54 protein-coding genes and 1 pseudogene (1 of these 55 running past the window's edge) are annotated in these 56,100 nt (G+C 66.7%); 37 read left to right on the forward strand and 18 right to left on the reverse strand.

Annotation, left to right across the window (positions count from 1 at the left end):
* Window positions 1–79 precede the first annotated feature (79 nt).
* From EPO41_RS06765 to EPO41_RS06780, 4 genes are all read right to left on the reverse strand, one after another.
* Window positions 80–1,441, reverse strand: coding sequence for an SrfA family protein (locus EPO41_RS06765; protein WP_296322258.1), 1,362 nt, complete (start codon window positions 1,439–1,441; stop codon window positions 80–82).
* An 85-nt stretch (window positions 1,442–1,526) separates the two neighbouring features.
* Complete coding sequence (locus tag EPO41_RS06770) at window positions 1,527–3,416, reverse strand: acyl-CoA synthetase (RefSeq protein ID WP_296322262.1); 1,890 nt, start codon at window positions 3,414–3,416, stop codon at window positions 1,527–1,529.
* A gap of 54 nt (window positions 3,417–3,470) precedes the next feature.
* A complete protein-coding gene (locus tag EPO41_RS06775) occupies window positions 3,471–4,439 on the reverse strand; it encodes a tripartite tricarboxylate transporter substrate binding protein (protein WP_296322265.1) in 969 nt (322 codons plus the stop codon).
* Window positions 4,440–4,506: 67 nt separating this feature from the next.
* The gene (locus EPO41_RS06780) at window positions 4,507–5,025 is read right to left on the reverse strand and encodes a hypothetical protein (protein ID WP_296322268.1); all 519 of its coding nucleotides are present in this window, start codon (window positions 5,023–5,025) and stop codon (window positions 4,507–4,509) included.
* Window positions 5,026–5,158: 133 nt separating this feature from the next.
* Between EPO41_RS06780 and EPO41_RS06785 the strand changes: the two genes are divergently transcribed.
* From EPO41_RS06785 to EPO41_RS06800, 4 genes are all read left to right on the forward strand, one after another.
* Window positions 5,159–8,335, forward strand: a complete 3,177-nt coding sequence (locus EPO41_RS06785; protein ID WP_296322271.1) for a cytochrome P450 — start codon at window positions 5,159–5,161, stop codon at window positions 8,333–8,335.
* Between the two features lie 89 nt (window positions 8,336–8,424).
* Complete coding sequence (locus EPO41_RS06790) at window positions 8,425–10,332, forward strand: propionyl-CoA synthetase (protein WP_296322274.1); 1,908 nt, start codon at window positions 8,425–8,427, stop codon at window positions 10,330–10,332.
* Window positions 10,333–10,416: 84 nt separating this feature from the next.
* The gene (locus EPO41_RS06795; protein WP_296322277.1) at window positions 10,417–11,931 is read left to right on the forward strand and encodes a 3-hydroxyacyl-CoA dehydrogenase; all 1,515 of its coding nucleotides are present in this window, start codon (window positions 10,417–10,419) and stop codon (window positions 11,929–11,931) included.
* A 66-nt stretch (window positions 11,932–11,997) separates the two neighbouring features.
* The gene (locus EPO41_RS06800) at window positions 11,998–12,564 is read left to right on the forward strand and encodes a hypothetical protein (RefSeq protein ID WP_296322280.1); all 567 of its coding nucleotides are present in this window, start codon (window positions 11,998–12,000) and stop codon (window positions 12,562–12,564) included.
* A gap of 23 nt (window positions 12,565–12,587) precedes the next feature.
* On the opposite strand, the pseudogene EPO41_RS06805 reads toward EPO41_RS06800, so the two are convergent.
* Window positions 12,588–12,839 (reverse strand): annotated as a pseudogene (locus tag EPO41_RS06805) (M24 family metallopeptidase); the annotation flags it as partial.
* A 202-nt stretch (window positions 12,840–13,041) separates the two neighbouring features.
* Between EPO41_RS06805 and EPO41_RS06810 the strand changes: the two are divergent.
* Complete coding sequence (locus EPO41_RS06810; RefSeq protein ID WP_296322284.1) at window positions 13,042–13,329, forward strand: hypothetical protein; 288 nt, start codon at window positions 13,042–13,044, stop codon at window positions 13,327–13,329.
* Window positions 13,330–13,480: 151 nt separating this feature from the next.
* On the opposite strand, the gene map is transcribed toward EPO41_RS06810, so the two are convergent.
* Window positions 13,481–14,227 (reverse strand): type I methionyl aminopeptidase, encoded by a 747-nt coding sequence (gene map, locus EPO41_RS06815; RefSeq protein WP_296322286.1) that lies wholly within the window; start codon window positions 14,225–14,227, stop codon window positions 13,481–13,483.
* A 125-nt stretch (window positions 14,228–14,352) separates the two neighbouring features.
* On the opposite strand from map, the gene EPO41_RS06820 reads away from it, so the two are divergent.
* The 5 genes from EPO41_RS06820 to EPO41_RS06840 all read left to right on the forward strand — a co-directional run bounded on the left by EPO41_RS06820 (window position 14,353) and on the right by EPO41_RS06840 (window position 20,766).
* Window positions 14,353–15,501: an acyl-CoA dehydrogenase family protein gene (locus EPO41_RS06820; protein ID WP_296322288.1), complete on the forward strand. Its 1,149-nt coding sequence runs from the start codon at window positions 14,353–14,355 to the stop codon at window positions 15,499–15,501.
* Window positions 15,502–15,654: 153 nt separating this feature from the next.
* The gene (locus EPO41_RS06825) at window positions 15,655–16,866 is read left to right on the forward strand and encodes an acetyl-CoA C-acetyltransferase (protein WP_296322290.1); all 1,212 of its coding nucleotides are present in this window, start codon (window positions 15,655–15,657) and stop codon (window positions 16,864–16,866) included.
* A gap of 88 nt (window positions 16,867–16,954) precedes the next feature.
* Window positions 16,955–19,204: a 3-hydroxyacyl-CoA dehydrogenase NAD-binding domain-containing protein gene (locus EPO41_RS06830; RefSeq protein ID WP_296322292.1), complete on the forward strand. Its 2,250-nt coding sequence runs from the start codon at window positions 16,955–16,957 to the stop codon at window positions 19,202–19,204.
* A 261-nt stretch (window positions 19,205–19,465) separates the two neighbouring features.
* A complete protein-coding gene (locus EPO41_RS06835; RefSeq protein ID WP_296322295.1) occupies window positions 19,466–20,254 on the forward strand; it encodes a hypothetical protein in 789 nt (262 codons plus the stop codon).
* 26 nt (window positions 20,255–20,280) lie between these two features.
* Window positions 20,281–20,766, forward strand: coding sequence for a cupin domain-containing protein (locus tag EPO41_RS06840; RefSeq protein WP_296322298.1), 486 nt, complete (start codon window positions 20,281–20,283; stop codon window positions 20,764–20,766).
* Between the two features lie 9 nt (window positions 20,767–20,775).
* Here the strand turns inward: EPO41_RS06840 and EPO41_RS06845 are convergent, their stop codons facing one another.
* Complete coding sequence (locus EPO41_RS06845; RefSeq protein WP_296322301.1) at window positions 20,776–21,144, reverse strand: hypothetical protein; 369 nt, start codon at window positions 21,142–21,144, stop codon at window positions 20,776–20,778.
* Between the two features lie 94 nt (window positions 21,145–21,238).
* On the opposite strand from EPO41_RS06845, the gene EPO41_RS06850 reads away from it, so the two are divergent.
* The 3 genes from EPO41_RS06850 to EPO41_RS06860 are packed head-to-tail and all read left to right on the forward strand — an operon-like array spanning window position 21,239 to window position 23,229.
* Entirely contained in the window at window positions 21,239–21,898 is a 660-nt protein-coding gene (locus EPO41_RS06850) for a 2'-5' RNA ligase family protein (protein WP_296322303.1), read from the forward strand.
* A gap of 56 nt (window positions 21,899–21,954) precedes the next feature.
* Window positions 21,955–22,488 (forward strand): 2'-5' RNA ligase family protein, encoded by a 534-nt coding sequence (locus EPO41_RS06855; protein WP_296322305.1) that lies wholly within the window; start codon window positions 21,955–21,957, stop codon window positions 22,486–22,488.
* Window positions 22,489–22,515: 27 nt separating this feature from the next.
* Window positions 22,516–23,229, forward strand: a complete 714-nt coding sequence (locus EPO41_RS06860; protein WP_296322308.1) for a dihydrofolate reductase family protein — start codon at window positions 22,516–22,518, stop codon at window positions 23,227–23,229.
* Here the strand turns inward: EPO41_RS06860 and EPO41_RS06865 are convergent.
* Together EPO41_RS06865 and EPO41_RS06870 are read right to left on the reverse strand one after the other, a co-directional pair.
* Window positions 23,226–23,702: a PaaI family thioesterase gene (locus EPO41_RS06865; protein WP_296322311.1), complete on the reverse strand. Its 477-nt coding sequence runs from the start codon at window positions 23,700–23,702 to the stop codon at window positions 23,226–23,228. The two genes, EPO41_RS06860 and EPO41_RS06865, sit on opposite strands and share 4 nt — an antisense overlap.
* Before the next feature lie 32 nt (window positions 23,703–23,734).
* Window positions 23,735–24,667: an IclR family transcriptional regulator gene (locus EPO41_RS06870; RefSeq protein ID WP_296322314.1), complete on the reverse strand. Its 933-nt coding sequence runs from the start codon at window positions 24,665–24,667 to the stop codon at window positions 23,735–23,737.
* A gap of 273 nt (window positions 24,668–24,940) precedes the next feature.
* Here EPO41_RS06870 and EPO41_RS06875 point away from each other — a divergent pair, with 273 nt between their 5' ends.
* From EPO41_RS06875 to dxs, 3 genes are read left to right on the forward strand one after another with little or no spacing between them, the layout of a single operon-like run.
* On the forward strand, window positions 24,941–25,195 hold the full coding sequence (locus EPO41_RS06875) for an exodeoxyribonuclease VII small subunit (protein ID WP_296322317.1): 255 nt from the start codon (window positions 24,941–24,943) through the stop codon (window positions 25,193–25,195).
* Between the two features lie 11 nt (window positions 25,196–25,206).
* Window positions 25,207–26,115: a polyprenyl synthetase family protein gene (locus EPO41_RS06880; protein WP_296322319.1), complete on the forward strand. Its 909-nt coding sequence runs from the start codon at window positions 25,207–25,209 to the stop codon at window positions 26,113–26,115.
* A gap of 40 nt (window positions 26,116–26,155) precedes the next feature.
* On the forward strand, window positions 26,156–28,072 hold the full coding sequence (gene dxs / locus EPO41_RS06885) for a 1-deoxy-D-xylulose-5-phosphate synthase (protein WP_296322321.1): 1,917 nt from the start codon (window positions 26,156–26,158) through the stop codon (window positions 28,070–28,072).
* On the opposite strand, the gene EPO41_RS06890 is transcribed toward dxs, so the two are convergent.
* From EPO41_RS06890 to EPO41_RS06900, 3 genes are all read right to left on the reverse strand, one after another.
* On the reverse strand, window positions 28,069–29,475 hold the full coding sequence (locus EPO41_RS06890; protein WP_296322323.1) for an amidase family protein: 1,407 nt from the start codon (window positions 29,473–29,475) through the stop codon (window positions 28,069–28,071). The two genes, dxs and EPO41_RS06890, sit on opposite strands and share 4 nt — an antisense overlap.
* A gap of 181 nt (window positions 29,476–29,656) precedes the next feature.
* Window positions 29,657–30,319 carry a peroxiredoxin gene (locus EPO41_RS06895; RefSeq protein ID WP_296322325.1) on the reverse strand — a complete coding sequence of 221 codons (663 nt, stop codon included), beginning with the start codon at window positions 30,317–30,319 and terminating at the stop codon, window positions 29,657–29,659.
* A 51-nt stretch (window positions 30,320–30,370) separates the two neighbouring features.
* Window positions 30,371–31,114, reverse strand: a complete 744-nt coding sequence (locus tag EPO41_RS06900; RefSeq protein WP_296322328.1) for an SDR family oxidoreductase — start codon at window positions 31,112–31,114, stop codon at window positions 30,371–30,373.
* A 38-nt stretch (window positions 31,115–31,152) separates the two neighbouring features.
* Between EPO41_RS06900 and EPO41_RS06905 the strand changes: the two genes are divergently transcribed.
* Window positions 31,153–31,911: a TlyA family RNA methyltransferase gene (locus EPO41_RS06905; protein WP_296322330.1), complete on the forward strand. Its 759-nt coding sequence runs from the start codon at window positions 31,153–31,155 to the stop codon at window positions 31,909–31,911.
* A gap of 143 nt (window positions 31,912–32,054) precedes the next feature.
* On the opposite strand, the gene EPO41_RS06910 is transcribed toward EPO41_RS06905, so the two are convergent.
* On the reverse strand, window positions 32,055–33,017 hold the full coding sequence (locus EPO41_RS06910) for a class I SAM-dependent methyltransferase (protein WP_296322333.1): 963 nt from the start codon (window positions 33,015–33,017) through the stop codon (window positions 32,055–32,057).
* Window positions 33,014–34,066 carry an alcohol dehydrogenase gene (locus EPO41_RS06915; protein WP_296322336.1) on the reverse strand — a complete coding sequence of 351 codons (1,053 nt, stop codon included), beginning with the start codon at window positions 34,064–34,066 and terminating at the stop codon, window positions 33,014–33,016. The genes EPO41_RS06910 and EPO41_RS06915 overlap by 4 nt, the downstream gene beginning before the upstream one ends.
* Before the next feature lie 254 nt (window positions 34,067–34,320).
* On the opposite strand from EPO41_RS06915, the gene EPO41_RS06920 reads away from it, so the two are divergent.
* Genes EPO41_RS06920 through EPO41_RS06965 form a run of 10 tightly spaced genes read left to right on the forward strand, consistent with a single transcriptional unit; the run spans window position 34,321 to window position 45,960 of the window.
* Window positions 34,321–35,490 (forward strand): amino acid ABC transporter substrate-binding protein, encoded by a 1,170-nt coding sequence (locus EPO41_RS06920; protein ID WP_296322338.1) that lies wholly within the window; start codon window positions 34,321–34,323, stop codon window positions 35,488–35,490.
* A 6-nt stretch (window positions 35,491–35,496) separates the two neighbouring features.
* A complete protein-coding gene (locus tag EPO41_RS06925) occupies window positions 35,497–36,348 on the forward strand; it encodes a branched-chain amino acid ABC transporter permease (RefSeq protein ID WP_296322341.1) in 852 nt (283 codons plus the stop codon).
* Window positions 36,345–38,093 (forward strand): branched-chain amino acid ABC transporter ATP-binding protein/permease, encoded by a 1,749-nt coding sequence (locus EPO41_RS06930; protein ID WP_296322344.1) that lies wholly within the window; start codon window positions 36,345–36,347, stop codon window positions 38,091–38,093. Before EPO41_RS06925 ends, EPO41_RS06930 begins: the two co-directional genes overlap by 4 nt.
* Window positions 38,083–38,790, forward strand: a complete 708-nt coding sequence (locus EPO41_RS06935) for an ABC transporter ATP-binding protein (protein WP_296322346.1) — start codon at window positions 38,083–38,085, stop codon at window positions 38,788–38,790. Before EPO41_RS06930 ends, EPO41_RS06935 begins: the two co-directional genes overlap by 11 nt.
* 7 nt (window positions 38,791–38,797) lie before the next feature.
* Window positions 38,798–39,580, forward strand: a complete 783-nt coding sequence (locus EPO41_RS06940) for an FCD domain-containing protein (RefSeq protein ID WP_296322349.1) — start codon at window positions 38,798–38,800, stop codon at window positions 39,578–39,580.
* A gap of 10 nt (window positions 39,581–39,590) precedes the next feature.
* Window positions 39,591–40,820: a VOC family protein gene (locus EPO41_RS06945; protein ID WP_296322352.1), complete on the forward strand. Its 1,230-nt coding sequence runs from the start codon at window positions 39,591–39,593 to the stop codon at window positions 40,818–40,820.
* Window positions 40,821–40,857: 37 nt separating this feature from the next.
* A complete protein-coding gene (locus EPO41_RS06950) occupies window positions 40,858–41,829 on the forward strand; it encodes a tripartite tricarboxylate transporter substrate binding protein (RefSeq protein WP_296322354.1) in 972 nt (323 codons plus the stop codon).
* 47 nt (window positions 41,830–41,876) lie between these two features.
* A complete protein-coding gene (locus EPO41_RS06955; protein WP_296322357.1) occupies window positions 41,877–44,213 on the forward strand; it encodes a xanthine dehydrogenase family protein molybdopterin-binding subunit in 2,337 nt (778 codons plus the stop codon).
* A gap of 4 nt (window positions 44,214–44,217) precedes the next feature.
* Complete coding sequence (locus tag EPO41_RS06960) at window positions 44,218–45,075, forward strand: hypothetical protein (protein ID WP_296322358.1); 858 nt, start codon at window positions 44,218–44,220, stop codon at window positions 45,073–45,075.
* Window positions 45,076–45,090: 15 nt separating this feature from the next.
* Window positions 45,091–45,960: a fumarylacetoacetate hydrolase family protein gene (locus EPO41_RS06965; protein ID WP_296322361.1), complete on the forward strand. Its 870-nt coding sequence runs from the start codon at window positions 45,091–45,093 to the stop codon at window positions 45,958–45,960.
* A 9-nt stretch (window positions 45,961–45,969) separates the two neighbouring features.
* Here the strand turns inward: EPO41_RS06965 and EPO41_RS06970 are convergent, their stop codons facing one another.
* Window positions 45,970–46,917, reverse strand: coding sequence for a hypothetical protein (locus EPO41_RS06970; RefSeq protein ID WP_296322364.1), 948 nt, complete (start codon window positions 46,915–46,917; stop codon window positions 45,970–45,972).
* Between the two features lie 63 nt (window positions 46,918–46,980).
* Between EPO41_RS06970 and EPO41_RS06975 the strand changes: the two genes are divergently transcribed.
* Both EPO41_RS06975 and EPO41_RS06980 read left to right on the forward strand, forming a co-directional pair.
* Window positions 46,981–47,313: a carboxymuconolactone decarboxylase family protein gene (locus EPO41_RS06975; protein WP_296322368.1), complete on the forward strand. Its 333-nt coding sequence runs from the start codon at window positions 46,981–46,983 to the stop codon at window positions 47,311–47,313.
* Window positions 47,310–48,239: a fumarylacetoacetate hydrolase family protein gene (locus EPO41_RS06980; RefSeq protein ID WP_296322370.1), complete on the forward strand. Its 930-nt coding sequence runs from the start codon at window positions 47,310–47,312 to the stop codon at window positions 48,237–48,239. The genes EPO41_RS06975 and EPO41_RS06980 overlap by 4 nt, the downstream gene beginning before the upstream one ends.
* Before the next feature lie 106 nt (window positions 48,240–48,345).
* Here the strand turns inward: EPO41_RS06980 and EPO41_RS06985 are convergent, their stop codons facing one another.
* Window positions 48,346–48,798, reverse strand: a complete 453-nt coding sequence (locus EPO41_RS06985) for an Hsp20 family protein (RefSeq protein WP_296322372.1) — start codon at window positions 48,796–48,798, stop codon at window positions 48,346–48,348.
* 319 nt (window positions 48,799–49,117) lie between these two features.
* Between EPO41_RS06985 and cysG the strand changes: the two genes are divergently transcribed.
* The 4 genes from cysG to EPO41_RS07005 are packed head-to-tail and all read left to right on the forward strand — an operon-like array spanning window position 49,118 to window position 52,877.
* Window positions 49,118–50,467: a siroheme synthase CysG gene (cysG, locus tag EPO41_RS06990; protein ID WP_296322374.1), complete on the forward strand. Its 1,350-nt coding sequence runs from the start codon at window positions 49,118–49,120 to the stop codon at window positions 50,465–50,467.
* Window positions 50,467–50,781, forward strand: coding sequence for a DUF2849 domain-containing protein (locus EPO41_RS06995; protein WP_296322377.1), 315 nt, complete (start codon window positions 50,467–50,469; stop codon window positions 50,779–50,781). Before cysG ends, EPO41_RS06995 begins: the two co-directional genes overlap by 1 nt.
* Window positions 50,774–52,447, forward strand: coding sequence for a nitrite/sulfite reductase (locus EPO41_RS07000; protein WP_296322380.1), 1,674 nt, complete (start codon window positions 50,774–50,776; stop codon window positions 52,445–52,447). The genes EPO41_RS06995 and EPO41_RS07000 overlap by 8 nt, the downstream gene beginning before the upstream one ends.
* Complete coding sequence (locus tag EPO41_RS07005; RefSeq protein ID WP_296322383.1) at window positions 52,434–52,877, forward strand: DUF934 domain-containing protein; 444 nt, start codon at window positions 52,434–52,436, stop codon at window positions 52,875–52,877. The genes EPO41_RS07000 and EPO41_RS07005 overlap by 14 nt, the downstream gene beginning before the upstream one ends.
* Here EPO41_RS07005 and EPO41_RS07010 read toward each other — a convergent pair whose 3' ends face one another.
* Entirely contained in the window at window positions 52,878–53,258 is a 381-nt protein-coding gene (locus EPO41_RS07010) for a hypothetical protein (protein ID WP_296322386.1), read from the reverse strand. It abuts the gene before it with no gap.
* A 97-nt stretch (window positions 53,259–53,355) separates the two neighbouring features.
* Here EPO41_RS07010 and EPO41_RS07015 point away from each other — a divergent pair, with 97 nt between their 5' ends.
* Window positions 53,356–53,697 (forward strand): ArsC family reductase, encoded by a 342-nt coding sequence (locus EPO41_RS07015; protein ID WP_296322389.1) that lies wholly within the window; start codon window positions 53,356–53,358, stop codon window positions 53,695–53,697.
* A gap of 208 nt (window positions 53,698–53,905) precedes the next feature.
* Window positions 53,906–54,121 (forward strand): bacteriocin, encoded by a 216-nt coding sequence (locus EPO41_RS07020; protein WP_296322391.1) that lies wholly within the window; start codon window positions 53,906–53,908, stop codon window positions 54,119–54,121.
* Window positions 54,122–54,123: 2 nt separating this feature from the next.
* Here the strand turns inward: EPO41_RS07020 and EPO41_RS07025 are convergent, their stop codons facing one another.
* Window positions 54,124–54,459: a DUF2794 domain-containing protein gene (locus tag EPO41_RS07025; RefSeq protein WP_296322393.1), complete on the reverse strand. Its 336-nt coding sequence runs from the start codon at window positions 54,457–54,459 to the stop codon at window positions 54,124–54,126.
* A 162-nt stretch (window positions 54,460–54,621) separates the two neighbouring features.
* On the opposite strand from EPO41_RS07025, the gene EPO41_RS07030 reads away from it, so the two are divergent.
* Window positions 54,622–55,269 (forward strand): tetratricopeptide repeat protein, encoded by a 648-nt coding sequence (locus EPO41_RS07030; protein WP_296322397.1) that lies wholly within the window; start codon window positions 54,622–54,624, stop codon window positions 55,267–55,269.
* Window positions 55,270–55,291: 22 nt separating this feature from the next.
* On the forward strand, window positions 55,292–56,100 hold the 5' portion of the coding sequence (locus tag EPO41_RS07035; RefSeq protein ID WP_296322400.1) for a PQQ-binding-like beta-propeller repeat protein. It continues 511 nt past the right edge of the window; the window shows 809 of its 1,320 coding nt (coding positions 1–809); the start codon lies at window positions 55,292–55,294; its stop codon lies beyond the right edge, outside the window.

Below are 56,100 nucleotides of genomic sequence, written 5' to 3' on the forward strand. Positions count from 1 at the left end.
CGGATGAGGAAGGGGCGGGCACTCTATGGGACGTGCCGCGGCGCCGGAACCGAGTTTACCTCAGACGCCCATTAGCCGGTCAGTTCAGCTTGTGCAGGTTGACCGACCAGGTGACGGCGGCGCCGTAGGCGTTGCGCGACCGGCCGCTGCAGATCGCGACATTGTCGGCGCCGCGCTGGCAGACGAGCTGGTCGGCGAACCAGCGTGAGCCGTCGTTGCAGGTCGAGTCGGAGTCGCGCAGGCGCAGGACCGCGCCCTCGAAGCGAGCCTGGGCGTGCGTGCGGCAGGCGGTGCGGCCACGGCGCCATTCGAGCTGGCCCGCGCCGCTCGCATCGAAACAGTAGGACGAAACGCCGGGTTGCATCTGCAGCGTCTCATGGCGGAAGGGATCGGTGCGCCAGCAGCCCTGCATGAAGGAATAATCATTGGTCGGCGCATTGGGCAGGCGCAGCCGATTGTCGGCCGGGTTGCGCGGTTGCGGGGCCGGCGCGGGCGCTGGCGCAGGTTTCGGCGGGACGACCTTCGGCGGTGCGGGGGCTGGAGCCGGCGGCGGGGGCGCGACGGCGACCTGTGGCGGCTTCGGCGGCTCGGGCGGCTTGCAGTCGGCAATACGCCGCTTCAGCTCCGCCTCGGCAAGGCCCAGCTCGACCTTGAGGACGCGCTCGCGCGACTGCTCGGCCGAAAAGGAAGCCTTCAGCGCCGGCAACGGGTCTGGCGGGGCTTCCGGCGCCGGGGGGGCATCCGGCCCCTCGCGGGTCGCGATGGCCATGTCGGGCGGGACCGGCAACAGGCTACGCAGCAGCCACGCGCCGGCGATCAGGAGCAGGAGGAGCGGCAGGGCGGCGGCGAGCGTGCGCCACCAGGGAATGCCGGCCGCCGGAAGGAGGGCCGGCGGCCTGGATACCGGCGCCCTTTGCGCAACGTCGAGAACGGGCCGTCGCTCCACGACCCGCGCATCCGGTACCCGGGGAAGGGCAAGAGGCAGCAGCGCGCTGGCGGCTTCCGTCTCGTAGCCCCAGGCGACGATCACCGGGCGGTCGCCGACCAGGAAGACGAAGGCGGCCGAGGGCGCGCGGGCCGCGAGCTTCAGCGAGAGGCCGACGACGCCGGTTTCTTCCTTGGGCCCGTGGCCAGCGAGCATGTCGCCCAGCCGCCGGATTTCCGCCAGCCTGCGCTCGACGGCGGCCAGCACCGCGTCGCGCTCCGCCGGAGGCAGGTCGGTAACGGCGCGAACCGGCCCAGTCCAGCCAGCGTACCAGTCGATGCCTTGGTCGTTCTCGTGGAGCTGGGGATCCGCGAGCAGGTCGGCGGTTTCGTCACCCAGCCGCCGGCGTACCACACGGCGAAGCTGGGGCGCGGCATTGTGCAAGGGCTCGCCGCGCACGCCGAGCGGGCGCACGCCGCTGCGGGTTGTCACGATGAGCGTTGCTTCGCCGGGCATGGGATATCGAAAATAGCCCGGCGATTATGGCGGCGCGATGGTTTGCCGTCGCTGCTGCAGGGACCGCGTCAGTTTGGCCGCAAACTCAAGCGGCCTTCGCCCATTCGCGCAGGACGAACTTCTGCACCTTGCCGGTCGACGTCATCGGCAGGTCGCGGAACACCACGTAGCGCGGGCATTTGAAGCCCGCGAGATTGGCGCGGCAGTGGGCGATGATGTCCTCCGCGGTTGCCGTGGCGCCGGGCTTCAGCATCACGAAGGCGCAGGGCGTCTCGCCCCACTTCTCGTCGGGCTTGGCGACGACGGCGGCATTGGCGACGGCGGGGTGGGCGATGATCACGCCCTCGACCTCGATGGTCGAGATGTTCTCGCCGCCCGAGATGATGATGTCCTTGGACCGGTCGCGCAGCTCGATGTAGCCGTCCTCATGCATGACGCCGAGGTCGCCGGAGTGGAACCAGCCGTTGGCGAAGGCGTCGCGCGTGGCGGCGGGGTTCTTGAGATAGCCCTTCATGGTGATGTTGCCGCGGAACATGACCTCACCCATCGTCGTGCCGTCGCGCGGCACCTCTTTCATGGTCGTGGGATCCATCACGGTCGCGCCGTCCTGGGCCGCATAGCGCACGCCCTGACGCGCTTTCAGCCGCGCGCGGTCGTGGGCGGGCAGCGCGTCCCATTCCCGGTGCCAGGAGCAGATCGTGGCCGGGCCGTAGACCTCGGTGAGGCCGTAGACGTGGGTGACCCGGAAGTTCTGCTTCTCCAGCGCCTCGAGCACGGCCGCGGGCGGCGGCGAGGCCGCCGTCATGAACTCGACCCTTCGATTCAGCGGCCGGCGTTCGGCCGGCGTCGCGCCGATGATGAGCTGCATGATGATCGGCGCGCCGCACATATGGCTCACGTCGTTGTCGGCCAGCGCATCGAAGATCGGTTTGGCGGCGGGGCGGCGCAGGCAGACCGAAGTGCCGGCCACGAGCGCCAGGGTCCACGGGAAGCACCAGCCATTGCAGTGGAACATCGGCAGGGTCCACAGATAGACCGGGTGCAGGCCGATCGGCCATTGCGTGGCGTTGCCGTAGGACGAGAGGGTCGCACCGCGATGGCTGTAGACGACGCCCTTGGGATTGCCGGTCGTGCCCGACGTGTAGTTGAGGGTGATCGCGTTCCATTCGTCCGACGGATAGGCCCAGGCGAAATCGGGATCGCCGTCGGCGATGAATTCCTCCCAGGTCGTGTCGCCGATCTGCGCGCGGTCCTCGCAGGCCGGATCGTCGATGTCGACGACCAGCGGCTGTGTCCTGGCGATCGCCAGCGCCTCGGTGACGACGCGATGATATTCGCGATCGACCAGCAGCACCTTGGTCTCGCTATGGTCGATGATGAAGGCGACCATCGCGGCGTCGAGGCGGGTGTTCAGCGAGTTCAGCACGCCGCCGGTCATCGGCACGCCGAAATGCGCCTCGTACATCTCCGGAATATTGGGCGCCATGATGGCGACCGTGTCGCCGACGCCGATCCCGACCTTGACCAGTGCCGAGGCGAGACGCCGGCAGCGTGCATAGGTCTCGGCCCAGGTCTGGCGACGTTCGCCGTGGATCAGCGCGAGGTGATCGGGGTAGACGCTGGCGGTGCGCTCGATGAACTGCAGCGGCGTGAGCGCCGCGAAATTCGCAGGCGTCTTGTCGAGGTCGCGCTCGTAGATGTTGTGGGCGGCAAGGACGGTCTTGTGCGAGACCGGACGCGGTGCGGCGAGGCGCGTCACCGACGTGCGGCTCTTGACCGAGCGACGCAGGCCCGGACGGGCGATCGGCTTGGGCGCGAGCTTCTTGGGAGCAGGAGCCTTCTTCGGAGATGAGGCCTTCTTTGGCGCCGCCTTCTTGGCGACGCGCCGGACCGGCTTCTTCGCCTTGGCGGCGACCTTGCGCTTGGCCGGAGCCTTCGACTTGCTGCTGCCTTTTCCCGTCTTGCGCTTGGCCATGATCTCTTCCGTCTGCCTCCCTGGGTGGCGGCACTCTCTCACAGGGCGCCGTGGCTACTCCAGCTTGATATCGAGGTCCTTCAGCAGCTTTGCGAAATACACCTGGTCTTCACGCACCTGCCGCGCGAAGTCGGTGTTGGACTGATGTTCCACGTTCTGCGCCACGAGGAGCAATTTCTCCTTCATGTCGGGCAGCGCGGCCGCCTGTGCAGCCGCGTCCGACAGTCGCTTGAGGACGGCCTCGGGCGTTCCCCGGGGCGCGAACAGGCCGAACCAGCTTCGGGCGCGGAAGCCCTTGAGGTCGAGGCCGACCTCGGTCGTGGTCGGCGTGTCCGGCAGGTCGGGCAGGCGCGCCGGCTGGTCGACGAAGGCGGCGAACACCTTGCCGGCCTTGGCGTAGGGCACGAAGGAGGGATCGAAGACCATCTGGATGCGGCCGTCGAACACGTCGCCCGTGGCGTCCACGATGGTCTTGTAGGGCGAGTGCTGCATCTCGATGCCGGCGGCGCGGGTCAGCACCTCGCCGGTGAGATGGGTGATGGTGCCGAGGCCCGAGGAGCCGAACCAGTATTTGCCCGGGTTCGCCTTGGCCAGCACCACGAACTCGGCCCAGCTCCTGGCGCCCAGCGCATTGGTGAGGGTGACGACCAGGATCGGGGTCGAGAGGCGCGCAACGGCGACCAGGTCCTCGGGATTGTACGGCACCTTCCGCGCCGCCGGCGTGATGGCCATGATCGCGGTCGGCGAGAGGAGAAGCGTATAGCCGTCGGGAGGCGCCGTCGCGACCATCTGCGCGCCGACACCGCCCGATGCACCGGGCTTGTCCTCGACGATGATCTGCTGGCCGAGCGAGGCGCTCATCTTCTCGGCATAGAGTCGCGCCACCTGGTCGGCCGAGCCACCGGGCCCGTAGGGCACGATCAGGCGGATCGGCTTGGCTGGCCAGTTCGTGGATTGAGCCTGCACACGCGTCGACGCCAGCGCGGCAAGCCCGCCCAGCGTCACCCCACGGCGACCGATCATCGTTCCCTCCCAGGAACCTTTTGTTACCGGGAGGATAGCGGGAGACGGCGAGCGGCGACAGCCGTTCCTAGACGAGGGCGAAGGACTGGAGGAACTGGCGCGTCGCCGGCTGGTTCTCGATGCCGGCCTTGCCGTCGACGACGAGCTGGAAGAGGCGGCCGCGCGACCAGTAGATGCGGGTGACGGCGACGTTGCCGTTGCCCTGCACGACCGTGAACTCGCGGCCCTCTACGCGACCGATCTGCAGCTTCTTCTCGTCGCGATAGGAGTTGCCGGCCGCGGCGCCGTTGCGCACCTGGCTCAGGATCACGTCGGCCGCGGCGCCCTTGGTGATGGTGGGCGGGTAATCGACATAGGAGGCGATATAGGCGACCCGCGATACGATCGAGGTCGCTTCGGTCATCGGCACGGTGTTGCCGTTGCCGATCGGCACCTGGACGATGGCGATCTTCGGCAGCGCCGGCAGCTCGACCCGGAAACGCCCGCCCTCGGGCTTGTATTCCAGCCACCCCTGGGCACGCGCCATCGCCGGCAGCAGCGTCGCCGCGCCGCCCGTCATCAGCCCTGCAAGGAAACGTCTCCGCATCGAAATACTCCTCTGACGCTCGCGACCTTACGAATACGTCGACAAGGTGTGAGGCGACAGGCCATTTTAAGTCGGGTCACCATGTCGGCCGCTGGTCCTCGGGAACTCGAACTCTGTGTAAAGGCATCGCATCATGTCGCTGAACGAACCGGTTCCCCAGCCGCCCCTGAAACCCATCGTCGGTAACCTCACGGAGCTGCAGGGCGGCTGCCCGGTGCAGAGCCTCATGAGCCTTGCCCGCACTTACGGGCCGTTCTTCAAGCTGACGATCATGGATCACGATGTCCATGTCGCGAGCTCGCAGGAACTGGTCAACGAACTGTGCGACGAGACGCGGTTCGGCAAGCGCGTCCAGGGGGCCCTGAAGGAAATCCGGGCGATCGCCGGCGACGGGCTCTTCACCGCCTATGGCCACGAGCCCAACTGGGCCAAGGCCCATCGCATCCTGGTCCCCGCGTTCGGGCCGATCGCCATCCGCGGCATGTTCGACAGGATGCTCGACATCGCCGACCAGATGTTCGTGCGCTGGGAGCGGTTCGGCCCGAGCGCCGTGATCGAGGTCGCCGACAACATGACGCGGCTCACCCTCGACACGATCGCCCTCTGTGCCTTCGACTACCGCTTCAACAGTTTCTACCAGGACGACATGCATCCCTTCGTGTCGGCCATGGTGGGAACGCTGCAGGAGGCCTCGAACCGGGCGCGGCGGCCGAAACTGCTCAGCAACCTCATGCTGTCCAAGGCGCGCCAGTTCCAGGCCGACAAGGAGCTGATGGACAAGGTGGCGCGCGAGCTCATCGCCGAGCGCCGCCGCGACCCGAAGGGCAACGAGAAGAACGACCTGCTCAACCTGATGCTGAACGGAGTCGATCCGGTCACCGGCGAGAAGCTGAGCGACGAGAACATCGGCTATCAGATGATCACCTTCCTGATCGCCGGCCACGAGACCACGAGCGGGCTTCTGTCCTTCGCGACCTATCTGCTGCTCAAGAATCCGGACGTGCTGCAGAAGGCGCGGGCCCTCGTCGACGAGGTGCTGGGCGAGGAGCTGCCAAGGGTCGAGCATCTGGCGCAGCTGCGCTACATCGAGCAGATCCTGATGGAGGCGTTGCGCATCTGGCCGACCGCCTCGGTCTTCTCCGTCAGCCCGCACAAGGACACCGTGCTCGGCGGCAAGTACCCGCTCACGACCAAGGATATCGTGATGGTCCTGGAGCCGATGCTGCATCGCGATCCCAAGGTCTGGGGCGACGATGTGGAGGCCTTCAGGCCGGAGCGCTTCGCGCCGGAGAATGCCAGCCAGTTGCCGCCGAATGCCTGGAAGCCTTTTGGCAACGGCGCGCGCGCCTGCATCGGGCGGCCTTTCGCCATGCAGGAAGCGCAGCTCGTGCTCATTCTGATGCTGCAGCGCTTCGACTTCGTGCTCGACGACCCGTCCTACACGCTGAAGATCCACGAGACGCTGACGCTCAAGCCGGAAGGGCTGCGCATCCGCGCCCGGTCGCGGCGCACGGGAACGTCGCTGCGGCGCAGCGCCGTGCCGCCGACGCGTCAGAAGCCGCTCACGCCGCAGCCCGCGCAACGACCCGCTTCGGAGGCCGCCGCCACGCCGCTGCTCATTCTCTATGGCAGCAATACCGGCTCGTCGGAGGCTTTCGCCAATCGCATCGCCGACGAGGCGCCGGCCAACGGCTTCACGCCGACCGTGGCAGCCCTGGACGATTATGCCGGCAACCTGCCCCGCGAGGGGGCGATCGTCGTGGTCACGGCGTCCTACGAAGGGCAGCCGCCGGACAATGCCCGTCAGTTCGTTTCCTATGTCGAATCGCTGCCGGAGGGCGCGCTGACGGGTGCGCGGTTCGCGGTGTTCGGCTGCGGCAACCGGCAATGGGCGCGCACCTACCAGGCGATTCCCAAGCGGGTCGATGCCGCTCTCGCCAGGGCCGGCGCCACGCGACTCGCCGAGCGCGGCGAGACGGACTCGGGCGGCGACTTCTTCGGCGCCTTCGACGAATGGTGGGCGGCCTTCCTGCCGCGCCTGCGCGAGGCGATGGGCAAGGAGGCCGCCGCCGCGCCGGCCGCGTCCGGCCTGCAGGTCGAGTACGTCAAGGACGGTCGCGAGGGTGCGCTGCGGCTGGGCGACCTGCAACGTGGCATCGTGGTCGAGAACCGTGAGCTGGTGGACATGAGCGCGCCGAACGCGCGCTCGAAGCGGCACCTGGAATTCTCGCTGCCCGACGGGATGACCTATCGGGCGGGCGACTATCTGGCGGTCCTGGCGACCAACCCGCAGGAGCTGGTCGATCGCGTGCTGCGCCGCTTCGGCCTGGCGCGCGACACGCTCATCGTGCTTCGCCGCGACGGTACGGCCAGCCTGCCGGTCGGCCGGCCGGTCAGCTGCGGCGAGCTGCTGTCGAACTACGTGGAACTGGCCCAGCCCGCGACGCGCGCCCAGGCGGCCGCGCTTGCCGCGGCGACGCCGTGTCCGCCCGAACAGGCCGAGCTTGAAGCCATGGCGGGCGAGGCCTACGCCACATCGGTGCTCAAGCTGCGTTGCAGCGTTCTCGACCTGCTCGACCGTTTCCAGTCCTGTGCGCTGGGCTTCGGTGCCTATCTCGACATGCTGCCGCCCATGCGGGCGCGGCAGTATTCCATCTCCTCGTCGCCGCTCTGGAAGCCCGACCATGTAACCCTGACGGTCGCCGTGGTCGATGCGCCGGCCTATTCGGGCAACGGTATCTTCCGCGGCGTGGCCTCGTCCTATCTCGCGCATCTGCAGCCGGGCGACCGCATATCCCTCGCGGTGCGCCCCTCCAATGCGCGTTTCCATCCACCGGCGGATCCCCGCACACCGATCATCCTGATCTGCGCTGGCTCCGGCATCGCGCCGTTCCGCGGTTTCCTGCAGGAACGCGCCACGCAGAAGGAAGGCGGCCAGGACGTTGGACCGGCCTTGCTCTTCTTCGGCACCAACCATGCGGGAGTCGACTATCTCTATCGCGACGAACTCGCGCGCTGGGAGGAGGCGGGCGTCGTCTCGGTGCTGCCGGCTTTCTCGCTGCAGCCGCGGGGCGAGGTTTCGTTCGTGCAGCATCGCGTATGGGAAGAGCGCGCCCGCATCGTGGAACTGTTCCGGCGAGGCGGCACCGTCTTTGTCTGCGGCGACGGCCAGTACATGGCGCCGGCCGTGCGCGAGACACTGGTGCGAATCTATCGCGAGGCCTCGGGCGCCAGCGAGGCCGACGCCCAGAAGTGGGGCGAGATGGTCGAACACGAGCACGGGCGCTTCGTTTCCGACGTCTTCGCCTAAGCCCCCCTGCGAGTCGGTTTCACATAACCACATTGCGACGGGCCGGGGCCGGGGCTAAGCCAAGGGCGGAAACGCAAAGGATGCCGGTCATGGCTGTTGGCGACAAATATCGTGCGTTGCATGCGCGGTCGCTCCAGGATCCCGAAGGATTCTGGGCGGAGCAGGCGGCGGCGATCGACTGGACGAAGCGCTGGGACAAGGTGCTCGACGGGACGAATCCGCCTTTCTATCGCTGGTTCGAGGGCGGCGAACTCAACGCCTGCCACAATGCGCTGGACCGGCATGTCGACGGGGGACGCGCGGACCAGGCGGCGCTGATCTACGATTCGCCGCTCACCAACACCAAGAAGACCTTCACCTATCGCGAGCTGCGCGACCAGGTGGCGCGCATCGCCGGGATGATCGCCGCGCAGGGCGTGGGCAAGGGCGATCGCGTCATCCTCTACATGCCGATGATCCCCGAAGCGGTGATGGCGATGCTCGCCTGCGCGCGGCTGGGGGCCATCCATTCGGTCGTGTTCGGCGGCTTCGCGGCCAAGGAACTGTCGAGCCGCATCGACGACTGCGCGCCGAAACTGATCCTCACCGCCTCGTGCGGCATCGAGCCGTCGCGCATCGTGCAGTACAAGCCGCTGGTCGACCAGGCGATCGAACAGGCGAGGCACAAGGTGCCACGGGTCATCCTGCTGCAGCGCCCGCAATGCGCGGCGACGATGGTGCCGGGTCGCGACCTCGACTGGAACGAGGCCCTCGCATCGGCGCAGCCCGCCGCGTGTGTGCCGGTCAAAGCCACCGATCCGCTCTACATCCTCTACACGTCGGGCACGACCGGCCAGCCCAAGGGCGTGGTGCGCGATACCGGCGGTTACTGCGTGGCGCTCGCCTGGTCGATGAAGAACCTCTACGGCGTGCAGCCGGGCGAGGTCTACTGGTGTGCCTCGGACGTGGGCTGGGTGGTGGGCCACAGCTACATCGTCTACGGGCCGCTGATCCACGGCGCGACCTCGATCCTCTATGAAGGCAAGCCGGTCGGCACGCCCGACGCCGGCGCCTTCTGGCGCGTGATCTCCGAACACAAGGCGATGGCGTTGTTCACCGCGCCGACCGCCTTCCGCGCGATCAAACGCGAGGATCCGGACGGCAAGCTGCTGAAGCACTATGACCTCTCGCAGTTCCGCACCCTGTTCCTCGCCGGTGAGCGCGGCGATCCGCCGACCGTCGAATGGGCGCAGAAGCTGCTGGGCGTGCCGGTGGTCGATCACTGGTGGCAGACCGAAACCGGCTGGGCGATTTGCGGCAACTTCCAGGGCCTGGACCCGATGCCGGTGAAGCTCGGCTCGACCTCGGTGCCGTCGCCAGGCTGGCAGCTCGACGTGCTGGACGAGAACGGCCATCCGATGAAGCCGGGCGAGGTCGGTGCGCTGGCGGGCAAGCTGCCGTTGCCGCCGGGAACCTTCCCGACGCTGTGGAATGCCGACGAGCGTTACCGGCAGAGCTACATGAGCGAGTTCCCGGGCTACTACAAGACCGGCGACGCGGGCTTCATCGACCAGGACGGCTACGTCTCGGTGATGACCCGCGTGGACGACGTGATCAACGTTGCGGGCCATCGCCTTTCGACGGGTCAGATCGAGGAGGTGCTGGGCGCCCACGCCGACGTCGCCGAATGCGCGGTGATCGGCATCGCCGACGACCTGAAGGGTCAGGTGCCGCTGGGCTTCCTGGTGCTGAAGGCCGGCGTCAACCGGCCGCCGCAGGAGATCACCAAGGAGGTCGTGCAGATGGTGCGTGACCGCATCGGTCCCGTCGCCTTCTTCAAGAGCGCGCTGGTCGTGCAGCGGCTGCCCAAGACGCGCTCCGGCAAGATCCTGCGCGGCACCATGCAGAAGATGGCCGACAGCCAGCCCTGGATCCTGCCGGCCACGATCGAGGATCCGGCGGTGCTGGATGAAATCAAGGACGGCCTGAAGACGGCCGGGTTCGCAAACAAATCATAGGAGCGCGCCACTCCAGTGGCGCTCATGAGTGAAGGAAGATGCGCCACTGGAGTGGCGCGCTCCAAAGGCAAGAAGGAAAGACGCATGACTCTCGACATCAACCGCGCCGATCTCACCGTGGGCATCGTCGGCACGGGCGCCATGGGCCGCGGCATCGCCCAGGTCACCGCACAGGGCGGCATGAAGGCCATCATGTTCGACGCGGCGCCGGGCGGTGCGGCAAAGGCCAGGGCCGCGATCCTCGACACGTTGAAGGGCCTGGTCGCCAAGGGCCGTCTCACCGAGGCTGACCTCGCCAAGGCGGAGGCCAATCTCGGCGTCGCCGAGAAAATCGAGGATCTCAAGGGCTGCCACGTCGTCGTCGAGGCGGTGTTCGAGAATCTCGAGGTGAAGCAGAAGCTGTTCGGCGAGCTCGAGGCGGTGATCGCGCCCGACGCCATCCTGGCCTCCAACACCTCGTCGATCCGCATCGCCTCGATCGCACGCGCGCTGAAGCATCGCGACCGCGTCTGCGGCATGCACTATTTCAATCCCGTGCCGCTGATGAAGCTGGTCGAGGTCATCCGTGCCGCCGACACCGCGCAATGGGTGGTCGACGCCATGGTGGCGCTGGGCAAGCGCCAGACCCGCGTGCCCGTGGTGGTCGGCGACACGCCGGGCTTCCTGGTCAATCTCGGCGGCACGGCGATCGGCACCGAAGGCCTGCGCATCATGCAGGAGGGCCGGGCGACGCCGTCACAGGTCGATGCCGTGATGCGCGACACCTGCGGCTTCCGCATGGGCCCGTTCGAGCTGATGGACCTCACCGGCATCGACGTGAACTTCCCGGCGCGCAAGATCATCTACGAAGGCTTCTTCCACGACCGGCGCATGACGCCGAGCCCCTATCACGAGAGCCTCTATGCGGCGGGCAAGCTCGGCCGCAAGACCGGCGGCGGCTGGTACGCCTATGACGAGAAGGGCGCGAAGATCGATGCCGGGGCCGACCATCCGACCTCGCACGTGCCGGCGTCGAGCGTGGTCATCATGGACACGCACAACACCAAGCTGATGGGCCTGGTGAGCGCCGACGGCGCGAAGATGCTGGCGGCCGACGACGGCAAGAGCCCGATCTTGGTGGCGCCGATCGGCAAGGACTGCACCACGACCGCGATCGAGCTTGGCCTCGACCCCAGGCGCACCGTCGCGGTCGACCTGACCGGTGACGTGTCCAAGCGCATCACCATCATGATGGCGCCGGGCTTCGATCCGGCGATCCGCGACGCCACCGTGGCGCTGCTCGCCAAGTCCGGCACCAAGGTGACGGTGATCAAGGACTCGCCGGGCTTCATCGCCCAGCGCATGTGCGCGATGATCGCCAATCTCGGCTGCGAGATGGCGATGATCGGCATCGCCTCGGCCGCCGACGTCGACACGGCGATGACGCTCGGCCTCAACTATCCGCGCGGCCCGCTGGCCCTGGCCGACTGGCTGGGCGTCAAGGAATGCCACGAGATCCTGGTGCAAATCCAGGCGATCACCGGCGACGACCGCTACCGCCCCAGCCAGTGGCTGCGCCGCCGCGCGATGCTGGGGCTCAGCGCCACGACGGTCGAGTAGAGATCGGCAAGGAACAGTGTCGTCGAATCGCCGTTCAATCCCCTGCAGACTTTGCAGGGGAACCCGATGAAGCGACGTATATGGACGGCGGTCGGCCTCGCGCTGATCGTTTACGCCACCGCCGGAGCCGGACAGGCCCAGCAGCTCAAGAACGAGAACCTGCTCGTCGGCGTGCCGCAGGGTTTCAAGCTGGGCTTCAAGGATTCGAAGAACGGCATGAACATGCAGGAGTTCGTCCCGGCGGCCGAGACGGTGCAGAACTGGACGGAGATGGTCACGGTTCAGGTCTTCCTGAGCCGGAAGGACCTGGAGCCGTCCCAGTTTCTCGCCCTGATGCAGAAGCAGTGGGCCGAGGCGTGCAAGGGCAGCACACTCACGCCGGTCGCAAGCGGCAAGGTGAACGGCTACGAGTCCGCCACGGTCCTGCTGCGCTGTCCCTTGCTCGCGTCCACAGGCAAGCCGGAGACCACGATGCTGAAGGCGATCAAGGGCAACGACAGCTTCTACGTCGTGCAGCGCGCCGTGCGGTCGGTCCCGACGCCCGAGCGGCTGGAGACGATGAAGAAGTACATCGAGAGCGTCAGCGTCTGCGACTCGCGCCTGCCGTCTCGGCCCTGCCCAACCGTAAAATAGCGCCGGTCAAATAGCGGCGCCGCTCAGGCCAGCGTCAGGATCAGCGGCCCCCGACGGGTCGCGACCAGCGTATGCTCGTACTGCACCGTGGCCTGATGTAGCGGCGGGTGCAGCGTCCAGCCATCGTCCAATTCTTCGACGTAGTCAGCGTCCAGCGACAGGAATGGCTCGATCGTGAAGACCAGGCCTTCCGTGATCCTGCGGCGGTCGTGCTTCTCGTACCAGGTGGGAATTTCCGACGGCTCGTCGTGTAGCGACCGCCCGACACCGTGGCTGCGCCGCCGCGCGATGCTGGGATTGAGCGCGACGACGGTGGAGTGAAGCGTCGCTGTTCGATACCAACTCACCGCCGCGACGATTGATATACGCCGGGTAACATCAGGTTATTTTTTGCGAGGTCGTTGAATTCTCCTTGTTCGTCCGAGGCGTGTCCGCATCCCACATCGGGTGTCTCACATCCAACTGGAGATGCGGACAATGATCAGACATACACTCTCGGCGCTCGCGGGCGCGCTTGTCATTGTTGCTGGGGCAAGCCCCGTCTTCGCGCAAGCGGGCGAAGACAATATGGCACGCTGCCAGCAGCTTCACGGCCTCTGGGCAAAACACAACGGAACCTCGGCCTACAGCAAGATGCTGGATGCCGACATGGGTCTCGAACAGTGTCGCAAAGGCAACTACACCGCGGGCGTCGCGCAACTGAAGAGCGTGTTGCAGCGCCAGCAGATCCCTGTCCCGGCGGCCCCGTCGGTAGCGGCGCAGTAGCCGAAGCATCTCTAGGTTTCGGCAGGGAGAGCGCGGGGCGATGGTCCCGCGTTCTCTTGGCGCCGGAAGTCGACGTTTGCGTACGTCGAGAGCGTCTGCGACTCGCGGCTGCCGTCGCGCCCCTGTCCGACGGTCAAGTAGCGCGCGCTGCTCAAGCCAGGGTCAGGATCAACGGCCCGCGTCGCGTCGCGACCAGCGTGTGCTCGTACTGCACCGTCGCCTCGTGCCCGGGCGGGCGCAGTGTCCAGCCGTCATCCATTTCTTCGACGTAATCAGCGCCCAGCGACAGGAACGGCTCGATCGTGAAGACGAGGCCTTCGGTGATGCGGCGGCGGTCATGCTTCTCGTACCACGTGGGGATTTGCGAGGGCTCATCGTGCAGCGACCGGCCGACGCCGTGGCTCGCCAGATTGCGCACCAGGCTGTAGCCCTTCTTCCGGGCGAAGGTCTCGATGGACCGTCCAACCTCGTTCAGGCGCGCGCCCGGCTTCACGGCGCGGATGCCGGCCCACATGGCCCGGCGTCCATCCTCGCAGAGGCGTTCGATCTTGGGGCTGGTCGGCGGCACGGCGAAGCTCGCGCCGGTGTCGCCGAAGAAGCCGTCCAGCTCGGCCGAGACGTCGATGTTGATCAGGTCGCCGGCCTTGATCGCCGTGTCGTCGGGAATGCCGTGGGCGCAGTCGGGTCCCACCGAGATGCAGGTCGCGCCCGGAAAGCCGTAGGTGACTTCGGGGGCCGAGCGGGCGCCCTCCTTCTCCAGCAGGGCGCGGCCGAGATTGTCCAGTTCCCGGGTCGTCATGCCGGGCTCCAGCGCCTGACCCATGGCGGTGAGGGTACGGGCCACCAGCTTACCGACGGTGCGCAGCTTCTCCAGCTGGTCTTCATTTTCGATGGTCATGGTCACCCTCCTAACCGCCGTTGACGTTTACGTAAAGGTAAACTACCTACCTTGGGCTGGCGGACGAACCGCCGGCGGCTCACAGTCCCTTCAAGAAGACTGACCCTACCGATCGTTGGAGGACGATGCTCGTGACTGCCGCTCTGGCCGCGCATTACACGCAAGAACACCAGATGTTCCGTGAGACCTGCCGGCGCTTCTTCGAGAAGGAAGTGACCCCGTTCCACATGAAGTGGGAAGAGGAGGGGATCGTGCCGCGCGAGCTGTGGCGCAAGGCGGGCGAGCAGGGGCTGCTGGGCATGACCATGCCCGAGGCCTATGGCGGCGCGGGCGGCGATTTCCTCTACAGCGCCATTATGATCGAGGAGCAGGGACGGGCGCTGGCGTCGGGTCCGGCCTTCTCGCTCCATAACGACATCGTGGTCCCCTACCTGCTCCACTACGGCACCGAGGAGCAGAAGAAGAAGTGGATTCCCAAGGCCTGCTCCGGCGAGCTGGTCACGGCCATCGCGATGACCGAGCCGGGGACGGGATCGGATCTGCAGGCCGTCAAGACGACGGCCGTCATGGACGGCAATCACTGGGTCATCAACGGCTCCAAGACCTTCATCTCCAACGGCCAGCTCGCCGACCTGGTGATCGTGGTCGCCAAGACCGATCCCAAGCTCGGCGCCAAGGGCACGTCGCTGATCGCCGTCGAGACGAAGACGGAAGGATTCAAGCGCGGCCGCAATCTCGAGAAGATCGGCATGAAGGCGCAGGACACGTCGGAGCTGTTCTTCCAGGACGTGCGGGTGCCGGCCGATCACCTGCTGGGTGGGCCCGGCATGGGCTTCGTGCAGCTGATGCAGCAGCTGCCGCAGGAGCGGCTGGTGATCGCCATCCAGGCGGTGGCCGCGATCGAGGCCGCGCTGGAGCACACGCTCGCCTACGTGAAGGAGCGCAAGGCCTTCGGAAAGCAGATCATCGATTTCCAGAACACGCGCTTCAAGCTGGCCGAACTCAAGACCAAGGCCCATATCGCGCGCGTCTTCGTCGACGATTGTGTGGCGAAGCACCTCAAGGGCGAGCTCGACGTCGCGACCGCGGCGATGGCCAAGTACTGGACGACCGAGCTTCAGTGCGAGCTGATCGACGAGTGCCTGCAGTTCCACGGCGGCTACGGCTACATGTGGGAATACCCGATCGCCCGCCTCTACGCCGACGCCCGCGTGCAGAAGATCTATGGCGGCACCAACGAGATCATGAAGGAACTGATTGGGCGGACGCTCTGACTTTTCATCCTCATCCTGAGGAGCCGCGCTTCGCGCGGCGTCTCGAAGGATGGGCAACACCAAGACTAGTTCCCACCCTTCGAGACGCGGTCCTGCGGACCGCTCCTCAGGGTGAGGTCAAAGGGTAATCTGGACATTGAATAGGAGACCGACATGACCGACGCATACATCTACGACGCCGTCCGCACGCCGCGCGGCAAGGGCCGCAAGGATGGCTCCCTGCATGAAGTGACGCCGGTGCGCCTGGCCGTCACCGCGCTGCAGGCCGTGCGAGACCGCAACAATCTCGACACGCACCTGGTCGACGACATCGTGCTGGGCTGCGTCATGCCGATCGGCGAGCAGGGCGCCGACATCGCGCGCACCGCGTCGGTGATGGCGGGCTATGCCGAGACCGTCTCGGGCGTGCAGGTCAACCGCTTCTGCGCCTCGGGCCTCGAAGCCACCAACATGGCGGCGGCGCAGGTCATGTCGGGCCAGAGCCAGGCCGCGATTGGCGGCGGAGTCGAGAGCATGAGCCGCGTGCCGATGGGTTCGGACGGTGGCGCCTGGGCGGTCGACCCGGCCGTGGCGATCCCGATGTACTTCGTGCCGCAGGGCGTTTCGGCCGACCTGATCGCCACCAAGTACGGCATGAGCCGCGACGACGTCGACAGCTATGCCGTCGAATCGCAGAGGCGCGCCAAGGCCGCCTGGGACGCCGGCTACTTCAAGAAGTCGATCGTCCCCGTGCGCGACCAGAACGGCATCGAGCTGCTGGCCCATGACGAATTCCTGCGCCCGACCACGACCATGCAGACGCTGGCCGCGCTGGAGCCCAGCTTCAAGATGCAGGGCGAGATGATGCCGGGCTTCAACGCGGTGGCGCAGCAGCGCTATCCCGAGGTCGAGAAGATCAATCACGTGCACCATGCCGGCAACTCGTCGGGCATCGTCGACGGCGCCGCCGCGATCCTCGTGGGCTCCAAGGAGTTCGGCGAGAAGGCGGGGCTGAAGCCGCGCGCCCGCATCCGCTCCTTCGCCTCGATCGGCTCGGAGCCCGCGATCATGCTGACCGGTCCGGCGCCGGCCTCGGAGAAGGCGCTGAAGCGCGCCGGCATGTCGGCGAGCGACATCGACCTGTTCGAGCTGAACGAGGCCTTCGCCGCCGTCGTGCTGCGCTACATGCAGATCCTCAAGATGCCGCACGACAAGATCAACGTGAACGGCGGCGCGATCGCCATGGGCCATCCGCTGGGCGCCACCGGCGCGATGATCCTCGGCACGCTGCTCGACGAACTCGAGCGCCGCAACCTCTCGACCGGCCTCGCCACGCTCTGCGTCGGCGGCGGCATGGGCACCGCCACCATCATCGAGCGCGTCTGAGGAGCGCGCCACTCCAGTGGCGCTCTTCTTCAAGCTTCGACATCTCTTGAGCGCCACAGGAGTGGCGCGCTCCAATGAGGACTGAAACATGATCAACTACAACGTCGATTCGGACGGCATCGCGACCATCACCTGGGACATGCCCAACCGGGCGATGAACGTGCTGAACGAGGCCTCGATGACGGCCTATGCCGGCGCGCTCGAGACCGCCCTGAAGGACGACAAGGTCAAGGGCATCATCATCACGTCGGGCAAGGACAGCTTCATCGCCGGCGCCGACCTCGAGATGATCCTGAGCCTCGATACGTCCGATGCGTCGAAGCTGATGGAGCAGTTCAGCCAGCTGCAGAAGATGTTCCGCCGCCAGGAGACCGGCGGCAAGCCGGTCGTGGCCGCGATCAACGGCACGGCGCTGGGCGGCGGCTTCGAGATCTGCCTCGCCACGCACTACCGCATCGCCGCGGTCAACCCGAAGACCAAGGTCGGTCAACCCGAGGTGAAGATCGGGCTGCTGCCGGGCGGCGGCGGCACGCAGCGCATTCCGCGCCTGATCGGCGTGCAGAACGCCGCGCCGATCCTGCTCGAAGGCAAGGACCTCACGGTCGACGCCGCCAAGGGCCTCGGCCTGATCCACGAGGTCGTGCCGGCCGGCGAGTTGCTGGCCCGTGCCAAGGCCTGGCTGACAGCGCCGGCGACCGAGCAGGTCGTGCCGGAATATGCCGGCAAGGGCGCCAAGGCGATCGACGGCCGCGCCGTGCAGCCGTGGGACCGCAAGGGCTTCAAGGTGCCGGGTTTCCCCGGCGGCCAGGTCTGGAGCCCGCCCGGCGTCATGACCTTCATCGGCGGCAGCGCCATGGTGCGCGGCAAGACCAACGGCGTCTATCCGGCCCCGAAGGCGATCATGAGCTGCGTCTATGAAGGGCTCCAGCTGCCGTTCGATGCCGGTCTCAGGGTCGAGACCCGCTACTTCGTCTCGCTGCTGCGCGACCCCGTCGCCAAGAGCATGATCCGCACCTTGTTCTTCGGCCTGCAGGAAGCCAACAAGCTGGTGCGCCGGCCCAAGGGCGTGCCCAAGCAGGAGTACAAGAAGATCGGCGTGCTGGGCGCCGGCCTGATGGGCGCGGGCATCGCCACCGTCTCGGTGCAGGCCGGGCTCGACATCGTGCTGATCGATCGCGACCAGGCGGCGGCCGACAAGGGCAAGGCGCACATCGCCGACGAGTTGGGCAAGCTGGTGAAGCGCAAGCGCCTCGACCAGGCCAAGGCCGACGCGATGCTGGCCAAGGTCACGGCGACGCCGGACTTCGGCGCGCTCAAGGACTGCGACCTCGTGATCGAGGCCGTGTTCGAGAACCGCGAAGTGAAGGCCGAGGCCACGAAGAAGGCCGAGGCTGCGCTGCCGAAGGCCGCGGTGTTCGCGTCGAACACCTCGACCTTGCCGATCACCGGCCTTGCCGAAGCCTCGTCGCGGCCCGACCAGTTCATCGGCCTGCATTTCTTCTCGCCGGTCGAGAAGATGCCGCTGGTCGAGATCATCGTCGGCAAGAAGACCTCGCAGGAGACGCTCGCGCGCGCCCTCGACTTCGTCCAGAAGATCCGCAAGACGCCGATCGTCGTGAACGACAGCCGTGGGTTCTTCACCTCCCGCGTCTGCGGCGCCTTCATCAGCGAAGGCCATCGCATGCTGAAGGAAGGCGTGCCGGCCGCGATGATCGAGAACTGCGCGCGCTATGCCGGCATGCCGGTGGGCCCGCTGTCGCTCAACGACGAGGTCGCCATCGACCTGTCGTGGAAGATCATGGACCAGACGCGGCGCGACGCCGAGGCGGCCGGTCAGAAGTTCGAAGGCGCCGGCACCGAGGACATCCTCGAACTGATGGTGAAGAAGCTGGAGCGCTTCGGGCGCAAGAACGGCAAGGGCTTCTACGAGTATCCGGCCGACGGCAAGAAGCGCCTGTGGCCGGAGCTGCAGAAGTACTTCCCGGCCGATCCGGCGCTGCTCTACGGCGAGGGCGAGGACAAGCGCGCCAAGGAGGACGAGATCAAGAAGCGCCTGCTCTACGTGCAGGCGGTCGACACCGCGCGCTGCCTCGAGGGCAACGTGCTGACCAACCCGCAGGACGGCGACGTCGGCTCGATCATGGGCCTGGGCTTCGCGCCGCAGACCGGCGGGGCGATCAGCCTGATCGACCAGGTCGGCATCAAGAAGTTCGTCGCCGAGTGCGACGAGTTCGCGAAGAAGTACGGCCCTCAGTTCGAGGTGCCGAAGCTGCTGCGCGACATGGCCGCCAAGGGCGAGAGCTTCTACGGCAAGTACCAGCCGGCGAAGGCGGCTTAGGCTGCCACTCCGCTCTTACCGTCCTCTCCGCCCACGCAGTGGGGGGAGAGGAAGGGGCCCCGCGCGTCAGCGTGGGGTAGGTGAGGTGGGTGCTTCTCGCAAGCACACCTCGCCATTAACAAGCACATGACCCACCTCTCCTAGCCTCTCCCCCCACTGCGTGGGCGGAGAGGAACATGAGGCGCCGTTGGATGGCGTGCGCGCTTGCACTGAAGGGGTGACGCGGCAATTATCCCTCCCTCAAATCTGGAGGGAATTGCCGTGGACGCCAAGGAAATCGCCGCACTCGCCGACCGTATTGTCGAAGGCCGGCGTTCGAAGACGACGATGGACTGGCTCGCAGAGGCGACGGCGAGCCTTTCCGAGACGGATGCCTACAAGGTCCAGTTCGCGGTCCATGACAAGCTCGAGGCCGCCGGCTGGAAGCTTGCCGGCTGGAAAGTCGCCTTCGCCGTTCCCGCGCAGTACGAGCCGCTGAAGCTCTCGGGTCCGGCCTTCGCCGGCATTTACACGAGCGGCATCAAGCAGAGCGGCGCGGTGTTCGAGAAGGGCTGGCCCCTGAAGGCCGGCGTCGAGTGCGAGATGGTCGCGCGCATGGGCAAGGACGTGCCGGCCGGCACGGAATACACCGCCCAGTCGATCCAGGCGTTCGTCTCCAACCTCTATTGCGGCATGGAAGTGGTCGAGAACCGCTACGGCGACGCGTCCAAGCTGGGCGGTCCGGGCCGCATCGCCGACGACGTGCTGCAGGCCGCCTGCATTGTCGGCACCGAGATCAAGGACTGGCAGAAGACCGACTTCGCCAACGTGAAGGGCCGCTCCGAGTTCGAGGGCAAGGAGATCGGCGCCGGCCCCGGCAGCAACGTGATGGGCGGCGCAATGATCTCGCTCGCCTGGCTCGCCAACAAGCTCATCGCCAACGGCAAGCAGCTGAAGGCCGGCGACATGATCCTGACCGGCTCGGTGCACCCGCCGCAGTTCCTGCCGGGCCCGGGCGTCGCCAAGACCGAGTTCGTCGGCCTGGGCGGGGCGGAGATCACCGTCAAGTAAGAGTACCCCTGACTGCGGAGGCTGGCATGGTGAAGCCGATCGTGAACCTCGACGATGTCGCGTTCGACGACGTCGAGCAGGACGGCCTCTACACGTCCCGCCGCGCCCGGTTCAGCGACCAGATCGGGGCGAAGAACCTCGGCTACAACCTGACGGTCCTGCCGCCCGGCAAGGCCCAGTGCCCGTTCCACAGCCATCACGGTGAGGAGGAGATGTTCCTCATCCTGGAGGGCGAGGGCGAACTCCGGTTCGGCAAGGAGCGCTATCCGATCCGGCGGCACGATGTCATCGCCTGCCCGCCTGGCGGCGCCGAAGTGGCGCACCAGATCGTCAACACGGGCACGGAGACGATGCGCTATCTCTCCGTCTCGACCCGGGTCCCGCTCGACGCCTGCGAGTATCCGGACTCCGGCAAGATCTCGATCGTCGCCGGCAACGGCAGCTCCACGAAGCTCTGGAAGATGTTCCGCGCGGAGACCACGGTCGACTACTACGACCGCGAGAAGAGGTAGCGAGGCGAATCAGTCGCCGCGGCCGTAGGCCAGCAGGCGGTCGAGATGCAACGTCTCGTCCGACCAGCCGCCCGGCGGCCAGGGCGCCGCAGGGTCGATCGGCTCGCGCAGGGGTGTCGACGGCACCTCGTCGACCTCCAGCATCTCGACATCGATCCTGAAGTCCTCGTCCTGCTCGAAGCCGTGCCAGTGCAGGAACTCGGCATAGGCCCGGCGGCCGTCGCGAAGCCGCAGCACGAACCCCGCCGAGCTGTCGTGCATGTCGCCATACGCCCAGAACCGGTCGACGTGCGCGACGTCGGCCGGGGAGAAGCCATGGCTGTCGGCGTCGAGGACATCGAGCGTATGGCCGAATTCATAGAAGCCGCGGATCTGCATGCTGGCATCGTATCAAATGTTTCCAGCCAGCCCCCGACCCTTGCCTTATCCCCATATAGAACATAACATGAACATAGAGCAGAGGAGGCAGGCCGTGAGCGCACTTTTCGGAGCGACGATCGAGACGTTCGGAGGACACCCGCCGCTGGCGCCGCGGCAGGAGCAGGGCCTGTCGCGGCTGGGCACGGACCGTCTTCGCCGGCGCCACGCCGGGATGCATCGCGCCGGTCCGCGCTTCACCGACCGGCTTTTCTTCGCCGTCCTGCCGGATGCCGAGACGGCCGAACGGATCTCCGAACGCGCCGCCACCTGGCGGGCACGGCACGGCCTGACGGGCCGGCTTCTCAAGACCGGGCATTTCCACGTCACCCTGGCGACCGTCCATGAAGGCCACGGGCTTCCTGATGCCGACGAGATCGATGGCTGGGTGGCGCGCGCCGGCGAGATCCCGATGCCGTCGTTCCGGGTCGGCTTCGATCGCCTGATGAGCTTCGCCAACGGCGCGCTGGTCCTGACGGGCGATGACTCGACGGTCGGCATGGAAGTGCTGCAGCAGCGCCTGAGCGATTCGCTCGACGACACGCCGCGGCCGGCACGCCGCTACACGCCACACGTGACCCTGCTCCATGACGGAAGGCACATCGACGCCGAGCCCGTCGAACCCATCGCCTGGACGGTCGGCGAGATCGTTCTGGTGCACAGCCTGATCGGCCAGACGACGCATCGCCACGTCGCGCGCATCCCGCTGGGCTGACGTCTTCGCGAGGCGGGATGATTACGGTACGGCCGACCGACCGGCTGTTCTTCGCCGTGATTCCAGACGAGGGGACGGTGGAGGCGATTTGCAGCGCCCGGCGGAAGCTGTGTGGAAAGATCGGCCTCTCCGGCACGGAAGTTCTGCCCGAGCATCTTCACGTCACGCTATGGCATGTCATTGATGACATCGTTCCACCTGCGCCCGGGGACATCGACGCGCTCCTCCAGCGCGCCACTACCATCGAGGCGCAGCCGTTCCGGATTGCCTTCACGCGCGCAAAGTCTCTCAGCCGGGGAGCCTTCGTCTTGTACGGCGGCAAGGGGAGTGCCGACCTCGAAGCGCTCTCGGTGAAACTTCGCGATGCGCTGACGCGACCCGGCACGGAAAAGAAGCGCCCCTTCATGCCCCATATGACGCTCCTGAGGAGCGAGACGATCCTGCCGTCGCGCGGGATCAAGCCGATCACCTGGACCGCCCGCGAGATCGTCCTCATGCACAGCTTGCTCGGCAAGACGACACACCACCCTGTCGGGCGCCTGCCGTTGAGGCCGGGACCGCAATTGTCGTTACCGGGATTCGATTTCTGAGCGTTCGCCTTCGGCTATGATGCGATCATGAAGCCCTATGTCCTCTGCCACATGGTCTGCAGCGTCGACGGTCGCATCTGGGGCAGCCGCTGGCGGCCGAAGGCCAATGTCGTGCCCAATCTGTTCGAGCGGCTGCACGACCAGATGGGCGGGGGCTCGTGGCTGTGCGGGAGGGTGACCGCGCAGGAGTTCGCCAAGGGCAAGGAGCCGCACTATCCGCCGACCGATCAGGTGTTTCCGCGCGAGAACTGGTTCGCGCAGCGCGAGGCCAGGGCGTGGGGAATCTTCCTCGATGGCCACGGCAAGGCCGTGTGGGCGCGCCGCGACATCGGCGGCGATCCGATCCTCGTGATCCTGTCCGAGTCCGTGCCGGACCGGCATCTGGCGGGCCTGCGGGCCGACGGCGTCTCCTACATCTTCGCCGGCGAGACCGAAATCGATCTCGCGGCGGCGCTGGAGACGCTCAATCGCGAGCTGGGCATCGAGCGGATCATGCTGGAAGGCGGCGGCGGCGCGAACGGCGCCCTGCTGCGGGCCGGGCTCATCGACGAGCTTAGTCTCGTCATCTGCCCCGTGATCGACGGCAGCACCGGCGGCCCGATCGTGTTCAACTCGGGCGATGTCGATCTCGGCCCGGCGCCAATCGAGAGCATGACGCTGGTCAGCCACGACGTGCTCGAGGGCGGCACGATGTGGCTGCGCTACCGGTTGCGCTCGACGCCGGTCGACGCGAACGGTTAGTCCGCGGCCTTCCGGTCGAGGAATTCGAGTGTGCCGTCGCTGCGCTCGCCCTTGAGGTAGCGGAAGGTGCCGGCACCGGTGGCGAGCAGCTCGTTCGCCTGGTTGTAGATCTCGGTCTCGGCGGCGAAGGTGCTCTGGCTGGACGAGGGTCGCCAGGCGCCCAGGATCGTGAGCACGTCGCCCTCGCGGCCGGCCTTGATGAACTGGGTGGTGAAGGCGAGCGTCACGGAGAGCCGTCGCGCCGTCGCCGTCTCGTTGAAGGTGCAGGCGAAGCCGCTCGCGGAGTCCAGGAGCGTCATCAGCACGCCGCCGTGCAGCAGGCCGTTGGCGTTGCACAGTTCCGGCCGCACCTCGAGGCGCATCTCGACGAAGCCGGGGCGCCATGCCACGACCTGATGGCCGATCACGCCATTGAAGCCGCGGAACACATAAGGAGCGACCGGCCGAGCGTCGGCCGGTCGTTGGATAGCCATGTCTGGAATGCCTCGGGAAGAGAGGGCGCGCCTTAGCGGCGCACCATCGCCGACATCGGCGGCCGATGCCCGTTGCTCATCATCGGACGCATGGCCGGGCCGGACGAGGCCGTGATGGCCGGCTGCGCCGCCATGCCGGTGCGGATGTCGCGCGCAACCTTGACCAGGCGCGGGCCCCAGTCGGCTTCGAGACGGTCGCGGCTGATCTGGTAGATCGGCGCCGAGGCGTTGACGGCATAGGCCGCCGTGCCGTCGGAATTGCGCAGCGGGGCGCCGACGCCGCACAGTTCGGGCAGCCACTCGCCCCAGGTGACGCAGAAGCCGCGGTCGGTCAGTTCCTTGAACGAGCGCTCGAGGCCGGCCTTGACCTTGGTCCAATCGTCGCGCCAGCGGCGGCGGATGGCATCGATCTGCTTGTTGCGGTCGACGTCGGGCAATGTGAACAGGTAGGCGCGGCCCATCGCCGTGCTGGCCATCGGCACGCGCGTGCCGACATCGTGGGTGATCGCCACGACCGACGGGCCCCGGCAGGCTTCGAGGTAGATCATCGAATGGCGGTCGCGGCCGCCCAGCGCGGTCGAGGCGTTGAGGGCGTGCGCGAGCTGCTCCAGCGGCTGACGCGAGGCGCGGCGCACGTCCATGCTCGAGATTGCGGCATAGCCCAGCGCCAGCACGGAGGCGCCCAGCTCGTACTTCCGGAAACGGCGGATGTAGTTGAGGTAACCCAGCTCGGTCAGCGTGTGCGTGAGGCGGGCGACGGTCGGCTTCGGCAGACCGGTGCGGTGGGCGATCTCCTGGTTGCCCAGCATGCCTTCGCCGGCATGGAAGGCGCGGAGGATGTCGAGACCGCGGGCAAGCGCGGTGACGAACTGGCGGTCCTTGCTGTTCGACCCCTCGGCGAGGCCGCTTTCGACCGAGCTCTGGAAGGCCGCGGTTCGCGTGACGAGATGGCTTACATTGCCCATGCGCTTACTCCTGGTGAATGGCCGTTTATTTCTTTGCGGGGCGGAACCTGCCATCGCCTCACGGCGACCGCAATGCGATGGGCTGGATTTTGGCCTGCGAACGTGCAAAGCGGCCATGTCACAGGTGCGTGATTCGATTATCGCCAGTTGCAGAGACGCAGTTTTGCTCTCTGATTCGGGAATTTTCGGCCTATTTACGTGACGAGGGCGGCATTTTTCGACATGTTCGCCGCCTCCGGCTACGATCCGGGCCGACCCCCTGAGAGGCAAGAATTGGCAAAAGAACCCACCCTGCCGAAGGACATCACCGCCCTGTCTTTCGAAGACGCGCTGAAGGAGCTGGAGGGCATCGTCCAGCAGCTCGAGCGCGGCCAGGTGAAGCTCGACGAGGCGATTTCGGCCTACGAGCGCGGCGCGCTGCTGAAGCGCCACTGTGAGCAGCGGCTGGCCGAGGCCAAGATGAAGGTGGAAAAGATCGTGTTCTCCGCCGACGGCTCGGTCGCGACGCAACCCGCCGATCTCGGCTGATCTCCCTCCCCATGCCGTTGTCGTCGCACACCCGGTTTGGCGCTGCGCTTTCGTTTGCCGCCGAATCCGTCGAACGCACCATGGATCGCCTACTGCCGAGCGGCGTCTCGGGCGAGGCGCGCGTCTTCGAGGCGATGCGCTATTCCAGCCTGGGCGGCGGCAAGCGGCTGCGGGCCTTCTTCGTGCTGGCCGGCGCCACCCTGTTCAAGGTCGGGACCCTGCCGGCCCTGCGCACCGCCAGCGCCATCGAGTTCGTGCACGCCTATTCGCTGATCCATGACGATCTGCCGGCGATGGACGACGACGATCTGCGGCGCGGCAAGCCCTCCTGCCATCGGCAGTACGACGAGGCGACCGCGATCCTGGCCGGCGATGCGCTTCAGGCGCTGGCCTTCGAGGTGCTGGCGCACGAGGACACGCATGGCGATCCGGCGGTGCGTGTGGCTCTGGTCGCCGAGCTGGCGAAGGCCGCCGGCGCCCGCGGCATGGTCGGCGGCCAGATGCTCGACCTGCTGGCCGAGGAGGAGGGCTCCGACCAGTCGATCGGCGCCATCACCCACCTGCAACGATTGAAGACGGGTGCGTTGATCTCATTCTCGTGCACCGCCGGCGCCATCCTCGGAAAGGCCAGCGATCACGCTCGGTCGGCGCTTTCCATGTATGCTCACGATCTCGGCCTCGCCTTCCAGATCGTCGACGACCTGCTCGACATCGAGGGCGACGCGGCCGAGCTCGGCAAGGCGACGGGCAAGGACGAGGCGGCGGGGAAGGCGACGTTCGTGTCCATCCTGGGGGGCGAGCGTGCGCGGGCCCAGGCGGGGATGCTGGCGCGACAGGCGGCCGCGCATCTCGAGCCGTTCGGCGAGGCGGCGGATTTGCTACGGCAAGCCACAGAATTCGTCGTGGCGCGTCGCACCTGAAGTTGGGGCACAGCTCGCTGTGCAGGAGTATGATAGTTAGATGACCGGGCAGAGTACGACGCCGCTCCTCGATACCGTCGACGTTCCCGCCGACATCCGCCGCCTGCGCGCCGACCAGCTGCGCCAGCTCGCCGACGAACTGCGCCAGGAGACGATCTCGGCCGTCTCGGTCACCGGCGGTCATCTCGGCGCGGGTCTGGGCGTGGTCGAGCTGACCGTGGCCCTGCACTACGTCTTCGACACGCCCAAAGATCGCCTGATCTGGGACGTCGGCCACCAGGCCTATCCGCACAAGATCGTCACGGGCCGCCGCAGCCGGATCCGCACCTTGCGTCAGGAGGGTGGACTGTCGGGGTTCACGCGGCGTTCCGAGAGCGAATACGACCCGTTCGGCGCGGCCCATTCCTCGACTTCGATCTCGGCCGGCCTCGGCATGGCCGTGGCGCGCGACCTGGCCGGCGGCTCGAACAACGTGATCGCCGTGATCGGCGACGGCGCCCTCAGCGCCGGCATGGCCTACGAGGCGATGAACAATGCGGGCGCGCTGCGTTCGCGGCTGATCGTGGTGCTGAACGACAACGACATGTCGATCGCGCCGCCGGTCGGCGCCCTGTCGGGCCATCTCTCGCGCCTCCTGTCGGGCCGGCCCTATGTCACCCTGCGCAACCTCGGCCGCACCTTCGCCGAGAACCTGCCCAAGCCGCTCGAACTCGCGGCCAAGCGGGCCGAGGAATTCGCCCGCGGCTTCGTCGCCGGCGGCACGCTGTTCGACGAGCTGGGCTTCTACTATGTGGGGCCGGTCGACGGTCACAATCTCGAGCATCTGCTGCCGGTGCTGAAGAACGCCCGCGACAGCCAGCTCGACAAGCCGATCCTGGTCCATGTCGTCACCAAGAAGGGCAAGGGCTACGCCCCGGCCGAGGCGAGCGCGGACAAGTACCATGGCGTCGTGAAGTTCGACGTCGTGACCGGCAAGCAGTCCAAGCCGGTCGCCAACGCGCCGCAATACACCGCCGTCTTCGCCAAGGCGCTGATGGCCGAGGCAGAGGCGGACAGGAAGATCGTGGCGATCACCGCGGCGATGCCCTCTGGCACCGGCCTCGACAAGTTCGCCGAGCGTTTCCCCGAGCGCACCTTCGACGTTGCGATCGCCGAGCAGCATGGCGTTACCTTCGCCGCCGGCCTGGCGACCGAGGGCTTCAAGCCGTTCACCGCGATCTACTCGACTTTCCTGCAGCGCGCCTTCGACCAGGTCGTGCACGATGTCGCCCTCCAGAAGCTGCCGGTGCGCTTCGCCATCGATCGCGCCGGGCTGGTCGGGGCCGACGGCGCCACCCATGCGGGCTCCTTCGACGTGGCCTATCTCGGCTGCCTGCCTGACTTCGTGATCATGGCGGCCGGCGACGAACTCGAACTGATGCACATGGTGGCGACGGCGGCACAGATCGACGACCGTCCCTCGGCCTTTCGCTATCCGCGCGGCGAGGGCGTCGGCGTCGAGCTGCCAGCCAGGGGCACGCCGCTGGAGATCGGCAAGGGGCGGATCGTGCGTGAGGGCACGAAGATCGCGATCCTGAATTTCGGCGCACGCCTGCAGGAGTGCCTGGTGGCGGCGGAGGATCTCGGCGCCAAGGGCCTCAGCACCACGGTGGCCGACGCCCGTTTCGCCAAGCCGCTCGATACCGACCTGATCCGCCGGCTCGCGCGCGAGCACGAGGTGCTGATCACGATCGAGGAGGGCTCGGTCGGCGGCTTCGCGAGCTTCGTGCTGCAGTATCTCGCCACGGCGGGTCTGCTCGACGCCGGCCTCAAGGTGCGGCCGCTGGTCCTGCCCGACCGCTTCATCGATCACGCCTCGCCGGCCCGGCAGTACGAATGGGCCGGCCTCAACGCGCCGCAGATCGTGGCGACGGCACTGGCCGCGCTCGGCCGGCAATCGGAGCGCGCGCGGGGCTAACCGCGCGGATCGATCGGCGTGAGACGCGGGGCGTGAGCCTCGACGATCTCCGCGGCATCGAGGCAGAGATCCTCGCGGAAGCGGGCGGCGATCACCTGCACGCCGACCGGCGTACCGTCGGCCAGGCCCGTCGGCACCGACACCGAGGGATAGCCCAGCACCGGCGTCGCGAGCAGGCAATGCTGCGCCGCCATCATGCGATCGACCACCGGCTGTTCCTGCAGATCGAGCCCGTCGGGGAAGGGCAGGACGTGCGAGACCGGGACGACCGCGACCGCATACTTCGCGAAGAATAGCGACCAGGCGCGCATCAGGGCGAGACGCTGGCCGAATGCGTCGAGCAGGCCATCGGCATCGATCTCCGGCACGTAGCGCAGATGGCCCTCGACGTTGCGCCGGGCCGCCGCGTCGCCCAGCGCCTGCACGGTGGCGACGAAACCGCGCCGCTCGTCATTGACGACCATTCGGTGCCATAGCTCCGCGGCTTCGCCCAGCTTAGGTGGCGCGACCTGCTCAACCACATAGCCTGCCGCTTCGAGCGCACGGCCGGCTTGTTCGACGGCGGCGCGAACCTCCGGCACAACGTCGTCGAACGGAGCGGGCGCGATCGCCGCGCGCAGCGGACGGGGCGGCGCGGGACCGGCGAGCGGCGCCGGCACCCAGTTGGGATCGCGTGCATCGCCCATCGCCATGGCGGCGAAGGCGAGTCGAACGTCCGCGACGGAGCGTGCGAGTGGCCCCTGCACGGACATCAGCTGCGCGGTGATCGGCCGCTCGGCGGTGGCCGACGGGTTGAAGGCCGGCACGCGCCCCGGCGTCGGCCGCAGGCCCGCCACGCCGCAGGCATAGGCCGGGTAGCGGATCGAGCCGCCATAGTCGTTGCCGTGCGCGATGGCGCCCATGCCGGCGGCGAGCGCGGCCGCTGCGCCGCCGCTCGATCCGCCCGGTGTCAGGCCCTTGCCCCACGGGTTGCGCGTCGCGCCGTGCAGTTCGTTGTCGGTGAACCAGCGATGCGAGAAGGCCGGCGTGTTGGTGCGGCCGACGATCACCGCGCCGGCCTTGCGCAGGTTGGCGACGACCGGACTGTCCTCGGTCGCCACCAGATCGCGGAAGGCCACGACACCGTTGGTGGTGGCGCGGCCTTTGGTGTCGACGTTGACCTTCACCGTCACCGGTACACCGTGCAGCGGGCCGCAGGCGGCGCCGCTGCGGCGCGAGGCATCGGCCTGGCGCGCGGCCTGTAGCGCCTCGTCGACCATGACGTCGACGACGGCATTGACCTTCGGATTGACGGCCTCGATGCGCCCTAGAACGGACCGGGTCGCGTCCTCGCTCGAAACGGCGTCCCGCGTGATCGCCCGCGCCAGGTCGACCGCCGACCAGCTCCAGAGTTCGTCCGCCATCCCGTCTCTCCTCCAAGTCCTTCACCTCCCCCGTCTTACGGGGGAGGCCGGGAGGGGGAAAGCAACACGATGAATTTGAAGTGGGGAGAGGGCCGGACCCGTGGCTTTCCCCCTCCGACCCTTCGGGCCACCTCCCCCGTGTGACGGGGGAGGTAAGCTATGAGAGCGCTTATGCGTCCCTTCAATCCTTGGGCTGCGGGACGATGCGCAGATAGGGCTTCAGGGCCCTCCAGCCGTTCGGGTACTTGGCCTTGGCGGCCTCGTCGGAAACGGCGGGCACGATGATCACGTCCTCGCCCTTCTTCCAGTTCACCGGCGTCGCCACCTGGTGCTTCGCCGTGAGCTGGCAGGATTCGAGGAGGCGCAGCACCTCGTCGAAGTTGCGGCCGGTGCTCATCGGGTAGGTGAGCATCGCCTTGATCTTCTTGTCGGGGCCGATGATGAACACCGAGCGCACGGTCGCGTTGTCGGCGGCGGTGCGGCCCTCCGACGTCGTGCCGGCGCCTTCCGGCAGCATGTCATAGGCGGTCGCGACCTTGAGCTCGGGATCGCCGATCATCGGAAAGGTGACGGCGTGCCCTTGCGTCTCCTCGATGTCCTTCGCCCACTTGGAGTGGTTGGTCACGGGATCGACAGAGAGGCCGATGATCTTGGTGTTGAGCTTGTCGAACTGCGGCTTGAGGCCGGCCATGTAGCCGAGCTCGGTCGTGCAGACCGGCGTGAAGTCCTTCGGGTGGGAGAACAGGATCGCCCAGCCGTCGCCGATCCACTTGTGGAACTCGATGGGACCCTGGGTCGTCTCGGCCTTGAAGTCCGGCGCGGTCGAATTGATGCGAAGCGTCACGGTGAAGTCCTCCATTTGCGGACCGCACCTCAACCCTTCCGCCGGGCGCGGTCAAGCCTTGGCAGGAATCCAGCTCGTGAGGCCCAATCCACCATCGACTTCTACTGTCGTACCCACCACATAGCGGCCAAATCTTTCCGACAGGATCGCGACGGCGACCTGGGCGATGTCGTCGGGCGTGCCGGCGCGGCCGAGCGGAATCTGCGCGACCAGGCCGGCGAGATTGTCGGCGACGAATCCACCGCCTGGAATGGCGCCCGGCGCGATCGCGTTCACCCTTATGCCGTCCGGCGCCAGAACGCGCGCCAGCTCCTTCATCACCATGGTCATGCCGGCCTTCGAGGCGCTGTAGTGCGGCAGGTTGCGCGGCATCTCGCGGTGCTGCGACGTGACCAGGATCATGCGCCCCCTGATCTTGTTGTCGCGCATGTGGCGTCCCACCTCGCGGCCGAGGAAGAATCCGGACCGCAGGTTGATGTCGGTCATCAGGTCCCACGTCTCCTCGCTGACCGACAGCGGCGTGTCGACCTCCAGCCGGCGCGGGCTCGCCGCATGGACGAACAGCGAGATCGTGCCGAGTGTCTGCACAGCGCCGTCGAGGAGGTTCCTCCAGCCATCGCGCCTGGACAGGTCGGCGGCGAGGAAATCGATGCCGTCCTCCGCGGGCGGGGCGGCGATGTCGCTGCCGAGCACGATCGCGCCCTCGGCCTTCAATGCCTTGGCGATGCCGCGGCCGATGCCGCCGGCGCAGCCCGTGATCAGGGCGCGTTCGCCCTCCAGAAGTTTCATGCTCATGTCCGGCATGCTAGCAGGTCCCCGAAAGGGAGACAGTCTTGGCGAAGACACGGCTGGACGTGGCGCTGGTCGAGCGCGGGCTCGTGGAAACACGCGCCGCCGCGCAGCGACTTGTCATGGCCGGGCTGGTCTTTTCGAACGACCGGCGGCTGGACAAGGCCGGGCAGGCGGTCGCGCCCGACACGCCGCTCGAAGTGCGCGGCCAACTCCACCCCTATGTCTCGCGCGGCGGCCTGAAGCTCGAGAAGGCGCTGGACCATTTCGCCATCCCCGTGGCGGGCCGGATCGCCCTCGATGTCGGTTCCTCGACGGGTGGCTTCACCGACTGCCTGCTGCAGCGCGGGGCTTCGAAGGTCTATGCTGTCGATGTCGGCACCAACCAGCTCGCCTGGAAGCTGCGCACCGACCCGCGCGTCGTCTCGATGGAAAAGACCAACATCCGCGACGTCACGCGGGCGGAGATTCCCGATCCCATCGATCTCATCGTCTGCGATGCTTCGTTCGTCGGTCTCCGGCTCGTCCTGCCGGCGGCGCTCGCGCTCGCGGCGCCGGGGGCGCATCTCGCAGCCCTGATCAAGCCGCAGTTCGAGGTCGGCAAGGGCCGCGTCGGCAAGGGCGGCATCGTGCGCGAGCCGGAGCTGCACGCCGAAGTCGTCGACACGATCTCGTCGTGGCTGGCGGAGCAATCCGGCTGGCAGGTGCTCGGCGTGACCGAAAGCCCGATCACCGGCGCCGAAGGGAACAAGGAGTTTCTGATCGCTGCTCAATTGTTGGCAACAAACCCGACCTCATCCTGAGGAGGCCCGATGGGCCGTCTCGAAGGATGGGTAACGGACGGGGTGCTTGTGCCCACCCTTCGAGACGCGCTCCTGCGGAGCGCTCCTCAGGGTGAGGTAGTTTGTGGAATGCTCATCATGAGTCGGTAACGCTTACAATGACGCTAGCGAACCGCGCGAGTCACCCTGAACTTGTTGTTGTCCGCCAGCGTCTCGAACGATGTGAAGTTTGCCTTCAGCAGCGGCTCGTAGGGCAGTCCGCGGTTGGCGACCATGTAGAACCGCCCGCCCGGCTTCAGCGCGTGAGCCGCGACGGCGATGAAGCCCTGGCCCAGGGCCGGCTCGGCGGCCCGGCCGGCGTGGAACGGCGGATTGCAGACGATGGCGTCGTAGCTGGCAGGCGCCGCCTCGGCGATCAGGTCGAGCCAATGGAAGGTCGCCCGCGGATCGGGGACGTTCGCGCGGGCCGCTTCGATCGCGCGATGCTCGGCGTCGATGCCGTCGATCTTCGTGACGGCGGGGCAGGTGGCGAGGACGTGTCGCGTGAGGAAGCCCCAGCCGCAGCCGAAATCGGCGACATGTCCTGCTAGATCACCAGGAAGATGCACCGCCAGCAGGGCGGATCCGTCGTCGACATGATCCCACGAGAAGACGCCGGGCTGACTCAGCCACGAACCGTCACCGACCGGCTGCAGGCTGGTGAGCTGCCGCCAATAGTCGGGCGGCGTGGCTTCGCGCTTGGTGAACCAGAAGACGCGGCTGTGGAACTTCGAGAGCGTGTCGACGACGCCGAAGGCCCTGGCGACATGCTTTTCCAGGCTCGCCGCGCCGTCGTCGTTGGCGCCGGCCGAGACCAGCGTGCCGCCGGGCGCGAGCAGCGACCAGCCGCGCGCGATGTTGGCGAAGTTCTCTTCCTTGTGCTTGGTCAGCAGCACGAGGCCGAGTTCGTGGCCACCCTTTTCCAGCCTCGGCACAGCCTGCTTCAGTCGAAGGTAAGCCGGCCGGAACGACTGCTCCGCGTCGATCTCCGCAAAGGGCGGATCCTCGGCGCGCAGGAAGAACGCCCGCCTGGGGGCGAGCGCTCCGGTGTCGAAGGCGTGGGCGAGGGCGCGTGTCGCCTGGCTCACGGAACGAGGACGGCCCGCCCCATGATCAGGCCCTTGCGCAGCTCCTGCAGCGTCGCGTCGGCCTCGTCGAGTGTGCGCTTGATGACCGGCACCGGCGTCACCTTGCCGGCGGTGACGAGGTCCATCATCTCCTTCATCTCGCCCGGGCTGCCGGTGACGGAACCCACGATCTGGCAGCCGGTGAAGGCGAACATCGGCATGGGCAGCGAGAAGGTGCCGCCGAACAGGCCGACGACGATCAGCCGGCCGCCGCGGGCCAGCGCCTTGACGCCGAACTGCGCGGTGCTCTCGGCGCCGACGAAGTCGATGGCCGCGCCCACGCCTGTGCCGCCGGTCAGTTCGAAGACCTTCTTGCGGGCGTCCTTGTCGCGCGGATCGATGGCCGCGACCGCGCCATTGTCGAGCGCCAGCTTGCGCTTGTTCTCGTCGATGTCGGCCACGATCGGCGCGTGGCCCAGCACCGACTGCGCGAACCTGACGCCCATCAGGCCCACGCCGCCGGCGCCGATCACCAGGATGGGCTTGCCGGCATCCTCGCCGACCGCCTTCTTCACCGCGCTGAAGGCGGTGATGCCGGAGCAGGCATAGAGGCAGGCCAGCTCGGTCGGGATGTTGCCATAGGGATAGAGATACTTGGCGTCGGGGACGAGGACATGGTCGGCATAGCCGCCGTCCTTGTTGACGCCCAGCGCCCGCGGGGCGGGGCAGAGATGCTCGCGGCCGTTGGTGCAGTACCAGCAGGTGCCGCAGCCGATCCACGGATAGACCACGGCCTTGTCGCCGACCTTTGCGCCCTTGGCATCGGGGCCGAGCGCCACGACCTCGCCCACGATCTCATGGCCCATGGTGCGGGGCGGATTCATCGTCTTCTGCGTCGACACCTTGTTGCCGCCGCCCATGTCGAAGAAACCTTCCCACAGATGCACGTCGCTGTGGCAGACGCCGGCGGCCGTGACCTTGACCAGCACCTCGGCACCCTGCGGCGCGGGATTGCTCTCCTCAACCTTCTGCAGCGGCTGGCCGAATTCGACGACCTTGTAGCTCTTCATTGGGACTTCTCCGTTACGAATCGGGCCGGAGAATAGGCCGAAAGAAGCGCCGCGTCTGCGGTTTCGGCGCCGCGCCGAATCCCGCATATCGATACGGTTCAATATTTTCGAAAGTTTCGAAAATACGATTTACTTACGAGGATCGATCCGCCACGATCCTTGGCAACGACGTTCAATTAAATAAGCGTCGAAGGAGGAAGCAGATGCACGAGCGGGTGGGCTCATGGCCTCGTCGCCATGTCTTGGCTGGATTGATGGGCACGACGGCAATGCTCGCGGCCCCGGCGATCATCCGGGCGGCGCCGTCCGGCAAGCCGGTGAGGGTGGGCGGCACGCTCTCGCTGACGGGGTTCCTCGCGCAGACCGCGGTCATCCACAAGATCGCCTCCGAGATCATGGTCGAGGAAATCAACAGCCGCGAAGGCTTCCTCGGCCGGCCCGTCGAATACGTGCTGCTCGACGACCAGTCCAAGCCGGACGTGGCGCGCAGCCTCTACGAGAAGCTGATCACCGTCGACAAGGTCGACCTCATCCAGGGCCCGTATGCGACGGCGCCGATCCTGGCGGCGATGGGCGTGGCCCAGCGCTACGGCAAGGTCATCATCCAGAGCAGCATGGGCATCCCCAAGCTCCAGACCTACGACATGGCCTTTCCGGCGACGCCGTTCGGACCGGAACCCGACAAGACCTATCCCAACGTGATCCTGGATGCGATGGCGAGCCTGCCGACGCCACCGAAGAGCATGGTGGTGCTGACCAGCAAGTTCCCCTCGGCGCAGTTCATGGCGCAGGGCATGAAGACCGAGGCCGAGAAGCGCGGCGTGAAGGTGCCGCTCTATCTCGAATACGAGGCCGGCAACCGCGACTTCGGCGCCATCGCCGCGCGCGTGAAGGAGGCCAATGCCGACTTCCTGTGGGTCGGATCACTGGGCCTAGAGAGCAATCAGATCCTCGAGGCGTTGCGCAAGCTCGACTATACGCCCAAGGGCAGCTTCCACCTCTATCCCGCGCCGGGACCGCTGGCGCTGTCGCCCGACGGCAATCTCGCCTGGTCGTCGACCTTCCTCGAACCGGACGAGCCGTTCATGAGCCGGCCCGGCGTCGCCAGGATCGCCGAGGCCTACAAGGAGCGCGCCACCAAGGCGAACCTGCCTTATCCGCACATCGATGCGCAGGCCGCCGGCATGGTCTCGGAGTGGCAGATCCTCGAGCAGGGCGTGAACGGCGCCAAGAGCCTCGAGGACAAGCAGATCGCGGCGTTCCTGAAGAAGAACGTGGTCAACACGATCTACGGGCCGCTCAAGTTCGACGGCCTCTACAATCACGGCGCTCCGGCGCAGCTCATCCGGCAGGTGCAGAACAAGCAATGGAAGGTCGTCTGGCCCAGGGAGTTCGCGGCGCCCGGCGTGAAACTGCTGCCGTAGCGACCGATGCCAAGTGCGACGCTTCTCGGTCAGGCGCTGATCTCGGGCGTCCTGGCCGGCGGGATGTACGGATTGCTGGCGCTGGGGCTCAGCCTGAGCTGGGGCCTGCTGCGGCTGGTCAATCTCAGCCATTTCGCGCTGGCCTTCCTTGCTGCCTACCTGACCTACGAATTGGGCACGACCTATCACGTGGCCCCGTGGTGGTCGGTGCTGCTCATCGTGCCCGCGATGTTCGCCATCGGTCTGGCGCAGCACTGGGTGTTCGTGCGCTTCAAGGTGAACGAGCTGGGCTCCCTGCTGATCACCTTCAGCTTCGCCGTCATGCTCGAAGTCGGCATCCAGCTCTACTGGACGGCCGACTATCGCCGCTTCGAGACGCACTACGCGACCTTGTCGATCAAGGCGGGGCCGTTCTACATCCCGGTGCTCGAGCTGATCCTGTGCCTGGTCGCCGGCGTGCTGGCCTGGGGCACCTGGTTGTGGCTGCGCAAGACCTATGTCGGCAAGGCGCTGCGGGCGAGCGCGGAGGATGCCGACATCGCCGCCGCCTATGGTGTCGATCATCGCAGGCTCGCCTATCTGCTCTCAGGCATCGGGGCGGCCTATGCCGGCATCGCCGGCACCTTCATCGCCCTGATCGCGACCCTGGCGCCGGCCCAGATCTGGGCGTGGCTGGGCGTCGTCTTCGCGGTGGTGATCATCGGCCGGCTCGGCAATCCGCTGGGCGCGCTGCTCGCCGGCCTGCTGATCGGCGCCAGCGAATCGATCGCCATGGCGGTCCTCAGCCCCGCCTGGGCGCCGGTCGTTTCGTTCTCGGTGCTGATCGCCATCCTGCTGTGGGATCCGGAGTGGTCATGACGGCCGGACAGACCCTTCCCAAGGCCGCCGCGGCGCTGGGCATCGTGGCCTTCGCGATCCTGCCGACGGCAGGCCTGCCGGCCTTCTACGATTCGTTCTTCTATCTCGTCTTCTTCTGGATCTCGCTGTCGACGAGCTGGGCACTGCTCTCGGGCTTCGCGGGCTATTTCAGCCTGGGGCATGCCGCGTTCTTCGGCGTCGGCATGTACACGACGGCGACGCTCACGACCAAGGCGAGCATGCCATTCCTCGCCACCGTGCCGCTCGCCGCGGCGATGGCGGCCCTGCTGGGCGTCGGCATCGGGGCCGTGGTGTTCCGCATGAAGCGGCTGCGCGGCGAGCTGTTCGCGCTGCTGACGCTTGCGGTCACCTTCGTGATCGCCACGATCATCCTCAACACCCCGATCGACGGCGGCGCCGGCGTCTTCATGAGCGCGGTGCCGCTGCCGCATCTGATGCCGACCCAGACCGGCACGATCTACATGCTGGGCTTCGCGATGTGTGTGCTGACGCTTGGCATCGCCTGGTGGGTCGCTCATTCGCGGCTGGGCCTCGGCCTGTTCGCCATCCATGACGACGAGGATGTCGCCGAGGCCAAGGGCGTGCCGACCTTCCGCTACAAGCTGATCGCGTTCGCGCTGTCGGCCGGCATTGCCGGTGCGGTGGGCGGCATTCACGCGATGTATGTCGGCTTCCTCACGGTTGCCGGCACGTTCGAGCTCACGGTGCCGCTGTATGTCGTGCTGATGAGCGTGCTGGGCGGTTCGCGCAGCTGGTTCGGCCCGGCGATCGGCGCCACGCTCATCACGGCGCTGCTCTATGCCTTCATCAGCGGCGGCGAGGCGATGGTCGGTCGGGCCGTGGTCGGCCTGATCCTGATCCTCGCCATCCTGTGGCTTCCCGACGGGGTCGTGCCGGCGATTCAGGCCTGGATGAAGCGGCGCCGGCCCGTCGAGGAGAAGACGCATGCCGCGGTGGTGCCGGTCGTGCCGGCCACGCCGCCGCAGATCGGCACGCGCAATATCCTGGAGGCGAGGGGCGCGGCCAAGCGGTTCGGAGGCCTGCAGGCGCTGGCGGGAGTCGATCTCGACGTGCGCGAAGGCGAGATTCTCGGACTGGTCGGACCGAACGGCTCGGGCAAGACCACCCTGATCAACGTCATCTCGGGCTTCTATCCGCTGACCGGCGGCACGATCACGGTCGACGGGGCGGAGATCGGTCATCTGCCGGCGCACGAGATCGCGCGCCGCGGCGTGGCGCGCACCTATCAGATCCCGCGTCCGTTCGCGAACATGACCGTGCTCGACAACGTGGCGATGGCCGCGACCTTCGGCGGGCCGCCGCGCACGGCGGCCGAGATCCGCGCCGAGGCGCTGCACTGGATCGGCTTCACCGGCCTTGCCGGCAAGGAAGAGTCGTTGCCGGCCGAGCTGAACCTGCACGAGCGCAAGTTCCTGGAGCTGGCGCGTGCGCTGGCGGCCAAGCCCAAGCTGCTGCTGCTCGACGAGGTTCTCTCGGGGCTCAATCCGGCCGAGGTCGACAATGCCATCCGGCTGGTGCGGGCCATTCGCGCACAGGGCGCCACCATCGTGTTCGTCGAGCATCTCATGCGGGCCGTCGTCGAACTCTCCGACCGGGTGGCCGTCCTGAACGAAGGCAAGCTCTTCGCCCTGGGCGCCCCGCGCGAGGTCATGCGCGACCCGCGGGTCGTCAGCATCTATCTCGGCAAAGCCTATGCTGCTTGAAGTCCGCAACCTCCATGTCGGCTACGGCGACGCATCCGCGGTCTGGGACGTGTCGCTCGACGTCGATGCCGGCGAGATCGTTTCGGTGATCGGGCCCAACGGCGCCGGCAAGACGACCCTGATCAACGCCATCGCCGGCATGCTGCGCTGCCGGCAGGGAGAGCTACGCTTCGACGGTGCCGACATGAAGCGCGTGCGTGCGCATGGCTATTGCGGCCATGGCATCGCGCTGGTGCCCGAGGGCCGACGGCTCTTCACGAAGATGACGGTCGAGGAGAACCTGGAGCTGGGCTGCTATCTGTCCGGCCCCCGCAATGCGCGGGCGCAGTCGCTGGAACGCGTCTACGGGCTGTTCCCGATCCTGCGCCAGAAGCGCAACCAGCCGGCCGGCGAGCTGTCGGGCGGGCAGCAGCAGATGGTGGCGATCGGCCGGGCGCTGATGGCGCAGCCGCGCATCGTCCTGTTCGACGAGCCGTCGCTTGGACTGGCGCCGACCATCGTCGACGACATGTTCGACATCATCGTCCGGGTCCGCGATGAGGGCGCCGCGGTGCTGCTGGTCGAGCAGAATGTGGTGAAGGCCTTGAGCGTCGCCGACCGCGCCTATGTGCTGGAGCAGGGGCGCATCGTGGCAACCGGCCTGCCGGACGAACTCATGAAGCAACCGCATATTCGCGAAGCCTATCTGGGAGTTTGAAGCGATCATGGCCAAGATCCTTCCCGCCGCTCCATTCGAGGGCGCTAACGAGAACCTGTCGGCGACCACCGCGCCGCAGGATGTCAGCCGCGAGGATGCCGCGACTTTCGATGTCCTGCGCAAGATGCGCGAGGACATCCTCTGCTGCGTCCTGAAACCCGACCAGAAACTGAAGTTCGGCGAGCTGCGCCAGCGCTACGACACCAGCGTCGGCACCTTGCGCGAGGCACTCTCACATCTGGTGTCCGAAGGTCTCGCCCGAACCGAGGCGGGGCGCGGCTTCCAGGTTTCGCCGATCTCGCTGGCCGACTTCCTCGATCTTTCCGAGCTGCGGGTCTATCTCGAGACCAAGACGCTGGCCGATGCCATCCGGCACGGCACCGATGCCTGGGAAGCCGAGATCGTCAGCTCGTACTTCCTGCTGAGCAAGCTCGGGGCGCCCAAGCAGGATGATTCTCTGTCGGTGAAGCAGGAGTGGGGCAAGCGCCACAAGCGCTATCACGATGCGCTGGTGGCGACCTGCCGTTCGCCCTGGTCGCTGCATTACCGCAGCGAGCTGTTCGACCAGGCCCGCCGCTACCACTGGCTGACCATGATCCACAGCCGGCTGCACCGCCGCAACGAGCATCTGGAGATCCGCGACGCCGTGCTGGCGCGCGATTCCGATCTCGCCTGCTCCCTGCTGGAGCAGCACATCCGTACGACCGTCGAGCAGGCCGTGGCAGACGTTCCGGGATTGATCCGCGGCAATGCCCGTGTGCTGAAGCCCGGCAAGCGCCGCAAGAGCTAGGGAGGCAATCATGGACACGATTCAGAAGCCAACGACCTATGACGTCGGCGGCGTGCGCTATCCGAGGCCGTTCAAGATCCGAAGGCTCGGTCATTTCGGCTTCAACGTCGCCGACATGGAAAAGGGCCTCGATTTCTACCAGCGCCTGCTGGGCTTCCGCGTCACCGATACGCGCGACTTTTCCAAGGTGCCGGGACGCGAGGAGATGGCGAAGCGGCTGCAGGATCCGCGCATCGTCTTCATGAGCCACAATTCCGACCATCACGCCTTCCTGCTGGCGCACAAGTCGCTGGGCGCGATCTTCGGTGACGACGCCGTATCGCGCGACGTCACGGTGAACCAGATCACCTGGCAGGTCGGCACGATGGACGAGGTGTTTGCAGCGGCCGACTATTTCCGCGAGCGCGACGTCGAGATCCGCCGGGTCGGCCGCGACATGCCGGGCAGCAACTGGCACACCTATATCCGCGACCCCGATGGCCACACGGTCGAACTCTACTACGGCATGGAGCAGATCGGCTGGGACGGCCGCTCGAAGCCGGAATCCATGTACTACCGCGCCTTCCGCGAGACGCCGGAGCTGCCGCAGATCTCCGAGGAGCAGGAGGTGCGCGATGCCATCGCCAAGGGCATCGACATCAACTCAGGCAACGTCATCCAGGACCGCACGGGCGAGGAATACATCGTCGCCGGCACGCGCCTGCCGCGGCCGTTCAAGGTAACGAGCATCGGCCCGATGAGCCTGTTCGTGGCCGATGTCGGTGCCTCGGAAGCCTTCTACACGCAGACGATGGGTTTCATCCGCACCGAGGTCGTGACCTGGAAGGGCCATCGCTGCGTCTTCCTGCGCAACGGCAGCGAGCACCATTCGCTGTCGCTCTTCCCCAAGGCGCTGCGCGGCGAGCTGGGGCTGAATCCCGAGACGAGCTGCGCCTCGATGGGCGTCGAGGTCGGCAGCTACCAGCAGCTTCGCGATGCCGTGTCCTTCCTGAAGAAGCACGGCGTGCAATTCACCGACGCCATCCCGCCCGAACTCTATCCTGGCGTCGACTACGCCGCGCACATTCTCGATCCGGCCGGCCATTGCATCATGCTGCACTATTACATGGAGCGCATCGGCTGGGACGGCAAACCACGCCCGGCCGAGCTGCGCCGCAAGGTCGGCAGGGACTGGCCCGAGGCGATCGAGCCGCTGTCCGACACCTACGCCGATCAGACGTTCATGGGACCGCTGGGATAACGACGGCCCAAAAAAAAGCGAAACAGGAGGAGGAAACATGAGACGCAGGACCTTGCTGATGACTGCCGCGGCGGCGGCGGCGGCGGTCGGCGCCCCCGCGATAGCGCGTGCGCAGGCCTACCCGTCGCAGACCATTCGCCTGATGCACGGCTACGATGCCGGATCCAACCCTGACACGATCGCCCGCCATCTCAGCGTGCCGCTGACCGAGATCCTCGGCCAGCAGATCGTCATCGAGCCGCGGCCCGGTGCGGCCGAGCGGTTGGCGGCCAGCCAGATCGCGCGCATGAAGCCCGACGGCTACACGCTCTACCTGATGACGGGCGGGCAGGCCGTGGTGTCGGCGACCGACCGGAGCCTGTCCTACGATCTCCTGAAGGACTTCGACTTCATCTCGATCGTGACGCGCTTTCCCTTCGTCCTCTGCGTAGCGCCGGATTCGCGCTTCAAGACGGTGCAGGCCTACTTTGACGAAGCGAGGAAGGAACCGGGCAAGATCAGCTATGGAACACCGGGAGTCGGCTCGACCCTGCACATGGCCATGGAACTCATTCTGGCGAAGACGGGGATCAAGATGGTCCACGTTCCCTACAAGGGCGGCATGGGAGCGCCGTACAACGACCTGGTCGGCGGCCGGCTCGACATGCATGTTGCCACTTTCTCCAGCGCGCAGCCGCTGATGAAGACGGACAAGATGCGCGCTCTTGCGGTCACCTCAAAGGAGCGGCATCCGGGCTTCAAGGATGTCCCGACGATCGCCGAAACGCTCGTCCCGGACTACGACGTCGTATCATGGCTCGGATTCACCAGCCCTGCCGGCCTGCCACCCGCCATCCGTGACCGCCTCTACGAGGCTTTCAAGCAGGCGATGGCGCGGCCGGAGGTGAAGGCCAAGCTGGAAGAGCTGGGCAACGACACACGTGTCACCAGTCCGGCGGAGTTCCGGGCGCGGGTGGAAGCCGACATGGCGCGCTGGCGCCCGCTCGCCCACGTCGTCAGCCAGTCCTAGAGTCAGCCAGTCATGGAATCGGATAGGCGTTCGCGGGAGAGAGCTTCATGAGCAAGTATGGAATCGGCCAGCCGGTGTTGCGTTTCGAGGATCCGCGCCTGTTGCGCGGGCAGGGCCGCTTCGTCAACGACGTGAACCTGCATGGACAGACCTATGCGGTGTTCGTTCGCTCTCCGCACGCCCATGCAAGGATCCGGTCGATAAAGACCGAGGCCGCGAAGGCGGCGCCCGGCGTTCTCGCCGTCTACACGGGCCACGACGTGGTGGCCGACGGGCTCGGCATGCCGAAGGCCAACATGCCGAGGAAGCGACCCGACGGTAAGCCGATGTACGCGCCGCAGCGGCCGGCGCTGGTCGTCGATCGTGTGCGCTATGTCGGCGATCCGGTGGCAATGGTGGTCGCCGACACGCTCGCCGAGGCCAAGGACGCGGCCGAGCTGGTGGAGATCGACTACGAGCCGATCCCCTCGGTGACGCTGACCGAGGATACGGTGAAACCCGGTGCCCCGGCGGTGTGGGATGATTGCCCCGACAATATCTCGAATTTCATCGAGCGCGGGAACAAGGCGGCAACCGACGAGGCGATCAAGGGCGCCGCGAAGGTCATCAGGCGCCGCTATGTCATCACGCGCGTGCATGCCCAGTACATGGAGCCGCGCGGGACGCTGGGCGTCTACGACCAGGGCGAGGATCGCATGACGCTCTATGCGGACGTGCAGTATCCCCATCGCGTGCGCAACATGCTGGCGCAGAACGTGTTCAAGGTGCCCGAGAGCAAGATGCGGGTGATCACGGGCGACGTCGGCGGCGGTTTCGGCACCAAGGGCTGGCAGTATGTCGAGCATCGCCTGACCCTGTGGGCCGCCCGCAAGCTCCTGCGGCCGGTCAAGTGGTGCTGCGAGCGCTCCGAGGCGGTGATGGCCGACGAACATGGCCGCGACAATGTCGGCGAGCTGGAGCTGGCGCTCGACGCGGACAACAGGTTCGTGGCGTTGCGCCTCAACATGCTGGCCAATATCGGTGCCTATGTCGGCTCCGATCGCAATCTCCTGTCGCCCTTCGGCATGATCGGCACGGTGCTGGGCGTGTACCTGATCCCCAAAGCCTACATCAATGTCGTCGGTGTGCTCTCCAACACCAACCCGACGGCCCCCTATCGCGGCGCCGGGCGGCCGGAGGCGATCTACCTGATCGAGCGGCTGATCGACGATGCGGCGCGGGAGCTCGGCGTCGACCGGGTTGAGCTGCGGCGCAAGAACATGCTGTCGGAGACGGCCCTGCCGTATCAGAGCCCGGTCGGGCCGTACTACGACTGCGGCGAGTTCGAGAAGAACATGGACATGGCGCTGAAGCTCGCCGACGTGGCGGGCTATGCGGCGCGCGCCGACGAATCGAAGAAGCGTGGCAAGCTCCGCGGCCTCGGCATCATCAATGCCATCGAACAGGCGGCCGGCACGGCGCAACCGGAATATGCCGAGATCCGCTTCAATCCGGCCGGCACGGCGGCGCTGCTGATGGGCACGAAGGCGCAAGGGCAGGGCCATGAGACCATGTTCAAGCAGATCCTGAACGAGCGGCTGGGCATCGATCCCAACGACGTGCAGTTCATCGACGGCGATACCGATCGTGTGGCCTTCGGCATGGGCACCAATGGCTCGCGCTCGACGGTGCTGGGCGGGTCGGCGCTGTTCATGGCCGCCGAAAAGGTGATCGAGAAGGGCAAGCGGCTGGCCGGCCATCTCCTGGAGGCGGGCGAGCAGGACATCGAGTTCGCCGACGGCATCTTCAAGGTGAAGGGTACGGACAAGACGGTGTCGCTGAAGGCGGTGGCGATGGCGGCGTTCAACCCGACCAAGTGGCCCAAGAGCGGCTTCGAGGGCGGGCTCTACGAGAACGCCACCTATCTCGGCGAGAAGGACACTTACCCCAACGGCTGCCACATCTGCGAGGTCGAGGTCGATCCGGAAACGGGTGAGGTCAAGCTCGACCGCTACGCCGTGGTCGACGATGTCGGCACGGTGATGAACCCGATCGGCCTCAAGGGCCAGATCCATGGCGGCGTGGCGCAGGGGGTCGGCCAGATCCTGGGCGAGCAGGTGGTCTGGGACCGCGAGAGCGGCCAGCTCCTGACGGCGAGCTTCCTCGACTACACGATGCCGCGCGCCGACATGATGTGCAGCATGGAGGTCAAGTCGAACCCCGTGCCGACCAAATACAATCCGCTGGGCGCCAAAGGCGCGGGCGAGGCGGGGACGGTGGGTGCCATGCCTGTGGTCATGAATGCGGTGATCGACGCGCTGGCGCCGCTCGGCGTCCGCGACATGGTCATGCCGGCCACGGCGCAGAATGTCTGGCGCGCCATCCAGACGGCGAAGGGGGCTTGAGGTCATGGGACAGATCGTCGGCGCGGCCATCGTTTCGCACCATCCCGGCCTGGTGCAGCCGAAGGAGATCCGCGTCCAGCGCGGCAACGGCCGAGATTCCGACCTGATCGAGGGCTTCGACCGCGTGCGGGCGAAGATCGACGAGGTGAAGCCCGACACGTTCGTGCTGTTCGACACGCACTGGCTCACCACGTCGCTGCATCTCGTGGCGGGGGCGGCGCACTACAAGGGCAGTTACACGTCCGACGAGCTGCCGTTCTCGATGGCGCGCTTCCCGTACGACCATGCGGGTGCACCGGCGCTGGCAGCCGAAGTCGAGAAGGTGGCGCAGGAGAAGAAGGTCGCAGCGCGCAACGTCGTCGAGGAGACGCTGCCGATGCACTACCCGACCTTGAACGTCATTCATTACCTGGGTCGCGGCGAGAAGGTGCTGAGCGTCGGCACCTGCCAGACGGCCCGGCTGAAGCACTTCCTGCAGATGGGAGAGGTCGTCGGCGAGGCGATCCGGCGCTCCGATGCCAGGGTCGTGCTGCTGGCGTCGGGTGCGATGAGCCACAAGTTCTACGATCTCGACCATGTGCCGCCCCATCCGAGGGTCTGGCACCCCGACAACGTGTCGGAGCCGGAGAACCGCGCGCTCGACATGGAGGTGCTGGAGCTCTGGAAGCAGGGACGGCACGACATGGTGCTCGACCGGTTCCCGGAGCTGGAAGCGGCCAAGTACGAAGGCCGCGGCGCGCACTACGCGCAGATGATGGGGGCGCTGGGCGGCAGGGATTGCCGTGCCCGCGGCATGCAGCTCTCGGAATACGAGAACGCGGCCGGTACCGGCAATGTCCATGTCTGGTTCGATGTTCAGTGAGGGGAGTTAAGTGAGATGAGCGTACTCGAGGGACCGCGCAGGGAAGTCCGCCATGTCATCAAGGATGGCAGCGCCTATTGGGTCGAATTCAAGGATGGCAGGATCGTCTTCGCCGACGGCCGCACCGCCGACGAGAAGGACGTCGTTCACCTGCCGCCGTGCAATCCGACCAAGATCCTGTGCGTCCATGTGAACTACATCTCGCGTTACTACGAGTTCAACAACACACACGTGCCGCCGAAGACGCCGACCTACTTCCAGAAGCCGCTGACCGCACTCAACGCGCACAAGGGCGAGCTGGTGAAGCCCAAGGGCTACAAGTACGTGAACTACGAGGGCGAGATGGCCGTCGTCTTCGCGAAGGTCACCAAGAACGTGAGCCGCGAGGAAGCCTGGGACTGCATCGCGGGCTTCGCGCCCGCCAACGACTTCGGCTGCCACGACTTCCGCGACACCGACGCGGGCTCGATGCTGCGCGTGAAGGGCATGGACGGTTTCTGCCCGATCGGGCCGGGCCTGGTGTCGGGCGTCGACGTTCGGCAGTCGACCCTGCGTAGCTACAAGAACGGCAAGATGGTCCAGGAAGGCGCGGTCAGCGAGCAGATCTTCGACTGCGGCTACCTGATCGCCGATCTCGCACGCCACATCACCTTCCTGCCAGGCGACATCCTGCTGACGGGTACGCCTGCCAACTCCCGCCCGCTCGAGGCCGGCGACACGATCGACATCGAAGTGACGGGCGTCGGCAGGCTCTCGAACGCGGTCGTCGAGACGCCGGCGCCGCGCGCCTCCGAGGGCTTTCCGCCCAGCCCCGACAGCGAGGGCGTGCGCAAGGTGGCGCTCGGCAACGAGGAGCGCCTGCCCGACAAGTTCAAGACGAAGTAGGGCACGGCCTCAGGGGCTGGCGTGACCCAGGAAACGGTCCGGCGGCCGGTCGCCCCATTGCGACTGGAAGCCTTCCTCGGCGCTGAGCAGGTTGCCGCCATTGGCCGCGTTCAGGCGGTCGGTGTCGGCCCAGCGTTCATGCACGCGGCCCCAGGGATCGCACCAGTAATCGTAGACCTGGCTGCCCAGCAGGTGGCGACCGATGCCCCACATATGGTCGTACTTGCCCAGCCGCTTGATGTACTCGTGGTCCTGGAAGACGCAGTCGATGTCCTGGACCTCGTAGGAAACGTGGTTCAGGCCGGCCTTCGGATTGTGATTGCAGAAGAAGACATGGTGATCGACATAGGCGTCGCCGCGATCGAGCCGGTTGAACGAGCCGATGATGTTGTCCTTTTCGCCGACATAGACGTCGTCGGAACGGATCATGCCCAGCGTCTCGCGGAACCAGGCCACGGTCTCGGTGACCCTGGGCGACGAAAGCACGCCATGGCCGATGCGCTGGATCGATGTGGGCGACTTGCCGAGCCGCATCACCCGTCCGACCCTGCGGCCGGGCTCGCGGGCGGTGTTGTGCTCGTCGCGCGCGACCTTGATCGGCTCGACGCGTTTCTGTCCCGACACGACTTCGATCTGGTAGCCGTTGGGTTCGGTGAGGCGCACGCGCCTGCCGCCGCCGGGCTCATCCAGCGTCTCGATGCCCGAGGCGCCGGGCAACCGGGAAAGACGCTCGAGGTCGTCCTCACCGGCCGCATGGTAGGCGAAGCCAATGAACTTCGTCCCGCCCTTGTGCACGACATGCAGATGATGGTGATCGTCGGTGCCGCGCATGTAGAGGGCAGTCGGCGTGCGCTCGGCGCGGGTCAGTCCGAAATGGGTGAGGAACTCCTCCATCTCGTCGAGATCGGGCGCTTCCATCCGGGGCCAGGCAAATTCCGCAGCCTTGATTACGGCCATTGTTTCCTCCGTTCTTTGGAGGAACGCTAACGCCGTCGTCCAAGGCTGAAAAGGAGAGAAATCATGTCCAAGCCGCCGGCTGCCAATCCGCGCGATGCGCTCCGTTCCTTCGCTCCCAAGCTGATCGAGCTCACCGACGATGTCCTGTTCGGTGACGTCTGGGAGCGGCCAGGCCTGTCGAAGCGCGACCGCAGCCTCATCACGTGTGCAGCCCTGGTGGCGATGAACCGCACCGAGCAGCAGACGGGACACTTTGCCCGTGCCATCAACAATGGAGTTACAAAGGACGAGCTGATCGAGCTCATCACGCATCTCGCATTCTATTCCGGCTGGCCGACCGCGATGTCTGCCGCCAACGTCGCCAGGAAAGTGCTCGAAGAGGGAGAGAAGAAGTGAAGATCTGCTATTTCAATGACTATCGGCTGGGCGTCATCAAGGGCGACCAGGTGGTCGACGTGACGGACGCCGTGAAGGACATCCCGCATCTCGATTCGCGGGACCTCATCATCGGCCTCATCGCCAACTGGGACGCCTACAAGGCGAAGGTCGAAAAGGCCGCCGCCGAGGGCAAGGGCGTGCCGGTGTCCGGCGTGAAACTGCGGCCGCCGGTGCCGAAGCCCGGCAACATCGTCTGCATGGCGGTGAACTACATGGAAGACGGCACCTTGCCGGAGAAGCCCGCCATCAACGCCTTCCACAAGGCTGCGACTGCGGTGATCGGCGACGGCGACACGATGGTGCTGCCCGATGCGCCGGCCACGATCTTCGAGGGCGAGGCAGAGATGGCACTGGTCATCGGCAAGCGTGCCACGCGGGCGACGCAGGCCGATGCCTTCAAGCACATCTTCGGTTACACCTGCTTCATCGACGGCTCGGCCCGCGGCCTGCCGCCGCCGGGCAACGTCTTCTTCCAGATGAAGTCTCGCGACACCTTCGCGCCGATCGGACCGTGCATCGTCACCGCCGACGAGATCGCCGATCCGCAGAACCTCAACATCACGCTGACCAACAACGGCACCGTGATGCAGAAGTTCAACACCTCGGACATGGCGCATCACATTCCGCGCATCATCGAATGGGTGAGCTCGATCCATACGCTGGAGCCCGGCGACATCGTTGCCACCGGCACCAACCATCGCGGTCTCCATTCATTCATGGACGGCGACAGGATCGAGCTGACGGTCGAGAAGATCGGCACGCTGAAGTTCAGCGTGAAGGACGAGCTGAAGCGCACCTGGGCCCGCACCACGCGCCTCCAGCACAAGGAGAAGGGCGGCGAGGGCCCGCATACGCCGCAGCTCACGGGCAAGTACGCGAAGTAGCCCACTCCTTCATCTCCCCCGTATGACGGGGGAGGAAAGCAATGAACTAAAAAAGGCGCCGCGGTTTCCCGCGACGCCCCTTCGGAAACAGCAGGCTGCTGCCTGCTTAGTGGGTGAGGGCCGCCTGGCCGTTGCCAGCCTGGACGGGGATCGCGCGGGGCTTCTTCTCCTCCGGGATCTCACGCTGCAGCTCGATCGTGAGCAGGCCGTTGGCGAGCTTCGCGCCCGTGACCTTCACGTGGTCAGCGAGCTGGAAGCGGCGCTCGAAGTTGCGGCCGGCGATGCCACGATAGAGATACTGCTTCTCGTCCTGGCCCTGGCTCGGCGCGGCCTGGCCGGTGACCAGGAGCTCGTTCTCCTTCTGGGTCACGTTCAGCTCGGCTTCGGCGAAGCCCGCAACCGCCATCACGATCCGGTAGGCGTTGTCGCCAGCCTTCTCGATATTGTACGGGGGATAGCCGTTGGCGCCGGACTGGCTGGCCACCGAGTCGAGCAGGTCGAAGACCCGATCGAAGCCGACGGTGGCGCGGTAGAACGGGGAATAGTCGACAGTACGCATTTTGATCATCCTCTCTTGAGCGATGTTGGACGTTCCCGCCCCGGATGGGCGCTGGGAACGACATTCATTTGGGTGCGGGAAGGGCGGCTTCAAGGGCGGTAAAAATTTCCTTTCGCAGACCTTGAACGGCAGGATTTGCTTCCTTCCGGAGAACCTTCGGAAATTCGTCTCATGGCTAATGTGCGAGATATCGCCAGATCAAAGGCGGTAATCGCATGTCCAAGTTCATTCCCCGTTCCGAGGCTGGTTGGTGGGTTCTGTCGATCTCGCAGGCCGCCGGCATGCTCGCCCTCAACATCGTGTTGCGGGTGGCCGTATCGTGAAACATCTGCCGCTCTTCTTCGATCTTGCCGGCCGCAAGGTCGCGGTCGTGGGCGAGGGCCCGAAGGCGGATCTGCGGGCCGATCTGGCACGCTCCGCGGGCGCGGACGTGCGCAGGCTCGATGCCCGTTCGCTCACCGCCCAGGATCTGCGGGGCGCCGTGGCAGCCTTCGTAGCCACCGGCGATGAAGCCGCCGATGCCGCCGTCCACCGGCAGACGAAGGCAGCCGGGGTCCCGGTGAACGTGGCCGACCGCCCCGCGCTCTGCGACTTCATCATGCCCGCCATCGTCGATCGCGACGGCGTCGTCGTGGCGATCTCGACCGGTGGCGCATCGCCCACCCTGGCGACGGTGCTGCGGGGCCGGATCGAGGCGGCGTTGCCGGAGCGGCTGGACGTGCTCGCCCGGCTGGCGACCACTTTCCGGGCGCAGGTCAATGCGTTGATCGCCGATCCCGGCCGTCGTCGCGCCTTCTTCCGCCGCCTGGTCGAGGGACCCGCGGCACGACTGGCCCTGGCCGGCGACGAGGCGGGCGCGCGCCGCGTGGCGCTCGGCGACCTCGATGCGGCGCGCCGCAAGATGACGCCGTCGGGCATCGCCCACATCGTGGGCGCCGGGCCGGGTGATCCCGACCTCCTGACCCTGAGGGCAGCGCAGCTCCTCCAGGAAGCCGACGCCATTCTGCACGATGATCTCGTGCCGCCGGCTGTGCTGGCGCGGGCGCGCCGCGACGCCGAGGTCGTTTCCGTGGGCAAGCGCAAGGGCCGTCCGAGCTGGGCGCAGGCCGATATCGATACCGAGCTGGTGCGCCGCGTGCGTGCCGGCCAGACGGTGGTGCGCTTGAAAGCCGGGGACCCGTTCGTCTTCGGTCGTGGCGGCGAGGAGGTCGACGCGCTGCGCGACGCCGGCCTCGCCTACACGGTGGTGCCGGGTATCACCGCCGCGCTCGGCTGCGCGGCCTCGGCCGGCATTCCGCTCACTCACCGCCGACACGCCTCGGCTGTGACCTTCGTCAGCGGACACAGCGCAAAGGACGGCAAGCAGCCCGCCTGGGCGTCGCTCGCCCGCGAAGGCCACACGCTCGCCATCTACATGGGCGCCACGGAAGCTCCCTCCGTACGCGACCGTCTCCTGGGCGCCGGCGCCGATCGCTCCACGCCCGTCGCCATCGTCGAGAACGGCACGCGGCCCGACCAGCTTGTCTCCACGGGCCGGCTCGGCGACCTGGCGCGGCTCGCCGCCACCCACTCCGAAAGCGGCACGGCCGGCCCCAGCCTCATCATCGTGGGCGACGTCGCGGCCTATGCCGCCGTGTCTGCCAGCCCATCGCTCGCAAAGGTGTCCTGATGGCCAAGAATCTCAGTGGCGACCTGCAGGTCGCGTCGGCGAACCGTCTGGTCGACGGCATGGTGGTCTGGCTCGACGAGGCCGGGCAGTGGACCGATCGCCTGGAACATGCCGCGATCTCGCGCGACCAGCGCAACGCCGAGATCCTGCTGGAGCGTGCACGCGTCGAGGCCTTCAGCGTCGTCGATCCGTTCCTGGTGGCGGTGACCGAAGATGAGGACGGCATGATCGAGCCGCTGTCCTTGCGCGAGAAGATCCGCGCCTCGGGCCTCACCTTCCACGCCATCGCGGCCGATGCGGTGCGCTATGCCTGATACCCATTTCTACCGGTACGACAGCTACGACCGCACGCTGGTCTCCGAGCGGGTCGACCAGTTCCGCGACCAGGTGCGGCGCCGGCTGGCGGGCGAGCTGACCGAGGAGCAGTTCAAGCCGCTGCGCCTGCACAACGGCCTCTACCTGCAGCTCCACGCGTACATGCTGCGGATCGCCATCCCCTACGGCACGCTCTCGTCACGACAGCTTCGCAAGCTCGCCGACATCTCGCGCAAGTACGATCGCGGTTACGGTCACTTCACGACGCGCCAGAACCTGCAGCTGAACTGGATCAAGCTGGAAGACGCGCCGGACGCGCTGGCGGCGCTTGCCGAAGTCGACATGCATGCGATGCAGACCTCGGGCAACTGTATCCGCAACGTGACGGCCGACCACTATGCCGGCGCCGCCATCGACGAGATCGAGGATCCGCGTATCTGGGCGGAAATCGTGCGCCAGTGGTCGACACTCCATCCCGAGTTCACCTTCCTGCCACGCAAGTTCAAGATCGCCATCACCGGCTCGCCGAACGACCGCGCCGCGGTGCGCGTGCACGACATCGGGCTTCGCCTGTGGCGCAACGAGCAGGGCGAGGTCGGCTTCGAGGTGATCGTGGGCGGCGGCCTCGGGCGCACGCCGATGATCGGCAAGACGCTGCGCGAATTCCTGCCGCAGAACGAGCTGCTCGCCTATCTCGAATCGACCTTGCGCGTCTACAACCGCTACGGCCGTCGCGACAATCTCTACAAGGCGCGCATCAAGATCCTCGTCCACGAGGTCGGCGTGGAGAAGATGCGCGAGGAGGTCGAGGCCGAGTATGCCGCGAACCGCGATGGCGCCTTGAAGCTGCCGGCCGGGACGATCGAGGCGATCGCCCGCCAGTTTGCGCCGCCGAACCTGCCGCCGCGGCCGGCGACATCAGGTCTGGTCGAAGCCCAGCGCTTCAGCGATCCGGACTTCGCTCTGTGGCTCAAGTCCAACGTCGCGCCGCATCGCGTTCCGGGCTATGCCATCGTGACGGCCTCGCTGAAGCCCGCCGGGGCGCCGCCGGGCGATGCCAGCGCCGCCCAGATGGACGGCGTCGCCGACATCGCCGAGGCCTACAGCCAGGCCGAGCTGCGGGTGAGCCACGAGCAGAACCTGATCTTCCCGCATGTCGCGGTCGAGGATCTGCCGCAGGTCTACCGCTCGCTGCTGGCGCTGGGCTTTGCCGAAGCCAATGTCGGCAAGATCACCGACATCATCGCCTGCCCTGGGCTCGATTATTGCGCGCTGGCCAATGCGCGTTCGATCCCGGTGGCGCAGCGCATCTCGAACCATTTCGCGAGCCTCGCGCGGCAGCACGATATCGGCGACCTGAAGATCAAGATCTCGGGCTGCATCAATGCCTGCGGCCATCATCACGTCGGCCACATCGGCATCCTCGGCGTCGACAAGAACGGCGTCGAGCTCTACCAGATCAGCCTCGGCGGCGACGTCGACTTCGGCAGGACGGCGATCGGCGCGATCCTCGGACCCGCCGTGACGGCGGACAAGGTGGTCGAGGCGGTCGATGCCCTGGTCGCCACCTATCTCGACGCCCGCGAGACGGGCGAACGCTTTGTCGATACCTACCGGCGCATCGGCGCCCAGCCCTTCAAGGAGAGAGTCTATGGCGCTGTTTAGCGAATCGGGGCTGCCCGCATCCTACGTTGCTCTGCCGTTGAGCGAGTGGCAGTTGCGGCCCGAATGGCCAGCGGTGTCGCTGGCCAACACCGATCCGGTCGAGGATCTGGCGCCGCATCTCGGTCGCCTGCGCCTGATCGTGCTCGAATTCCCCAGGTTCAGCGACGGTCGCGCCTACAGCCAGGCACGCCTGCTGCGCGGCCGGCTTGGCTACCGCGGCGAGTTGCGGGCCACGGGCGGCGTTCTGCAGGACCAGGTCGCATTCATGCTCCGCTGCGGGTTCGATTCGTTCGAAAGCGAGCAGCAGGGGTTCGGTGAGGCGCTCGCCCGGGCGCGGACCCTGTTCAGCGTTGTCTACCAGCCGGCCGAGGACGATCAGGTGCCGGTATCACTTCGTCGACTGGGGCACGACAACGCCGCGGCGTCCTGATCAGGGTTCGCCTTCCGGCTGGGCTTCCAGCCACTTCAGCCCTTCCTCGGCCGACTCGAAAATCTGCGCCTGTCCGGTAAACTTGCCGAGATTGATGAAGCGTCGGGCGAGGTCGGCGCCAAAGCCGGGCCTGGGGACCAGCGCAAGAGGTCCGCGCTTGGCGAGGCTGGCGTAGGCAGCGGCACGCGCAGCAAGGGCCATGACATCCTGGTCGTCATAGGTCCCGTCACCCTGGCTGCCGTCGAACAGCTTGCGATAGGTGAGGGCGTTCTGAGCCACAACGACATCGGTGAAGGCTTCGATGTCCTTCAGCGCAATGACGCCCATGACGCGGGCGTGAACGAAGCGCTTTTCGTGATCGATCGTGTACTCGATGGGCATGGGCGGACTTTAAGCAAACCCCGCGGCTGCCGTCGAGCCGCTTGGCGGCCCCTCCAAGGGACTGGACGTCAACCCCCGACTCCCCGATCGTGGACGCATGATCACGATCTACGGCATCAAGAACTGCGACACGATGAAGAAGGCGCGCGCCTGGCTCGACAAGAGGGGCGTCGCCTATGACTTCCATGACTATAAGGCAACCGGCATCGATCGCGGCCGCCTCGAAGGCTGGGCCCGCAAGGTCGGCTGGGAGGTGCTGCTGAACCGCGCCGGCACGACCTTCCGCAAGCTGCCTGACGCGGACAAAGAAGGGCTGACCGAGAGCAGGGCGATCGCGCTGATGGTTGCCCAGCCCTCGATGATCAAGCGGCCGGTGCTCGAAGCTGGATCGAAGCTGCTCGTCGGCTTCAAGTCCGACCAGTACGAGACCTTGGCCTAGGCGCTCCGTGGACGTCGCTCGGGCCAGGTTCAATGTCACAGTGGCGACCAGAAAATGACAATAAAATCATATATATCAATTAGATAATTGACCCAATTGACATATCAGGGGAAATCGCGAAAGATCACCGCATAAGGCCTTGCTTGGCCATGATAATTGATTTCTGTCGGCTGCTTTCGCAGCTCCCCTCATTTATCCGAGGTCTGAAATGAAGATCGCTGTTCCGCTTCTCGCCCTTCCGCTCGCCCTGTCCGTCGCCGCCTGCGGCGATACCTGGGGTGAACGCGCCGTGACTGGCGGCGGCATCGGCGCAGGCACCGGTCTTGCGGTCGGCGCGATTGCTGGCTGGCCGCTGGTCGCGCCCGTGCTGGTCGGCACGGCCGTCGGCGCCGGCATCGGCGCGGCGACCACGCCGAAGAAGTAGCACTATCCCAGCAGGAGCTTGAGCTTGCGGTCGAAGACGCGCAGCACGTCTTCGAGCGTCTCGCCGTGCGCCAGCTTGCGGGGCCCATTGTAGACCATATAGGCGCCGCCGCTGCCGCCGCCCGGCACCTTGGCGATGGCGAACAGCGGCTGCTCGGCGGTGTGGCGGAAGATCGAGAAGATCGCCATGCCCGGCCGGAAATCGATGGCGTAGTCGCGCCATTCGCCGGTTGCCACACGCATGCTGTACAGACCGAGAAGCCGCGACAATTCCCGCTTGTCGAACGAGACGATCCGGCGCCGGGCTCGCTGATCGGCCAAACGGTACAGATTGGTCATGCCACCGCGACTTCGAACATTTCAGTGATGTGAATTCTTGCAGAACCGCCGATGGGGGTAAAGCGTCCTGCAACCCCATTCGGTGGTTTGCCAAAGCTTGGACGGGGGGCTATGAACCGCCGCTGAAGCTGTTGATTTTCCGCGATATTCCGGGAGCACTACGTGTCCGACTCCGCCGCGTTCCATGAGATCGACGAGGCCGTCCGCAAGGACGAGATGAAGGAGTGGTGGCGTCGGTACGGCACCTGGGTGGTGGTCGGCGCCGTCGTGATCGTCGTGGCCGTCACGGGATTCGTGGGTTGGCGCCAGTACGATCGGGCGCAGCGTGCCGCCGCGAGCGCTGCCTATTCGGCCGCCCTGGCGCAGATCGCGACGGACCCGGCCGCGGCGCGGGCCGAGCTGGAGAAGCAGGCGGCCAACGCCCTCCAACCCTACCGTTCCCTGGCCGCGCTCACCGCCGCGCAGCTCCGCGCCACGCTCGAGGAGCAGGTGACCGCGCTTTCCGCGGTAGCCCCCAGCCTGTCGGCGACGGAACTCACCGACCTCGCCCTGGTGATCGCCGCTTTCAAGAGCATCGACACGCCCAAGGCCGAGGAGATGGTCGCCAGGCTTGAGCCGCTCGCGGCGCCGGGCCGTCCGTTCCGGCTGAGCGTGCGCGAACTGCAGGCGATGCTGGCCGCGCGGAAGGGCGATACCAAGCGTGCGAAGGAATTGTGGAATGAGATCGCCAAGGATCCGGCCGTGCCGCAGGGCGCTTCGCAGCGCGTCTCGGCCATGCTCAATCTCCATGGCGGCGCGGAGGCGAAGTAGTCCGATGTCGAGCGTATTGCGCGTGGCCGATCCCCGTTTCCTTCTCGCCGCCGTCCTGCTGGTGGTCTCCCTTTCAGGCTGCGATATCTTCGAAAAGAGGAAGACGGCATTGCCGGGGGAGCGGATTTCCGTTCTGGGCGATCGCAAGGATCTCGAGCCCGACAGCGATGTCGCCAACATGCAGGTCGTGCTGCCGCCGCCGACGGTAAACGAGTCGTGGCCGCAATCCGGCGGTTTCGCGAACTACGCCATGCACAATCTGGCGATCGGGGCGTCGCCGCAGATCATCTGGACGGCTGACGTCGGCGCGGGCACCAGCTCGAACCGCATCCTGACGACGCCGCCGGTCGTCGCCGAGGGCAAGGTGTTCGCCAAGGACGCGCAGGGCACCGTCTCGGCCTTCAATGCCGACACGGGCGCGCTGCTGTGGCGGGTCACGCTGGCGCCGGAGAAAGCGCGGGACTCCGACGAATTCGGCGGCGGCCTGGCTTACTACGGCGGAAAGCTGTTCGTGACGACGGGTTTCGCGATGGTCTATTCGCTCGACCCGAACACCGGCAAGGAGGACTGGAACTCGGGCGTCAGTGCGCCGGTTCGAGGGGCGCCGCTGGTGTTCAACGACCGGGTCTACGTCATCGCCATCGACAACAAGCTGCATGCACTCGCCGCTTCCGACGGCTCCGACCTCTGGCAGTTCCCCGGTCTGCAGGAAACGTCGGGATATGTCGGCGGCAACAGCCCGGCGGGGTCCGGCGACACCGTCGTCGCGCCGTTTACGTCGGGGGAGGTCGTGGCGCTGCGCGCCGACAACGGCCGGCCGATCTGGAACGA

It is taken from the genome of Reyranella sp. (assembly GCF_004297265.1).
Lineage (GTDB): Bacteria > Pseudomonadota > Alphaproteobacteria > Reyranellales > Reyranellaceae > Reyranella.

Coding starts and splice junctions, on each gene's coding strand:
- EPO41_RS06765 (WP_296322258.1), bottom strand. CDS start 1,441: ATGCCCGGCGAAGCAACGCTCATCGTGACAACCCGCAGCGGCGTGCGC.
- EPO41_RS06770 (WP_296322262.1), bottom strand. CDS start 3,416: ATGGCCAAGCGCAAGACGGGAAAAGGCAGCAGCAAGTCGAAGGCTCCG.
- EPO41_RS06775 (WP_296322265.1), bottom strand. CDS start 4,439: ATGATCGGTCGCCGTGGGGTGACGCTGGGCGGGCTTGCCGCGCTGGCG.
- EPO41_RS06780 (WP_296322268.1), bottom strand. CDS start 5,025: ATGCGGAGACGTTTCCTTGCAGGGCTGATGACGGGCGGCGCGGCGACG.
- EPO41_RS06785 (WP_296322271.1), top strand. CDS start 5,159: ATGTCGCTGAACGAACCGGTTCCCCAGCCGCCCCTGAAACCCATCGTC.
- EPO41_RS06790 (WP_296322274.1), top strand. CDS start 8,425: ATGGCTGTTGGCGACAAATATCGTGCGTTGCATGCGCGGTCGCTCCAG.
- EPO41_RS06795 (WP_296322277.1), top strand. CDS start 10,417: ATGACTCTCGACATCAACCGCGCCGATCTCACCGTGGGCATCGTCGGC.
- EPO41_RS06800 (WP_296322280.1), top strand. CDS start 11,998: ATGAAGCGACGTATATGGACGGCGGTCGGCCTCGCGCTGATCGTTTAC.
- EPO41_RS06810 (WP_296322284.1), top strand. CDS start 13,042: ATGATCAGACATACACTCTCGGCGCTCGCGGGCGCGCTTGTCATTGTT.
- map (WP_296322286.1), bottom strand. CDS start 14,227: ATGACCATCGAAAATGAAGACCAGCTGGAGAAGCTGCGCACCGTCGGT.
- EPO41_RS06820 (WP_296322288.1), top strand. CDS start 14,353: ATGCTCGTGACTGCCGCTCTGGCCGCGCATTACACGCAAGAACACCAG.
- EPO41_RS06825 (WP_296322290.1), top strand. CDS start 15,655: ATGACCGACGCATACATCTACGACGCCGTCCGCACGCCGCGCGGCAAG.
- EPO41_RS06830 (WP_296322292.1), top strand. CDS start 16,955: ATGATCAACTACAACGTCGATTCGGACGGCATCGCGACCATCACCTGG.
- EPO41_RS06840 (WP_296322298.1), top strand. CDS start 20,281: ATGGTGAAGCCGATCGTGAACCTCGACGATGTCGCGTTCGACGACGTC.
- EPO41_RS06845 (WP_296322301.1), bottom strand. CDS start 21,144: ATGCAGATCCGCGGCTTCTATGAATTCGGCCATACGCTCGATGTCCTC.
- EPO41_RS06860 (WP_296322308.1), top strand. CDS start 22,516: ATGAAGCCCTATGTCCTCTGCCACATGGTCTGCAGCGTCGACGGTCGC.
- EPO41_RS06865 (WP_296322311.1), bottom strand. CDS start 23,702: ATGGCTATCCAACGACCGGCCGACGCTCGGCCGGTCGCTCCTTATGTG.
- EPO41_RS06870 (WP_296322314.1), bottom strand. CDS start 24,667: ATGGGCAATGTAAGCCATCTCGTCACGCGAACCGCGGCCTTCCAGAGC.
- EPO41_RS06880 (WP_296322319.1), top strand. CDS start 25,207: ATGCCGTTGTCGTCGCACACCCGGTTTGGCGCTGCGCTTTCGTTTGCC.
- dxs (WP_296322321.1), top strand. CDS start 26,156: ATGACCGGGCAGAGTACGACGCCGCTCCTCGATACCGTCGACGTTCCC.
- EPO41_RS06890 (WP_296322323.1), bottom strand. CDS start 29,475: ATGGCGGACGAACTCTGGAGCTGGTCGGCGGTCGACCTGGCGCGGGCG.
- EPO41_RS06900 (WP_296322328.1), bottom strand. CDS start 31,114: ATGAGCATGAAACTTCTGGAGGGCGAACGCGCCCTGATCACGGGCTGC.
- EPO41_RS06915 (WP_296322336.1), bottom strand. CDS start 34,066: ATGAAGAGCTACAAGGTCGTCGAATTCGGCCAGCCGCTGCAGAAGGTT.
- EPO41_RS06920 (WP_296322338.1), top strand. CDS start 34,321: ATGGGCACGACGGCAATGCTCGCGGCCCCGGCGATCATCCGGGCGGCG.
- EPO41_RS06925 (WP_296322341.1), top strand. CDS start 35,497: ATGCCAAGTGCGACGCTTCTCGGTCAGGCGCTGATCTCGGGCGTCCTG.
- EPO41_RS06930 (WP_296322344.1), top strand. CDS start 36,345: ATGACGGCCGGACAGACCCTTCCCAAGGCCGCCGCGGCGCTGGGCATC.
- EPO41_RS06935 (WP_296322346.1), top strand. CDS start 38,083: ATGCTGCTTGAAGTCCGCAACCTCCATGTCGGCTACGGCGACGCATCC.
- EPO41_RS06940 (WP_296322349.1), top strand. CDS start 38,798: ATGGCCAAGATCCTTCCCGCCGCTCCATTCGAGGGCGCTAACGAGAAC.
- EPO41_RS06945 (WP_296322352.1), top strand. CDS start 39,591: ATGGACACGATTCAGAAGCCAACGACCTATGACGTCGGCGGCGTGCGC.
- EPO41_RS06950 (WP_296322354.1), top strand. CDS start 40,858: ATGAGACGCAGGACCTTGCTGATGACTGCCGCGGCGGCGGCGGCGGCG.
- EPO41_RS06955 (WP_296322357.1), top strand. CDS start 41,877: ATGAGCAAGTATGGAATCGGCCAGCCGGTGTTGCGTTTCGAGGATCCG.
- EPO41_RS06960 (WP_296322358.1), top strand. CDS start 44,218: ATGGGACAGATCGTCGGCGCGGCCATCGTTTCGCACCATCCCGGCCTG.
- EPO41_RS06965 (WP_296322361.1), top strand. CDS start 45,091: ATGAGCGTACTCGAGGGACCGCGCAGGGAAGTCCGCCATGTCATCAAG.
- EPO41_RS06970 (WP_296322364.1), bottom strand. CDS start 46,917: ATGGCCGTAATCAAGGCTGCGGAATTTGCCTGGCCCCGGATGGAAGCG.
- EPO41_RS06975 (WP_296322368.1), top strand. CDS start 46,981: ATGTCCAAGCCGCCGGCTGCCAATCCGCGCGATGCGCTCCGTTCCTTC.
- EPO41_RS06985 (WP_296322372.1), bottom strand. CDS start 48,798: ATGCGTACTGTCGACTATTCCCCGTTCTACCGCGCCACCGTCGGCTTC.
- EPO41_RS06995 (WP_296322377.1), top strand. CDS start 50,467: ATGGCCAAGAATCTCAGTGGCGACCTGCAGGTCGCGTCGGCGAACCGT.
- EPO41_RS07000 (WP_296322380.1), top strand. CDS start 50,774: ATGCCTGATACCCATTTCTACCGGTACGACAGCTACGACCGCACGCTG.
- EPO41_RS07005 (WP_296322383.1), top strand. CDS start 52,434: ATGGCGCTGTTTAGCGAATCGGGGCTGCCCGCATCCTACGTTGCTCTG.
- EPO41_RS07010 (WP_296322386.1), bottom strand. CDS start 53,258: ATGCCCATCGAGTACACGATCGATCACGAAAAGCGCTTCGTTCACGCC.
- EPO41_RS07015 (WP_296322389.1), top strand. CDS start 53,356: ATGATCACGATCTACGGCATCAAGAACTGCGACACGATGAAGAAGGCG.
- EPO41_RS07020 (WP_296322391.1), top strand. CDS start 53,906: ATGAAGATCGCTGTTCCGCTTCTCGCCCTTCCGCTCGCCCTGTCCGTC.
- EPO41_RS07025 (WP_296322393.1), bottom strand. CDS start 54,459: ATGACCAATCTGTACCGTTTGGCCGATCAGCGAGCCCGGCGCCGGATC.